Annotated in this window: 53 protein-coding genes and 1 pseudogene (2 of these 54 running past the window's edge); 23 read left to right on the forward strand and 31 right to left on the reverse strand. The window is 47.1% G+C overall.

Annotated features, from left to right (window positions below; genetic code table 11):
- The 3 genes from H9I35_RS05060 to H9I35_RS05070 form a co-directional block, all read left to right on the forward strand.
- Positions 1-247, forward strand: partial view of an AzlC family ABC transporter permease gene (locus H9I35_RS05060; protein WP_187420491.1) — the final stretch only. 470 nt of this gene lie to the left of the window's left edge; only the last 247 of its 717 coding nucleotides appear in the window; the start codon falls outside the window, past its left edge; the stop codon is at positions 245-247.
- Entirely contained in the window at positions 244-576 is a 333-nt protein-coding gene (locus H9I35_RS05065; RefSeq protein ID WP_187420492.1) for a branched-chain amino acid transporter permease, read from the forward strand. The genes H9I35_RS05060 and H9I35_RS05065 overlap by 4 nt, the downstream gene beginning before the upstream one ends.
- A gap of 157 nt (positions 577-733) precedes the next feature.
- The gene (locus H9I35_RS05070; RefSeq protein WP_187420493.1) at positions 734-2,935 is read left to right on the forward strand and encodes a peptidase U32 family protein; all 2,202 of its coding nucleotides are present in this window, start codon (positions 734-736) and stop codon (positions 2,933-2,935) included.
- A gap of 44 nt (positions 2,936-2,979) precedes the next feature.
- Here H9I35_RS05070 and H9I35_RS05075 read toward each other — a convergent pair whose 3' ends face one another.
- Entirely contained in the window at positions 2,980-3,414 is a 435-nt protein-coding gene (locus H9I35_RS05075) for a single-stranded DNA-binding protein (protein WP_187420494.1), read from the reverse strand.
- Between the two features lie 340 nt (positions 3,415-3,754).
- On the opposite strand from H9I35_RS05075, the gene H9I35_RS05080 reads away from it, so the two are divergent.
- On the forward strand, positions 3,755-6,622 hold the full coding sequence (locus tag H9I35_RS05080; RefSeq protein WP_252722750.1) for an InlB B-repeat-containing protein: 2,868 nt from the start codon (positions 3,755-3,757) through the stop codon (positions 6,620-6,622).
- Between the two features lie 251 nt (positions 6,623-6,873).
- Here H9I35_RS05080 and H9I35_RS05085 read toward each other — a convergent pair whose 3' ends face one another.
- Positions 6,874-8,766 (reverse strand): hypothetical protein, encoded by a 1,893-nt coding sequence (locus H9I35_RS05085; protein ID WP_187420496.1) that lies wholly within the window; start codon positions 8,764-8,766, stop codon positions 6,874-6,876.
- Between the two features lie 204 nt (positions 8,767-8,970).
- Here H9I35_RS05085 and H9I35_RS05090 point away from each other — a divergent pair, with 204 nt between their 5' ends.
- On the forward strand, positions 8,971-9,825 hold the full coding sequence (locus H9I35_RS05090) for an Rpn family recombination-promoting nuclease/putative transposase (RefSeq protein WP_187420497.1): 855 nt from the start codon (positions 8,971-8,973) through the stop codon (positions 9,823-9,825).
- A 153-nt stretch (positions 9,826-9,978) separates the two neighbouring features.
- On the opposite strand, the gene H9I35_RS05095 is transcribed toward H9I35_RS05090, so the two are convergent.
- On the reverse strand, positions 9,979-11,178 hold the full coding sequence (locus H9I35_RS05095; RefSeq protein ID WP_187418950.1) for an integrase catalytic domain-containing protein: 1,200 nt from the start codon (positions 11,176-11,178) through the stop codon (positions 9,979-9,981).
- Between the two features lie 143 nt (positions 11,179-11,321).
- Between H9I35_RS05095 and hisC the strand changes: the two genes are divergently transcribed.
- Positions 11,322-12,470, forward strand: a complete 1,149-nt coding sequence (gene hisC / locus H9I35_RS05100; protein WP_187420498.1) for a histidinol-phosphate transaminase — start codon at positions 11,322-11,324, stop codon at positions 12,468-12,470.
- 172 nt (positions 12,471-12,642) lie between these two features.
- On the opposite strand, the gene H9I35_RS05105 is transcribed toward hisC, so the two are convergent.
- Positions 12,643-14,751, reverse strand: coding sequence for a methyl-accepting chemotaxis protein (locus tag H9I35_RS05105; RefSeq protein ID WP_187420499.1), 2,109 nt, complete (start codon positions 14,749-14,751; stop codon positions 12,643-12,645).
- A gap of 345 nt (positions 14,752-15,096) precedes the next feature.
- Between H9I35_RS05105 and H9I35_RS05110 the strand changes: the two genes are divergently transcribed.
- Positions 15,097-15,789, forward strand: coding sequence for a metallophosphoesterase (locus tag H9I35_RS05110; protein ID WP_187420500.1), 693 nt, complete (start codon positions 15,097-15,099; stop codon positions 15,787-15,789).
- Between the two features lie 213 nt (positions 15,790-16,002).
- Here the strand turns inward: H9I35_RS05110 and H9I35_RS05115 are convergent, their stop codons facing one another.
- A complete protein-coding gene (locus tag H9I35_RS05115; protein WP_187420501.1) occupies positions 16,003-17,340 on the reverse strand; it encodes a TDE2508 family outer membrane beta-barrel protein in 1,338 nt (445 codons plus the stop codon).
- A gap of 348 nt (positions 17,341-17,688) precedes the next feature.
- On the opposite strand from H9I35_RS05115, the pseudogene H9I35_RS05120 reads away from it, so the two are divergent.
- The 3 genes and pseudogenes from H9I35_RS05120 to H9I35_RS05130 form a co-directional block, all read left to right on the forward strand.
- A pseudogene (locus H9I35_RS05120) lies at positions 17,689-18,126 on the forward strand (PD-(D/E)XK nuclease family transposase); the annotation flags it as partial.
- Between the two features lie 63 nt (positions 18,127-18,189).
- Positions 18,190-19,359, forward strand: coding sequence for an ISAs1 family transposase (locus tag H9I35_RS05125; protein WP_187418599.1), 1,170 nt, complete (start codon positions 18,190-18,192; stop codon positions 19,357-19,359).
- Positions 19,360-19,369: 10 nt separating this feature from the next.
- Positions 19,370-19,804, forward strand: coding sequence for an Rpn family recombination-promoting nuclease/putative transposase (locus tag H9I35_RS05130; RefSeq protein ID WP_256397992.1), 435 nt, complete (start codon positions 19,370-19,372; stop codon positions 19,802-19,804).
- Between the two features lie 6 nt (positions 19,805-19,810).
- Here the strand turns inward: H9I35_RS05130 and H9I35_RS05135 are convergent, their stop codons facing one another.
- Entirely contained in the window at positions 19,811-20,785 is a 975-nt protein-coding gene (locus tag H9I35_RS05135; protein ID WP_187420502.1) for a formylglycine-generating enzyme family protein, read from the reverse strand.
- Positions 20,786-21,094: 309 nt separating this feature from the next.
- Positions 21,095-22,045, reverse strand: a complete 951-nt coding sequence (locus H9I35_RS05140) for a magnesium transporter CorA family protein (RefSeq protein ID WP_187420503.1) — start codon at positions 22,043-22,045, stop codon at positions 21,095-21,097.
- Between the two features lie 186 nt (positions 22,046-22,231).
- On the opposite strand from H9I35_RS05140, the gene H9I35_RS05145 reads away from it, so the two are divergent.
- The 5 genes from H9I35_RS05145 to H9I35_RS05165 all read left to right on the forward strand — a co-directional run bounded on the left by H9I35_RS05145 (position 22,232) and on the right by H9I35_RS05165 (position 25,122).
- Positions 22,232-22,804, forward strand: a complete 573-nt coding sequence (locus tag H9I35_RS05145; protein ID WP_187420504.1) for an SAP domain-containing protein — start codon at positions 22,232-22,234, stop codon at positions 22,802-22,804.
- A gap of 106 nt (positions 22,805-22,910) precedes the next feature.
- A complete protein-coding gene (locus H9I35_RS05150) occupies positions 22,911-23,423 on the forward strand; it encodes a hypothetical protein (protein WP_187420505.1) in 513 nt (170 codons plus the stop codon).
- 43 nt (positions 23,424-23,466) lie between these two features.
- Positions 23,467-23,706 carry a DUF6364 family protein gene (locus H9I35_RS05155; protein WP_016521861.1) on the forward strand — a complete coding sequence of 80 codons (240 nt, stop codon included), beginning with the start codon at positions 23,467-23,469 and terminating at the stop codon, positions 23,704-23,706.
- Positions 23,699-24,124: a type II toxin-antitoxin system VapC family toxin gene (locus H9I35_RS05160; RefSeq protein ID WP_187420506.1), complete on the forward strand. Its 426-nt coding sequence runs from the start codon at positions 23,699-23,701 to the stop codon at positions 24,122-24,124. The genes H9I35_RS05155 and H9I35_RS05160 overlap by 8 nt, the downstream gene beginning before the upstream one ends.
- A 101-nt stretch (positions 24,125-24,225) precedes the next feature.
- Positions 24,226-25,122: a hypothetical protein gene (locus H9I35_RS05165; RefSeq protein WP_187420507.1), complete on the forward strand. Its 897-nt coding sequence runs from the start codon at positions 24,226-24,228 to the stop codon at positions 25,120-25,122.
- 439 nt (positions 25,123-25,561) lie between these two features.
- Here the strand turns inward: H9I35_RS05165 and H9I35_RS05170 are convergent, their stop codons facing one another.
- The 3 genes from H9I35_RS05170 to H9I35_RS05180 all read right to left on the reverse strand — a co-directional run bounded on the left by H9I35_RS05170 (position 25,562) and on the right by H9I35_RS05180 (position 27,858).
- Positions 25,562-26,491 (reverse strand): ABC transporter substrate-binding protein, encoded by a 930-nt coding sequence (locus H9I35_RS05170; RefSeq protein WP_187420508.1) that lies wholly within the window; start codon positions 26,489-26,491, stop codon positions 25,562-25,564.
- A 139-nt stretch (positions 26,492-26,630) separates the two neighbouring features.
- Positions 26,631-27,344, reverse strand: a complete 714-nt coding sequence (locus H9I35_RS05175) for an ABC transporter ATP-binding protein (protein ID WP_187420509.1) — start codon at positions 27,342-27,344, stop codon at positions 26,631-26,633.
- Entirely contained in the window at positions 27,331-27,858 is a 528-nt protein-coding gene (locus tag H9I35_RS05180) for an ABC transporter permease (protein WP_252722729.1), read from the reverse strand. The genes H9I35_RS05175 and H9I35_RS05180 overlap by 14 nt, the downstream gene beginning before the upstream one ends.
- A 1,049-nt stretch (positions 27,859-28,907) precedes the next feature.
- Here H9I35_RS05180 and H9I35_RS05185 point away from each other — a divergent pair.
- The 3 genes from H9I35_RS05185 to H9I35_RS05195 all read left to right on the forward strand — a co-directional run bounded on the left by H9I35_RS05185 (position 28,908) and on the right by H9I35_RS05195 (position 31,282).
- Complete coding sequence (locus H9I35_RS05185) at positions 28,908-29,870, forward strand: hypothetical protein (RefSeq protein ID WP_187420511.1); 963 nt, start codon at positions 28,908-28,910, stop codon at positions 29,868-29,870.
- On the forward strand, positions 29,867-30,394 hold the full coding sequence (locus H9I35_RS05190; protein ID WP_187420512.1) for a hypothetical protein: 528 nt from the start codon (positions 29,867-29,869) through the stop codon (positions 30,392-30,394). The genes H9I35_RS05185 and H9I35_RS05190 overlap by 4 nt, the downstream gene beginning before the upstream one ends.
- 123 nt (positions 30,395-30,517) lie before the next feature.
- On the forward strand, positions 30,518-31,282 hold the full coding sequence (locus tag H9I35_RS05195) for an Rpn family recombination-promoting nuclease/putative transposase (RefSeq protein ID WP_187420513.1): 765 nt from the start codon (positions 30,518-30,520) through the stop codon (positions 31,280-31,282).
- Between the two features lie 130 nt (positions 31,283-31,412).
- Here H9I35_RS05195 and H9I35_RS05200 read toward each other — a convergent pair whose 3' ends face one another.
- Positions 31,413-32,912, reverse strand: a complete 1,500-nt coding sequence (locus H9I35_RS05200) for a glycine hydroxymethyltransferase (RefSeq protein WP_187420514.1) — start codon at positions 32,910-32,912, stop codon at positions 31,413-31,415.
- A 301-nt stretch (positions 32,913-33,213) separates the two neighbouring features.
- On the opposite strand from H9I35_RS05200, the gene H9I35_RS05205 reads away from it, so the two are divergent.
- Both H9I35_RS05205 and H9I35_RS05210 read left to right on the forward strand, forming a co-directional pair.
- Positions 33,214-33,504, forward strand: a complete 291-nt coding sequence (locus H9I35_RS05205) for an RNA-binding regulator (RefSeq protein WP_016521871.1) — start codon at positions 33,214-33,216, stop codon at positions 33,502-33,504.
- Between the two features lie 82 nt (positions 33,505-33,586).
- Positions 33,587-34,489, forward strand: a complete 903-nt coding sequence (locus tag H9I35_RS05210) for a M28 family peptidase (RefSeq protein WP_187420515.1) — start codon at positions 33,587-33,589, stop codon at positions 34,487-34,489.
- A 99-nt stretch (positions 34,490-34,588) separates the two neighbouring features.
- Here H9I35_RS05210 and H9I35_RS05215 read toward each other — a convergent pair whose 3' ends face one another.
- The 12 genes from H9I35_RS05215 to H9I35_RS05270 form a co-directional block, all read right to left on the reverse strand.
- Positions 34,589-35,905 (reverse strand): OmpA family protein, encoded by a 1,317-nt coding sequence (locus H9I35_RS05215; protein ID WP_187420516.1) that lies wholly within the window; start codon positions 35,903-35,905, stop codon positions 34,589-34,591.
- A gap of 199 nt (positions 35,906-36,104) precedes the next feature.
- Positions 36,105-37,169 carry an extracellular solute-binding protein gene (locus H9I35_RS05220; RefSeq protein WP_187420517.1) on the reverse strand — a complete coding sequence of 355 codons (1,065 nt, stop codon included), beginning with the start codon at positions 37,167-37,169 and terminating at the stop codon, positions 36,105-36,107.
- Between the two features lie 37 nt (positions 37,170-37,206).
- Positions 37,207-38,079, reverse strand: a complete 873-nt coding sequence (locus H9I35_RS05225) for an ABC transporter permease (RefSeq protein ID WP_187420518.1) — start codon at positions 38,077-38,079, stop codon at positions 37,207-37,209.
- Complete coding sequence (locus tag H9I35_RS05230; protein ID WP_187420519.1) at positions 38,076-39,023, reverse strand: ABC transporter permease; 948 nt, start codon at positions 39,021-39,023, stop codon at positions 38,076-38,078. The genes H9I35_RS05225 and H9I35_RS05230 overlap by 4 nt, the downstream gene beginning before the upstream one ends.
- Entirely contained in the window at positions 39,020-40,213 is a 1,194-nt protein-coding gene (locus H9I35_RS05235; protein ID WP_016521877.1) for an ABC transporter ATP-binding protein, read from the reverse strand. The genes H9I35_RS05230 and H9I35_RS05235 overlap by 4 nt, the downstream gene beginning before the upstream one ends.
- 103 nt (positions 40,214-40,316) lie before the next feature.
- Positions 40,317-40,835, reverse strand: coding sequence for a flavin reductase (locus H9I35_RS05240; RefSeq protein ID WP_187420520.1), 519 nt, complete (start codon positions 40,833-40,835; stop codon positions 40,317-40,319).
- 162 nt (positions 40,836-40,997) lie between these two features.
- On the reverse strand, positions 40,998-42,146 hold the full coding sequence (locus H9I35_RS05245; protein WP_187420521.1) for a lipoprotein TP_1001-related protein: 1,149 nt from the start codon (positions 42,144-42,146) through the stop codon (positions 40,998-41,000).
- A gap of 225 nt (positions 42,147-42,371) precedes the next feature.
- Complete coding sequence (locus H9I35_RS05250; RefSeq protein ID WP_187420522.1) at positions 42,372-42,698, reverse strand: STAS domain-containing protein; 327 nt, start codon at positions 42,696-42,698, stop codon at positions 42,372-42,374.
- Between the two features lie 29 nt (positions 42,699-42,727).
- On the reverse strand, positions 42,728-44,881 hold the full coding sequence (locus H9I35_RS05255; RefSeq protein ID WP_187420523.1) for a PP2C family protein-serine/threonine phosphatase: 2,154 nt from the start codon (positions 44,879-44,881) through the stop codon (positions 42,728-42,730).
- 1 nt (position 44,882) lies between these two features.
- Positions 44,883-46,274 carry a PP2C family protein-serine/threonine phosphatase gene (locus H9I35_RS05260; protein ID WP_187420524.1) on the reverse strand — a complete coding sequence of 464 codons (1,392 nt, stop codon included), beginning with the start codon at positions 46,272-46,274 and terminating at the stop codon, positions 44,883-44,885.
- A 128-nt stretch (positions 46,275-46,402) separates the two neighbouring features.
- Positions 46,403-47,134, reverse strand: a complete 732-nt coding sequence (locus H9I35_RS05265; protein ID WP_187420525.1) for a hypothetical protein — start codon at positions 47,132-47,134, stop codon at positions 46,403-46,405.
- Positions 47,135-47,153: 19 nt separating this feature from the next.
- Complete coding sequence (locus H9I35_RS05270; RefSeq protein ID WP_187420526.1) at positions 47,154-47,744, reverse strand: DUF937 domain-containing protein; 591 nt, start codon at positions 47,742-47,744, stop codon at positions 47,154-47,156.
- Positions 47,745-47,972: 228 nt separating this feature from the next.
- Between H9I35_RS05270 and H9I35_RS05275 the strand changes: the two genes are divergently transcribed.
- Together H9I35_RS05275 and H9I35_RS05280 are read left to right on the forward strand one after the other, a co-directional pair.
- Positions 47,973-48,995 carry a sugar kinase gene (locus H9I35_RS05275; protein WP_187420527.1) on the forward strand — a complete coding sequence of 341 codons (1,023 nt, stop codon included), beginning with the start codon at positions 47,973-47,975 and terminating at the stop codon, positions 48,993-48,995.
- A gap of 27 nt (positions 48,996-49,022) precedes the next feature.
- Positions 49,023-50,057 carry a sugar kinase gene (locus H9I35_RS05280; protein WP_187420528.1) on the forward strand — a complete coding sequence of 345 codons (1,035 nt, stop codon included), beginning with the start codon at positions 49,023-49,025 and terminating at the stop codon, positions 50,055-50,057.
- A 156-nt stretch (positions 50,058-50,213) separates the two neighbouring features.
- Here the strand turns inward: H9I35_RS05280 and H9I35_RS05285 are convergent, their stop codons facing one another.
- The 4 genes from H9I35_RS05285 to H9I35_RS05300 all read right to left on the reverse strand — a co-directional run bounded on the left by H9I35_RS05285 (position 50,214) and on the right by H9I35_RS05300 (position 52,310).
- A complete protein-coding gene (locus tag H9I35_RS05285) occupies positions 50,214-50,690 on the reverse strand; it encodes a methylglyoxal synthase (RefSeq protein WP_187420529.1) in 477 nt (158 codons plus the stop codon).
- Positions 50,691-50,707: 17 nt separating this feature from the next.
- Entirely contained in the window at positions 50,708-51,286 is a 579-nt protein-coding gene (gene prcB / locus H9I35_RS05290) for a dentilisin complex subunit PrcB (RefSeq protein WP_187420530.1), read from the reverse strand.
- A gap of 74 nt (positions 51,287-51,360) precedes the next feature.
- Complete coding sequence (locus tag H9I35_RS05295; RefSeq protein ID WP_187420531.1) at positions 51,361-52,005, reverse strand: 5-formyltetrahydrofolate cyclo-ligase; 645 nt, start codon at positions 52,003-52,005, stop codon at positions 51,361-51,363.
- A gap of 26 nt (positions 52,006-52,031) precedes the next feature.
- Positions 52,032-52,310: a hypothetical protein gene (locus H9I35_RS05300; RefSeq protein ID WP_187420532.1), complete on the reverse strand. Its 279-nt coding sequence runs from the start codon at positions 52,308-52,310 to the stop codon at positions 52,032-52,034.
- Positions 52,311-53,051: 741 nt separating this feature from the next.
- Here H9I35_RS05300 and H9I35_RS05305 point away from each other — a divergent pair.
- On the forward strand, positions 53,052-53,330 hold the full coding sequence (locus H9I35_RS05305) for a co-chaperone GroES (protein ID WP_021329442.1): 279 nt from the start codon (positions 53,052-53,054) through the stop codon (positions 53,328-53,330).
- Between the two features lie 130 nt (positions 53,331-53,460).
- Here H9I35_RS05305 and H9I35_RS05310 read toward each other — a convergent pair whose 3' ends face one another.
- The 4 genes from H9I35_RS05310 to groL all read right to left on the reverse strand — a co-directional run.
- Complete coding sequence (locus H9I35_RS05310; RefSeq protein WP_187420533.1) at positions 53,461-54,261, reverse strand: RsmE family RNA methyltransferase; 801 nt, start codon at positions 54,259-54,261, stop codon at positions 53,461-53,463.
- Positions 54,262-54,264: 3 nt separating this feature from the next.
- A complete protein-coding gene (locus H9I35_RS05315; protein WP_371809471.1) occupies positions 54,265-55,743 on the reverse strand; it encodes a S41 family peptidase in 1,479 nt (492 codons plus the stop codon).
- A 46-nt stretch (positions 55,744-55,789) separates the two neighbouring features.
- Complete coding sequence (locus tag H9I35_RS05320) at positions 55,790-57,376, reverse strand: pallilysin-related adhesin (RefSeq protein ID WP_187420535.1); 1,587 nt, start codon at positions 57,374-57,376, stop codon at positions 55,790-55,792.
- A gap of 93 nt (positions 57,377-57,469) precedes the next feature.
- Positions 57,470-57,671, reverse strand: partial view of a chaperonin GroEL gene (gene groL, locus H9I35_RS05325; protein WP_187420536.1) — the 3' portion only. It continues 1,427 nt past the right edge of the window; the window shows 202 of its 1,629 coding nt (coding positions 1,428-1,629); its start codon lies off the right edge, out of view — the gene reads right to left on this strand; it ends in the stop codon at positions 57,470-57,472.

The raw sequence follows: 57,671 nt of genomic DNA on the forward strand, positions 1-57,671 counted from the left end.
GTTTGCCGGCGTCGATTTCGCCCTTACGTCTCTTTTTATGGTGCTGCTCATCGAACAGCTTGCAAAATCGCGCGACGCAACGCCTCCCCTCATCGGAGCTATTGCCGCCCTCACCGCGGTCATCCTTTCCCGCATCGGAATTCTTCCGTCGGGGCATATCCTCATAACCGCCATTGCGTTCGCACTCGCAGCGCTCGCAGCGGTAAAAGGCAGAAAATTTAAAACCGAAACGGAGGCATCCCGATGACACCGCTTACGCTTAAAGCGGCGCTTATTGCAACGATCATATCCGCGCTTGTCGTTTTTTTGACGCGGGCCTTTCCGTTTATAGTTTTTTCATACCGTGATCCGCCGCGCATCATCTCCTTTATCGAAAAATATATTCCGCCGATGATCATGGCCGTCCTCGTCGTCTACTGTTTTAAAGACGTGGAATTCGCATCCCGTCCGTGGGGACTTCCGTCGATCATCGCGCTCGGAGCGACGGCGCTTTTGCACTTATGGAAACGAAATGCAATGATAAGCATATTCGGCGGAACGGTCCTGTACATGGCGCTCTCGCGCCTGCCGTGCTGACAGGATATTGATATACACAAAATCGATCCGCACACATACATATATATATATGCACGAGTTTTCAAAAAAACTCGAAGTTAAAAGCGTCGCGCTATCTTAGCGGCGCTTTTAAACCTTCCTGTGGAGTTTCATCCCGATTTCTGTTATATTTAAAGGTATGGCAGAACTATTGGCGCCGGCGGGCAATATCGAATCGCTCGACGCGGCTATCGGCGAAGGTGCCGATGCGGTATACCTCGGACTCAAAAGCTTTAACGCGCGGCTCCGCACGACGAATTTTGCATGGAATCAATTCGAAGCGGCGATCGATGCAGTTCATCGGCTCGGTAAAAAAATATACGTTACGGTCAACACGGTGTGCGAAGAAAATGAGACGGAACGGCTCTACCGTCTCCTCTCCTATCTCGACAGGGTAAAACCCGACGGACTTATCGTACAGGATTTCGCCGTCATCCGCATGGCACAAGAGTTTTTTCCGTCGATGGAATTGCACGCATCGACGCAGATGAACGTCGAAAGCGCATCGGGTGTCAATCTTTTGAGCAAGGAAGGCGTAAAGCGCGTCGTCCTCGCGCGCGAACTCGGTCTCGAAGAAATCAAATCGATAAAAGCCGCGTCGACGGCGGAACTCGAAGTGTTCGTACACGGCGCGCTGTGCGTAAGCGAATCGGGGCTCTGTCTTTTTTCAAGCTTTCTCGGCGGCAAGTCGGCAAACCGCGGTATGTGCACGCAGGCGTGCCGACGCTATTATGCGGCGGAAAAGAGCAGCGGCATTTCGGAAGGATATTATTTTTCACCGTGCGATCTCGAACTCATCTCGCAAATTCCCGACCTCGAAGAAGCGGGCGTCGCCTCATTTAAAATCGAAGGGCGTATGAAAAGTGCGGAATATGTCGGTGCCGTAGTAGCCGCTTACCGCTATGTTATGGATCACTGGAGAGAAGACAAAAAAGGAGCGGTCATAACGGCAAAGCGTATGCTCGCATCCGATTTTGCGCGATCCAAATCGTCATATTGGTACAATTTTAAAACGCAAGCCGAAGGCGTCGAAAAAGCGGGTGAGGAGATATTGAATCCCGATCAGGCGGGCGGTACGGGCATCTATCTCGGTAAAATCGCCGCGCTGAAACCCGCTCCCGCGGACCTCATCGAAGCGGAAAAGAAAAACTCAGCCCCCGATACTCCGCCCGAACAGATTCGCATTCAGATGGCGCGCTTAAAAGGCGGCTCCTACGATCCCGACCCCGGAGATTCGATCCGACTGCACCGCAAGGACGATTCCGGACGCATAAGCCGCAAAGTGCGCAGCGTAGAAACGGCGGACGACGGTACCAGGTGGATAGACATACCCGGCGGTTTTCAAGTCGGCGACAGCGTCTATCTTTTACAGACGAAAGCCGCATCGAAACGTTATCCGCGCGTCCTCGCACGCGACGTATCGCAGTACAGAAGACAGCCCGGAGATGAAAAGCTTCCCGTACTCGACTTGACGAGCGTCGGCAAAAACGAACTGCAGTTTTTTCCCGAAGGCTTATATGTACAGGTGTCGTCCATAGCGGATGTATTCGTCGTCCAATCGTCTCATCCCGTGCGTGTTATTATCGAACTGAACAGCGAAACGTCTTACGATCTTGTAAATCACAAAACCGTGCTGCCGCTTTCCAAAAAGCAGCTCATCATTTCCCTCGATCCTTTTTGTCCGCCGGAAACCGAAAACTCATTGCGGCAAACGCTCGATGCGCTCATCGCTGACGGCTTTATGACGTTTATCGCAAACAATATCGCACACATCGCGATGTTGAAAGGCAAAAAAGGCGTCAACGTTATCTCAGGCCCCTACCTCTACACATTCAACCGATGGGCGGTTTCGTGGCTCGAAAATCAAAACATCGGCGCCTTCGTCATGCCTTATGAAAATTCGCGGAAAAATCTTTTGGCGACTTTTCCGCCGTCCGTCCGTTCCCGTATCCTCGTGTCCGTGTTCGCCTATCCCGCGCTCTTCCGTATGCGGTTTAAACTGCCGCCTTCGTACGATTTTACGTATTTTACCGATAAAGAGGGCGCTTCGTTTAAAGTCAATTCGACGCCGGACGGTTCTTTCGTCATGCCCGAAACCGCATTTTCGGTGACGGATAAATGCGATCTTCTCTACAGCGACGGCATCAAACGTATTTTGCTCGACTTTTCGAAAACGAAAGTGACAAAGCCCGAGCTGCGCGAAGTGATGAATTCGCTTATTAAAAAAATCCCGCTCCACGGCGCATACCGCTTTAATTGGAAAGAGGGATTTTACGTGCCGAAACGGGTCGAAGAACAAAAGACGCGCGAAACGGAAACCCGTCCCCATACAAAAAAATGAGGGAATGCCGTCCGGCACCCTACCGAACGGCCGCCTCGTCTTTTTTAAAATACCGCACCCTCTTCTTCCGTCTCTTCGAATTCGTCCGCCGATGCCGCCGTCGCTTCTACGATACCTGCAAGTTCGGCGCTCGGATCCGTTCTTTGTCCGACTTGCGGTTTGAATTCGATATGCTCGGCTATGATCGTAACGCGGCTCACATTCTTTCCGTCCGCTCCTTTCCAACGGCTTTGCTTCAGCCTGCCCACGACGCGCAGCCCCCTTCCTTTTGTAACGCGCTTTTCGCAGTATTCGGCCATTTTGCCGAACGCTTCCACATCGAAATACGAAACTTCTTCGACGCCCCTTCCGTCTCCGCTTTTGTACCATCGATTTACTGCAAGCGGTATAGTACACACTTTGCAGCCGTGCGGCGTTTCTTTAAATACGACATCGCGCGTAATGTTTCCTTCGAGAATAATCGAATTTAATTGATTCATAAAAACTCCTGTGTCATACCGATTCAAAACCGTATCACCGTCTCAAAACCAATCGGACACCTCTAAAAACTCGGTCGGATTTTCGGAGACGCCCAAGCCTATATTGCCGGCCGGCAAAAATTTTTTCCTTGCAGCGCGCATTTTATATATCGAGGAGATTTTTCATTTTCGGAGTTTTTTAGGACAAAAAGAGATAATTTTTTGTAAACATATCCGCCCTATCCGTCCGCAGCACTTCAAAAATAAAATCTTGCAAAACCACTTTTTTTTTGTATAGTGGTTTTATACGAGAAATTCGTGGAGGTGTTTTATGAAAAAAACGATACGTTTTTTTACGGTTATGCTTTTAACCCTTGCGGCTCAGGCATTTTTTACAAGTTGTAACGGCGATGTCGGTTCCGACTCCGGAGCAACACATTACACTGTTACGTTTTATAAAAACTACGAAGGTGCGGATCCTGCAAGTTTTTCGTTTTACTGCGAAGAAGGAAAATTTTCAACGCTTCCCACGCAATTGAGGAAAGGCTACAAGTTTTTGGGATGGGCAAAAAAAGCGGATGCAACGGCACCCGAATACGCCGGAGGCAGCAGCGTAAAAGTCGAGTCAAACCTTGCGTTTTACGCTTTATGGCAAAAAGTCGAATCCTTTAAAGTTACTTTTGACGCAGGATTTATAAAAGACGGCGACAGTGCGGCGGAAACGAAAATTCAAACGGTAAACGTTTCTTCATCAAGTGAAAAATTTACATTGGATAAAAACACGTTTACCCGCACGGGCTATGTTTTTGCGGGTTGGAGCAAAACAAAAACTTCTTCATACGATTCCTATAAGATTGACTACAAAGATGCGGAAAGTGTGGAATATTTTTACGAAGACACAACGCTTTATGCGCTCTGGCTCGAACAGTCAAAATCAATCAAGATTACGTACAACAAAAATGACGGAACGGCAACGCCGGAAGAAATATCTTACTATGTTGAAAAAGGAAAATCTTTCACACTGCGGGCAAATACTTTTACAAGAGACGGAATGTCTTTTGCCGGCTGGTCAAAATCAAAAAGTTCAAAGAAAAAAGAATACGCCGACAAAGAATATATCTGGTCATCTGTAAACAACGACATGACTCTTTACGCACTCTGGCACGACGACGCACATTATGTCATCACCTACTATTCAAACTTCGAAGGTTCAACGTACGACTACAAAGAACAGACTTTAGCAAAATCGGAAAGCGGTGCGACGGGAACCCTTTTGAAAAATACTTTTGAACGCACAGGCTACGTTTTCTACGGCTGGTATACTTCACGCTATCTTCCGGAAGATTCCGGAACAGTGTCGGAGTTTTTTACGGACGAAGCAAAAATCACTTTGAAAACGGATGAAAACTTATACGCCTGCTGGCTTGAAGACAAAGTTTCGGAGGCGGTAAAACTTACTTTCAACAAAAATGACGGAACAACAATTCCTGAAGAAACAAGTCAGTACGTAAAATACGGAAGCAAATCGCCTTGGAGTTGGAAAGTAAACTACAATAAACTCAAACCCAATACGTTCACTCGGGAAAATTACGAATTCTTAGGCTGGGCAACATTTTCTTCTGCAACAAGCGCAACTTACAAGGATGCTGAAACAGATGTTTACTTTACCTCCAACACGACATTGTATGCCGTCTGGCAGTACAAGGGACCGGTTGTTATCACTTTTAACGCAAACGGCGGAAAAGATTCCGACGGAAACACGACTGTAACCCAGACTATAACCGCGAACACTTACACAGGATTAAAGGCAAACACCTTTGCAAAAGAAAATTACAGCTTTACAGGCTGGGCTAAAACGAGCGGCGCAACATCTCCTGAATATAACGATAAACAAAGCGTAAAATTCTCCGAACCTGCCGTTACGCTTTACGCCGTGTGGAAGGCAAATCCGGTAATAACATTTTACGGAAACGGAGGCTCTACAAAGGACGGAAAAACGACGACAACACAAAGCATTCCTTACGGAGTTTCCACAGCATTGAATGAAAATCCGTTTACAAAAGCCGGAAGCACATTTTTAGGCTGGAATAAATCTGCAAGCGGAACGGTTGCTCAATACACCGATAAAGCAAGCATATCTATTTCTGAAGATACGAGGCTTTATGCGGTTTGGAAAGACGATATTGTTTTGACCTTCAATGCAAACGGAGGAATCGGCAGCGATTTTACAAAAAAGATAGCATACGATACGGCAAGTTCTTCCTACAAATTTACCGTCCCGGAAAGCACGTTTACAAAGACCGGGTACGTCTTTATCGGATGGGGAAATTCCGCAAGTTCCAAAGATGTGTCGTACAAGGCAGGAGAATCGGCATCCGCTTCAGAAAGTAAAACTTTGTACGCACTATGGGCAAAAGAATCCGTTCCGGTAACATTTGACCCGAATACGGACAACGGCGGAAGCGGAACCCCATTTACCGAAAATCTTTCGCTGAACACGACCACGCTGAAATACGAGGGAACGTTACCTGCAAACACGTTTACGAATTCAAATGGAAATTTCACGGGTTGGTGTACTTACAAAAAATCAAGTTCTTACCAGATAGGAGAAATAATGAGTGCGGGATCGGAAGTCTCCCTTTCGCCTTCACAGTTGCCGAATACCGAAGGCTTTACACTCTATGCCGTCTGGAATCCGAAAACATATACGGTAACGTATAATCTCGGCGGCAACGGCACGGACATTGTAAAAACCGTACCGAACACCGCAGTAAAATACGGCGAAACTATTGATTATGTTTTAGAAGGCGTTCCTACACCCGCATTGACTTACTACAGCCTTACAGAGTGGCACTCAGTTGTTTACGGGAGCAAAAGGGCGGGAGCGACTATAAAACTTAGAAGTGACCAAACTTTCTATGCCGTATGGAAACTGAACGGTACAATTTTAGATAAGAAAGGCGTAGTTTCCTCAAAGTCTCAGCACAGCTTCACATTTACGCTTTTAAACGAATCCAGTTTGGTTTTCACTGCCACTGCAAGCGGCTCAAGCGGTCTCGATTTTTGGCTTTATGACAGTAACGCCACGAAGATTTCAGATAAAACGAAACTAACATCTGAGACTTACACATTGAAGTTACAAGCGGGAACTTATAAATTGGTCATAAACAATGGTAACTGGATGAATGATAAAACTTACACGATAAAAATAGCGCCTGCGGCGAACTAAATGCATACCGGCTCCGGTCTGCTCAAAGCGGCCGGAGCTGTTTTTTTTGTACGGATGGAGATCTCACCTGCCGCGTTGAAGTGAAATGCATTGAAAATCCGAAAGCGTTTTACACATTATTAAACAAGAGCACCGTATCTTCTTCAGCTGCAGTACACCCGCCGGTACACGAATGCACTGCGCAAAGTTCCCCGAGCCGCTCGCAATTTAAGCCATTACCGGCTGCCGCAGGATCGCGCCCGAGGTATCGGCTAACCGTTACTGATAAGGCGCAGTATGTACAGCTGCACATACATAAACAGAGATTCCTGTTCGCTTATCTTTTGCATATTCGGCGTTTTAATAAGGGATTCCGCAAGACTCCGCACTCGTTCGATCGTAAACGTCTGAGCCGAAATCGTATGGATAACCCTGCGCATATAGCCGCGGATCAGAGAATTGACGTCTTCGGTAAGCTGGCGGTGCGCATCCGGCGATATCAATTTATTCCATTGTTTGCAGTACGAATCGAGCTCGCGATCCACAGTCGAACCTTCCGGCACGAGATCGTTTTCAACCGTCTTTGCAGCCTGCATGATCGCTTCACGCTTTGTCGCGGGACGGATGTTTTTATTCGTCGAATGCGTATCCCGAACTTCTTCTTTCTCTTCACCGTTTTTTTTCTTTTTCGGACCGCGCATAAAAAAGCCGATAATCTGCGAAACGATCGGGATCGAATACCAAAACGGCAAAAGGATTTTCGCGTTTGAAAGCACTGCAGAGTTGCTTATCATGAGCAATTCGCTGTACGGCAAAAGCCGTCCGTTTGAAAAAAGCCGAAAATTTCCGCCGTTCGTGCTGTTTTGCAATTCGATGTCAAGCAGCGTCAAAAAGTTTGCGTTGAGCAGCGCATACAAAACGGGAGACGTTTTTTCAACCTGAGTTTTAAGAACCGATTCGAAACGCTGCTTATCGTGCATTTCGGAAAGCTTTTCAAAATTTTTGAGCGCCTTATACCATTTGTTTGTGAGATTCTGCTTTATGGCACTGTGCGCTTCGTTGCACAGCCGTATGATAAGCGGAAACACCTTTGTCTTATAAACGAAATAACGCGTACCCGAATCGACTTTAAAAACAAGGAGGTGCGGCAAATCACCGTCTTCGCTTTCAGTCGTAAGCCGCTCGAGAAATTTTTTCAAGTCGGCATCGCTGTAGCGATTGCTGAGCGGCATACCTTTGGAATCGGTCATCTTGATGATCGCGCTCATCGGATAAAAATACGGAGGCTTGTCAAGAGAAGCTTCCAGCAATTCAAGCGCTTCGTCTTTTTGCTGCAGCTCCTGCACTTTATTTTTGAGCATTAAAAGATGCAGTTCCGCAATCGCCACCGCCTGCAAAAGATTCGTATCTTCGAGCGTCGTATCTTTTACTTTTTCAAAATCCTGCCTTATAAAATAGCACAGCTGACTCCACGAATAAAAAGAACTCGACGAAGATTCCAAGAGCTGCGACGGACTGTCCTGCCGTGAAACGAACTGCTCAAAAAAAGTTTTTATCGAAATCTCTTTTCCCGGATTTGCATTGCGCAGTTTTTTCAAAAAATAATCGTGGTACTCTTCTTTTTTGAGCATCGCACGGATTTTCGACAGCGCCGCATCGGTGAGCATCTGTACGGGCACGCATTCGGGAAACAGAATGGAAGGCACGTTGCGCGGGAGCTGTACGACATAGAGTTTCGGCGATTTCAAATCCTGTTTTGCAAACAAAGCTGCCAGCAAATCGGATGCCGTCCGTTTTTCAAGCGCGTCCGATGAAAGCTGCTTCGGCAAATCCGCCATCGTAGGAAAGGGAACTGCAGGATTGAACGCAAGCTCTTTGTAACGCTGCGCAAACCTCACCGTATAATACATGATGACAATGACAATCTGTTTTTCACCGTCACGTTCGAGAACGGAAACGAGACGCTTGCTCTCAAGCTTTTGCAATTCGGCGATAACCGTATCTTCCGTATTGCCGAGATACACATCCAAGCTCGGCTCTTCTTCGATATAGTGCTGCGCGTATTTTTTTATGTAATCGCAAAAATCACGCAAATTAACAAAAGCGGATTTTTGTTTGTTCGCATACAAACGGAGAAGCGTGCCGAAATTTGTTATCACCGACATAATTTTCAGTATACCAGAGAAGTCGTTTTTCGACAACACGATTTATTGAAATTTCACTGCACTTTTTCACTGATACTGAAAGGTCAAATATATCCAAAGGGGGAAGCCTCCCCCTCGCTCCCGGCCTTTTCATTGCACGGGCGGCAAACTCCGAAATCGCAACCTTTCCGTGATATATATATCGGATGTTTTAGAGGAGGTTTTATGACAACGCATAACCGTCGGTATAAAGATTCCGTCTTCGTCGATTTCTTCGGTGAAGACAAAAACGCAAAGACGAACTTTCTCTCGCTTTACAATGCGCTTCACGGCACTTCACTCGACGCAACTACGAAGCTCGAATCGCTTCGCCTTGAACAGGTAATGTACATGGCCTTTCGCAACGACGTCGCCTATCTCGTCGACGGTAAAATCATCGTGCTTGTTGAGCATCAGTCTACAGTCAATGCCAACATGCCGCTGCGATTTTTGCAGTACGCCGCGTGCCTTTACGAGCGTATCCAAAACCCGCACGATCGCTATCTTCGCCGGCTCAAAAAGATTCAGACACCGGAATTTTACGTATTCTACAACGGTGAAGAAGATTACCCTGAAACCGCAACGCTCCGGCTATCCGATGCGTTTATAACGATGCCCGAAAAGCCGACTCTCGAACTCATTGTCAGCATGACGAATATCAATTATAATAAAGACAGTCAAATCTTACGTACATGTAAACCGCTGAAAGAGTACACATTGTTCGTTGAAACCGTACGGAGACATACAAGGCTCGACAGCAAAAACGGTTTTAAGAACGCGATCAAAGAGTGCATACAAAACGATATCTTGCGCGAATACTTGCAGCGGAAAAGCAGGGAGGTGATGAACATGTTAATTGCCGAATACGATTATGATGTCGATATCGCCGTGCAAAGAGAAGAAGAACGCGAAATCGCATTACAAGAAGGCTCATATCAAAAAGCAATCGAAACGGCAAGGAATTTACTCGCACTCGGCCTCTCGATTGAAAGTATAGCGCAAGCTACCGGCCTGACAGAAGCGGAAGTCGAACAACTGTAAGCCTATGCTGAAAACTCGAAGCTAAACGAGACGTGCCATTTCAGCGTCTCGTTTAAACCTTCGTTAAAATGCGATCCGATATCCCACCGTATTTCCTCACGTAAAAATCTAACCGAAACGATTTCGGTTCCTCAAGTAAAAATCTAACCGTAGCTATGACCGTTGCACCGCCATAGCGATAAGCTTACGCTGCAAGAGTTGTGTCTTGTCAAGCAGCTGTTGTAAATCCAATCTGTTCTTTCTCCTGAAAAGCTCAGCTTTTACCGCCTTGCTTACCTCCTTACTTTCCATAAGCCTTCGGTAGGGAGTCTTAGCCGCATCATATTTCTTTATGACCTTTGCGTCTATTCGTTGCTTTGCAATAATCTTCATCGAGGGAAAAAAGAAATTAACGAGCTTATTATAACTTTCATACAGTTCTGCTAAGACAACACAGGCAGCTTCTCCCTCAAATCGATAGTAGCCGACAATACGCCTTACCACGCTGTCGTTTTTCTGTTCAACAAAACAGTTGTCATTTTTTTTGTACGACCGGCTTCGGGTGAACGTAATATGATTTAGTTCACACCACTGCAAAAGCTGTATATTTTTGAACTCACGTCCGTTATCGCTGTCAATGCCTTTCATAGCAAAGGGTAAGTGTATTTTCACGTCCTCTGTCGCTTCTTTGACCCACCGATGAGCTTTATTCAAAAGCGCACGATTTTCCGTCCATCCTGAATGAACGTCGGTGAGTGTCAGGGTACAAATATACTGTCCTTCCGTAGTTGTACCGCAATGAGCGACCGTATCGGCTTCGAAAAAGCCCGGTTTTCGTTCGTCCCAATCGAAGAAGGTGCGGATCGGAATGAGTTTATTGAGATTCTTTGCCGGTCGTGTCGTTGCAATACCGCGGATGGAATGCTTGGGGATTTCCGGCTTGAGTATCCTTGAGACCGTTGCGCTTGATATGTGAGCAAGTTTTGTTTTCAGTTGTTCAGTATAGCCGAACTTGAGGGCAAGGTAATCGATATTGTCGCGGATAAAGGGTACGAGCCGTTTTGCACACAGGTACATCGAAAATAGCCACAGTCGAATAACTTCACGCTGCACATCTTGACCGTAGTATTTTTCATAGTGCCGCTTTTTACGAGGCTTTTTGATGATCTGTACACTCTTTCTTTCGACGTTGTTGAAGTGTGTTATTTTTATGCGTGCGCTGTTTTTGAGGATGTGGATGGCGTATTTTCGGTTGTAGCCGGTGGTTGCGGTGAACTCGTCGATGATTTTCGTCTTGCGCTTCTTGTTTGCCGTACAGTAGCGTTTTGCCGTTTCTTCGGTCAATTTCTTTTTCGTTTTCATATCTAACCCCATGGTGCCCTTCCTTCGGGCTTCTATTGTGACTCAGATTTGGGTTAGATTTTTACGTGAGGAACGGCTTTTTTTTCGGTTAGATTTAACGTGATGCAATGCGCCCACTTGTTTTTCCTGCGCCCTGTGATTACAATACCCTTACTATGAAATCAAAGCGAATGGCGCAGCTGCATCCCTACGTACCCGGCGAACAGCCTGCCGACAGAACATACATCAAACTGAACGCAAACGAAAACCCCTATCCGCCGAGTCCGAACGTAATTTCAGCCGTTAGCGATTTTATTAAAAAGCATCCCGAAAAACTTGCACTCTATCCCGATCCCGACGCCGGCAATCTTCGAAAAGCGATCGCCGATATGCTGAACAGAACGGGCGGCGTCCTTGCACGCGCCGTTTCCGAAAGCGAAAAATGCCGGCCCGCCGACGCGGACAGGATCCCCTTTACCGTAACGCCCGATATGATTTATGCGGGCAACGGAAGCGACGAAGTGCTTTCGTTCGTGTTTTATGCCTTTTTCGATTCCGATACGAAACTTGTCACGCCGGAATTTTCCTACAGCTTTTATCCGGTATACGGCGGCTTTTACGATATCCCTCTCGATTTCGTTAAACTCAAAAGCGACTGGACGCTCGACACGAAAACCATGATCGAACGGGAAAAAATTAATAATTCCGGAATCATATTTGCAAATCCGAACGCACCGACCGGACGTTCTCTTTCGCGGAACGAAGTGCGCTCCATGCTCGAAGAGACAAACCGTGAGCGGGTATTCGTCGTCGATGAAGCCTACGTCGATTTCGGCGGCGAAAGCTGCATCCCTCTTCTTGCGGACTTCCCCAATTTGGTCGTCGTGCGTACGTTCAGCAAAAGTTTTTGCGGAGCGGGTATGCGGCTCGGCTACATCGTCGCATCTCCCGAACTCGTGCAGACGGTCACGACGGTAAAAAATTCGCTCAATCATTTTCCGATCGACGCGGTCGCTCAAATCGCCGGTATCGCCGCGTGTGAAAACGATGCATACTACGCCGACTGTGCAAAAAAAATTGCCGCAGAGCGCGAAAAATTCTCCGCCTTCCTCTCCTCTCACGGATGGGACTGCATTCCGTCTTTAGCGAATTTCGTCTTTGCCCGAAAAAAAGGACTTGCCGGAGAAGATGCGTACCGCCGCATAAAAGAGCGGGGTATTCTCGTCCGCCGCTTTGCGACAAAGGGGATCGAAGACTATCTCCGTATCACGATCGGCACTCCCGGCCAAATGCGCACGCTCCGGGAAACGATCGAAACACTGTAAGATCCGAAGCGCCGCGCAGGTGTTGCGATTACACCGCTCGAAGCGAAAACAAAGCGTACGGATAAAAAAACGGCTTTAGGAACGAGTTATGCTCCGAAAGCCGTTTTATAATTTTGAAAAGCGTTTCAAAAATTTGAATTTTCAAAAAAGCGCCGCCGTCTCCCGTCCCGTATCAGACTTTAAACTTTCCGACTTCGGAGGCAAGACTTTCGATACTCGCTTTATTTTTTTGTGTGAGCGAATTGACATCCTGTATGGCGTTATTGATCTGCGTCACGCCGGAAGCCATTTCGTTCATACTGTCCGTGATAATGCGCGTCAAGTCGTCGAGCTTACGCATTTCGCCGGCAACCTGTTCGCCGCCTTTCAACATTTCTTCAGATCCCGTCTGTACTTCCGTCGTTACCGAATTGATGTCTTTGATTGCGGCGAGCACTTCTTTACTGCCCGTCTCCTGTTCGCGCATGGCTTCGGTGAGACGGCTGCTCATGGATTTTACTTCTTCCGCCAATGTAAAAATGATATTAAATTTTTCTTCGACGATTTTGGAAGAAGCGGCAAGCATACCGATTCCGTTGCCGAGCGACTTCAGCGTAGCCGTTATCCGTTTACCTTGTACCGAAGAATCTTCTGCAAGCTTTCGGATTTCACCGGCGACGACGGCAAAGCCCTGCCCCGCTTCCCCCGCGTGAGCCGCTTCGATTGCAGCGTTCATCGCAAGCAGGTTCGTCTGACTTGCGATATGCTGGATAACGCTCGACGCTTCCATAAGCGTTCCCGATTCTTCGGTGATGCGCTGCGTAATACCGCTTGAATCGACAAGCGTATCTTTTCCTTCTCCCGTCGCCGAAGAAAGATCCCTAACGACGCTGTCGGTTCTGTCGAGCGTCTGACCGATGGAACCGATATTTGCAACCATCTCTTCTATGGCGGACGAAGACTGAGCGACGCTCGCAGCCTGAATTTCAATGCTGTTGTTCAGCTGTTTTATCGTCCTGATAATTTCTTCGATCGTGGCTGCCGTTTCGGTAACGCTCGCAGCCTGCGTGAGCGCCTGCTGTTTGATACCGTCGATATTGCTGTTTATTTGGTGAATGGTACTTGCGGTTTCGCTCATATTCGATGCAAGCTCGTTTCCGGATGCTTGCATTACACCGGTGTTTTCACCGATCGATTTTATAGCGCTGCCGATTTTTTCTATAGTTTGATTGAAGTATGCCGAAAGCTCGGTTACTTCGTCGTTGCCTGCGATTTTCAATCGGACGGTCAAATCGCCGTCACCTTCCGCAATGTTTTTTAAAGCATGACCGACACTTTGAATAGGCTGTACCATTTTACGGGCGGTAAGATAGATGATTATCAATACGGAAAATAAAATGACAAGCCCCGTAATATCCATGGCGATAGACAGTACATTGACCGAGTTCATAAATTCTTTGTACGGAGCTCTGAGAATTACCGCCCAGCCGGCTAATTTGGTTTTTGCATACGCGGCTATATTATACGTGTTTTCATACGTATAATAACCGACTCCCGGAACTTCGGATTCCATCGCAGTTTTTTCAAGCGCCGCAAACGATTTATAACTCGGATCCGTTTCCGCCGCATTGACGGCGTTGAAGCGCCACTGTACGTATTCCCGATCAGCGTCCGCAATCCTGTTGCCGGTCTCTCCCAAAACATAACAGTTTCCCGTTTTCCCGATCCTGATATCGTCGATGACATCCGAAAGCGTATCCGCGCTGACGGCGCAGGCAAGTACGCCGGTGATCACATTGCTGTCGTTTCGGATAGGAACGGCAATGACGATAACCAAATTGTCATCCGAACGGGAAACAATCGGCTCGGAAATATACGGCTCTCCTCTTCGAGCAAATTGAAACCATTCTCTGTCCGCCACAAAAAAGATTTTACCTGAAAGAGTGTGGCGATAGCCGTCCATATCCGTTATATCCATTTCCGATATTTTCTCATTGTGTGCCGCTTCTTTCCGGAGTATTTTTACTTTTTCCGAAACGGAAACCGAAGGATCGCGCAATTCGGGCATACGCGCTATACCGTCCAAAAGCTGAAACCACGCCCGGATTCTTCCGTCGATGATTTCGGCAACATCGACGGCTTTATCCGTCAAATGCGTTTGAACCCGTCCGGTTACGGTTTTGCGCGTCGATCTGATCGCATAGACGGTTTCCCCGATCAACACGGCTGCAAGCAGCAGCCCGAAAATAATTGTTAATTTTTTGCGGATTGAAAAGCGTTTTGTTTCTTCCGTGTCACTCATGCGCGCGCCCCCGATTTGCTGAAAGAAAAAGCGTCGGTACTCTCTTTGTTCATTCTTCGGAACCCCTTTTGAAAGCAAACACCCTTTTACACTGTCAGGTTCAATTTCGGTATTTAACCTTAGTAAATAAGTATAAGCCATTTTTTCTATTTAGTCTATCAGTTAATTCACGGATCGGAAAAAGAAAAACGGAATATATATCCTCCGAAAAACGGCCGGAGCTTGAAAAAAACCGCCCGTCTCACGGCTGCAGCCCTGCCGTTCACGGATGCCTTTTTTGCGCAAATGGTGTATACTGATTGCCGCTGCAAACGATATGCTCAATGAATAAAACGGGAGAATCCTATGAAATTTTTAATCATATCCGATCTGCACGGAAATATTTCCGCACTTGAAAAACTCGACGGAGAATTTAAGGCGGCGGACGCGGTTTTGTTCGGCGGAGACTTTGCCGCATTCAATCACACGGAAACGGGTCTGCCCGCCCTTGAAGCGCTGTGCAAAAAGCACGATGCCGTTTTTTCCGTCATCGGAAACTGCGACGAACCCGAATTCCTGAAAGAACTCGAAAAACGGGACGTCAGCGTCGAAAATACGCTCGCATACGTGGGCGGCGTCTGCATTGCGGGAAGCGGCGGAGGAAGCAAATTTACCGGCACAACGCCGAACGAGCGGACGGAAGAAGAGCTTCTCTCGGATTTTTCCGTCGTCGAACACGCTTCCGGCGGTACCGGCAAAAAAAGCGATTGGAGCAATCTCATCCTCATCTCGCACAATCCCCCGAAAGACACGAAATGCGATGCGGTAAATCCCGCTTTGCACGCCGGTTCGCAAAAGTTCCGTGAACTTATAGAACGCCTTTCGCCGCTCGCAGTCGTTACCGGACACATTCACGAAGGTGCCGCAATCGATACGATCGGATCTACGACGATCATCAATCCCGGAGCGCTCCTCGACGGAAAATACGCCGTTATGGAAACGGCCGAAAAAGACGGAACTATGCGCGTCGTTTTTGCGGAGCTTCGAACGCTCGACTGAAAAAGAGCGAAGCGGACGGCCGCGCAGCTTTCATATCGAATACGGCTGCGGCCGTTTTTACCGACGGCAATCGAACTTCCGCACAAATAAAAAGGGCTGCCCGGACGGACAGCCCCTTGAAAAAGAGCGTCTGTCCAAAAACCGAAGTTTTCGGACAGCCCCTTGATTTTAGATGCGTTCACACACGAAGCGCAAACGGACTACGCCGTTTTTTTAGAACTTGACGGTTATCAAAACGCCGAAGTTGTGAATGAGAAGTTTGTTCAGCGTTTTGGTGATTTCTATACCATCGCCTTCATGTAAGTTCGAGCCGAAAGCGGTGAAGAGATTTCCGAGCAGGTTCCAGTATGCGTCAGCCGTTACGTTTTTGGAAAAATACCACGTAAAGCCTGAAGAAAGGTCAACATGCCCCGTTTCGCTGTCGAATTTCCAATTGACTGTTCCCGTAGAGGCAGTAACCGCACCGGTTGCAGTATTCCGCGTTTCGTTTTTAATAAAATCCCATCCGAGCTCCGGAATCGCAAGCGCGGCGCCCATGTTAAAGCGGAATTTTGCAGGGACGATAAAATACGACATACCCAATTCAAGATCGGGCACAAAGTAAAGCGTCGTCGTGTGGATTCTGGAAGCATTATATGCTTTCGTACCGGAGCTTTCAGTATAGTCATAACCGTTTGATTCAAATTTCATTGCCATAGTCACGCCGGAACCCATTTTAAAAGCGAATCTCGCGTCGGGTTCGAAAGTCAGTTCCCAGCGGGGCTGGAGTCCGATCACATTCTTAATCTTGCCGAAAGATTTTACATTGACCCCCGTGTCAACGGCAAAGAATGTCCAATCGGTGTCGAGCGCGAGGGCGGCGTTTTGCGTTATTGCACCTTTTTTGTAAAAGTCGAACGATACGCCCGCGTCTATGTCGAGTATGGTATAGCCGGTATCGGTAAGAGCCGTGACCGTGCCGTTCGTTTTCGTTTCGTCCTTGATCGCCTTGGAACGCAGACCGATCGCCCCAGATGTTTTAAAAAGCATTTCACCGACGGGAAGGTTCATACCGGCTCTGATCGTCGTATCGAATTCGAATTTATTGCTGCTTACTTCGGTATTTGTAGCATCGGTTTTTGTATAACTGTTGCCGGTATTCGGTTTGAATCTGACGTCGGCGAGGAAACCCAAATTGTTTATACCGAAAATCACTTTTCCTTCAGCACCGTCAGTTTCGTTCGTCTTATTCGTAAGCGTATTCTTTCCGTTGTTGTCGGTTTCCGTTTTGGAAGTCCATTCAACTCTTCCGCCGAACCATGCACCCATATAAAACGGATTGAACATGCGTGAAAGCCCTAATTCTATATTACTTTGTCCGCTCTGACCGTATCCGAGGTAGCCGAACATATTTTTCGGCTGGACATTGCTCCAGTCGTTTACGCTCATAAAATCATCGACATCGGTTCCGAACAGAGTCGCCGTACTTCTTTTCATCATGGATGTTTGAGCAAACGCAAATCCCGCTGCCATGAAAACGGCGCCGACAAGAATCTTTTTCAGCAATTTCATCTTTACTCCTTTTTGCGGCTCTCGCTGCAAAGCTCGTGAATTTATCCGGCGGACAGTTTTACCCGCCGAACATCACCATAAGTATATGCCCCGAAAACGAATATTGTCAAGGATAAAAAAATGAAAGAAAAAAAAAACCGCAAAAGGAACGGAAAAGTTACAAAAATTGCGAAAAAATCCTGTAAAAAAAACGCCGATTTTTTACACTTGCAGACTATAGTATCAGAAAGCGGTTTCTAAAAATTGGAAACCGTAAAAAATATGACGGCCATGCATTTTCCGATAGCCGCCATAAGCGGAGGGGCCGGGCGGATCCGCACAAGTACGCATTCATAAAAGGAGGTCTGCATGGAGTATAAAAACTCGGAAGCGATAAATCCTAAAAAAGATTGGGTATTTAAGCTGATGTTTTCAAAAGGCGATGAAGGAAACAAAGCGCTTATCAGTTTTCTCAACGCATTTTTGGAAGAATTTTACGGAAAGATACGCAAAGCCGATATTTTAAATACGGAGCTTACACGGGAAAGCCCGAACGGCGAAACGTATCATTTGGATCTTTTGGTTAAAACCGATAACGGTCTTATCGTGAATCTTGAAATGCAGCAGTTTTGGAAAAAGTCTTTTCCGCGAAGAAATCAACTTTATCTGATGCGTACCGCTTCCCGTTTTTTGCAACAAAAAACCGAAGAAGGCGATTTGTTGTACGCTATAGGCTTGACCGTGTTCGGTTGTTCCGTACCGGAAACGGCTGCGCTTCCGGTTATGAGCGACGATTCCATAATTCAATCACGGAAATCAATTTTTGCTCGAGTATTGTTTAAAAAGTTGATAAAGTGCTAAAGTAAGTGTATGAGGTGGGAAACATTAGAAGAAGCACTTGCAGTGCTTGAGACGGAACGGGAATACGACGGGTATTTTTGCAGCGTACAAGACGCGGTTATCATCGTGATTTTGGGAAGCTTGTGCGATTTGCAAAGCGTAAAGAAAATCCACGAGTGGGCAACGACCGAACATGTCAGAACATTTTTGGCAGAAACGTTCGGAATCAAACGAATACCGTGCTATTGGTGGCTGTTAAGCCTGCTTGGAATCATACGGCCGGAATCATTGAATGAGTGTATGAAACAATGGGTAGCTTCGGTTGTACCGGCTCTTGCAGCAAAACTTGAGACGGAAGAGAAAGAACAAAGCGCGAAGAAAAAGAAGCAGCCGTTGACGATAGCCATAGACGGAAAAGCTATCCGCTCAACGGGAAAGATGAAAAAATACGACAGTCCCTTGCATATCATCAGTGCACAGATAGGGGAATTGGGGTTGACGCTTGCCCAAAGAACGGTCGAATCAAAGAGTAATGAGATTCCTGCCGTACCGGAATTGATAAAAGAGCTTGAAATTCAGGGCTGTATGGTGGTCGCGGACGCAATGAACTGTCAAATAGAGACTGCCGAGGCGATAATTGAGGCAAAAGCGGATTATTTGTTAAGTGCGAAGGGCAATCAGGAAGCACTTATGAACGATATCGCGGAGTATGTTCAGGATACAAAGCTGAGAGTGACGATGGACAGCATCACACGAACGGAAAAGGGACATGGGCGGAAGGAAAGGCGCAGTGCGTATACGAGTGCAGATGTTTCATGGCAGCCGGGAGGACGAGTATGGCCGGAACTCAAATGTATTGGAGCAGTGCATACACGATTTGAGACGAGTAAAGGGGTGACGGAAGAATGGCATTATTATATTTCAAGTAAAGCGTTACGAGCGGAAGAGCTGCTCCATCATGCAAGAGAGGAATGGTCGGTGGAATCGATGCATTGGCTGTTGGATGTACATTTTGACGAGGACAGATGCAGGGTGCAGAGTAAGAACGTACAACAGAATCTCAATATGCTGCACAAGTTTGCGCTTAACATAATCCGCATACACAAACGTGAATCACAATCGAAGCTGCCTTTAAACGGGATTATGTTCCGTGCACTTATGAATCCTCAAGCATTATTACCGCTTTTGGGCAAAACTTGATTTCCGTGTAATTCAATTCATTTATGTTGCCCTGAATGAGCTTATAGATTATACTATAAAAAAAGATATTTCGGATTATACCGCAAAAGATTTTTGGATACGTTTTTTGAGCAATTACGAACAGGACAAACAAAGCGGCATGCTCGAAAAATTGTGTGCCTTGGAGGAGGGTCTGAAAATGGCGGAAACGACACTGTGCAGAGTAACCGAAGAAGAGCGGCGCATTGCATGGGAATTGTCCGAACAAAACTATCGGGAAATTCTTGCCGCCGAACGGGAAGAAGGCGAAGCTCTCGGCTTTGAAAAAGGCGCCTACCGAAATAAATTGGAAACCGTAAAAAATATGACGGCCATGCATTTTCCGATCGCCGCCATAAGCGGGGCGACCGGTCTTTCGGAAGCCGAAATCAAAAACTTGCAGTCCGAATCTAAAGCGTTGTTTTAAAAACCTTTATTCGTTTCCGGCGATGCGGAATCCCATATAATCGTAGGCTTCATTCGGATCGAATGCATAGCGGTCGCCCGCGTTGATAAAGGGCGTGTATTCGGAAACGCTGCCGCCGCGGCTTACACGTTTCGAACCGTAGGCTCGCCCCGCTTCCCGTGCGTTTTTTTGTTCCCCGTAATCGGAAAACCAATCCCAACAGAATTCGAGTACGTTGCCGCTCATATCGTATATGCCCGCTCCGTTTGCATTTCCCGAACCGGGAGCAGGCGGCGCGTCGGGAGCGAAAACCGTACCGGCAGTTCCTACGATCCGCGTCGCATCCGCATTGCTGAAGTCCCACGCGACAAGCGACATACCGGTTTCAGGTATGCCCGATTCCGCCGTTTCGCCGCTCGGCGCATCGCCCCTCTGCATGCCGCTTTTCGTTATGCGGGCGGCGTATTCCCATTCCGCTTCCGTAGGCAGCCTCCAGCCCGAAGCGTTCCAATCGCATTCGGCCAGGTCGCACGAAGCGGTATCGGTCGAATCGCGCAGCACTTTTCCTTTGTATGAATAGCACGGTTTTTTATTTTCGATTTCGCTCAGTGCATTGCACCAGACGATCGCATCGTACCAGTTTATTGCGGTAACCGGCTGAAACGCATCGGCGTCGGACGGAAAACCGCCGCGCTTTCCTTCGGAACCGCCCTGTCCGGGATTTGCGAAAACATAGCCTTGCCGTTCCGCTTCAACGCGCACGCCGTACCAAAGAGCGTAAGTCGTTTCATATTTATTAATTTTAAACGGGGCGACGGTGCGGGAAGCCGTATAGGTTTGACTGTTTTCCCCGATGACAAAGGTATTCTTCGCTCCGTCAGGCGGAAGGCTTACCGTATCGATACCGCTGAAAACCTCGCCCTTCCCTTTTGCCGAAAGCGGAAGCGTAGTGAGCGCCGCCAAAAAACTTATTAAAATAAATGCGCCGGTATGTTTTTTCATAAGCCTTCCTTAAAATTGCACGGCGAGTAAATCTTCAGATTTAGGAGCCGGGCAATTCGTGCGCGAGTCTCGCAACGAGCGCGTAAGCGCGAAGTTTCGAGCGGCGCACACGTATATGGGCGAGTTTTTGGAAAAAACTCGAAGTTAAACGAAACGCGCCGTTTCAGCGTTTCGTTTAAACCTTCTCCCTAATTAAAATAAAAACAAATAAGAAAAGTTTCAACAAGAAATCGATTCGGCGGTGGCGTCTGCGGCAAGTGCGGAGACAAAATACACGATCACGAATCGATCGAGTGCGAATCGCGCCGATTATTTTTTTATCGATGTACGATCGCGGAGCATAAGCGCGGTGATGATCGTCGTGAGGATGCAGCCGCCGGAAATGACGAACATGCCGACCCACCCGTTGCTTGAAAACGGCAGCGGTACGTTCATACCGAAAAAGCTCGTGATAAACGTCGGCACCATGAGCACGAGGTTGATGACGGTAAGACGTTTCATACTGACGTTCAAATTGTTCGAAATGACCGACGTAAACGTATCCATGAGTCCCGCGAGAATATTGTTATAGGTTTCGGCCATACCGATCGCCTGCCTGTTGTCGATGTCGACATCGTCGAGCCAATCGTAATCGTCTTCGTCGAGATTTAATAATTTCGTTCGCCTCAGTTTTTGCAGCAAAAGCTGGTTACTTGTAAGAGACGTCGTAAAATATTCGAGAGACTTTTGCAAATTGAGAAGCTTTACGATTTCTTTGTTTTCGATCGGCCCCTGCAGTTCGCGCTGCATGGCAGTCGTCTGACGGTTTATCTCTTTGAGATAACGCAAAAACGTCGTGTCGGCGCGGCTCATCAGTTTTATGATAAAAGCCGGAAAATCGTCGAGCGAAATTCCCTTTATGGCACCCGAAGCGATATCGCCGAGAACGTCGCAGCTTGCCGAACATATCGTAATGATCGTATTTCCTTCGATGACGATGCCGAGCGGAATCGTATAAAAAGGCACTTCGGCGGAAGGATCGTACATAGGCATACGTATGATGATGAGTACGTATGAATCGCCTTCTTCGATACGCGAAAGCTCGTCGGGGTCGAGGACGTCGACTATGTGATCGTAGTCTATGCCGCAGCTCGCCTCAAGCAGCGAACCGTCAATGCTCGTTACATTACGCGCGTCGACCCAGGTCCTGCTTGAAGCGTCCAATTGCGTTCCGATACCGCGGACAAATTGTCCGTTTTTTTGCTGCCAATAAGAAATCATCGCGGGTGAAATCTTAACAGAAAAAAGCGCAAAGCGCAATGAACGGAAACGGAACAATATGAAATATTGTCTTTTCGGGCTATGCTGTGCTATAGTAATATGAGGGTATAAAATTATTATTGATGATATATAACCGTTAATGTATACAGTTACACGAATAATTACGGCACATAAGTAAAAGATTCTATGACAATAAAAGAATTTGAAAATAAATATTGGTACATGAGTGAACTCAAAGCATTTGCAAAGTCACTTAAAATACCTGTTGATTCAAAAATACGAAAAGATCAACTTGAGGCGTTGATTATTCAATTTTTGAAAACCGAAACGGTAAATCAAAAGAATCGTTTTCGGAGTAAAAGCCGGGATAGAGATATATTGAATAATCATACGTATGTCGAAAATTTCAGCAACAAAAAAGAAACATGGGAATTCATACAGAGTGAAATGGATAAACAAGTTCCGGGATTAAAACCGAAATCGGGTGCAAAATATTGGCTTAATCGCTGGATTGAAAATAAACTTTCTCATGGTGAGAAAATAACTTATGATGATGTTATTTGTAAATATATTCGGTTAAACCAAACTGAAGGAAGGCTTCCGCAAATTCCATCCTGTAAATTTAATAATTTTATAAGCGATTATCTGGCGAATGAAAAAAATGCAACAAGAGAAGATGCTTTGGACGCATGGACTAAGCTAAAAGATATGAAGATCAAAAAAGATTATATAACGTGGAAAAAGAATAAAAATACATAAAAAATTTCGTCTAACACCCGCTTCAACGCTGACGAACGGGACCGAGTCCTGTTGCAGATTAAGCGGATATTAGACGGACGGCTTACCGAAGTGCTTGGGATTAAAAATGGATGACAATATTGATGAAACAAATGTAAATGAAAAAAATATCGATTACAGCAAGTTTGAAGAATTGTTTTTCGAAAATGTTAGAAAAGGAAAAAAATATCAGCATTTTCTAAATCTAAGTTCTCAATCGGATTGTATGCTTATTCGAAGTATTTTAGCTTCAATGAAAATTCCGACCTATGTTGAAGGTGAAAACATGAATAAAATTTATGGAGGTGCTTCAACTTTTATAACAACTGTCTTTAAAATAAAATTGTATATTCTGATCGATGACTACGATGAGGCATTTATAGTCGTAAAAGACTATATTAAAAATAAACTGAAATCTCTTTCTTCTCGAAAAGGGAAAGATAACTATTTAAAGGCTTTTGAAATACTTTCCGCTCCTTATATAATTTCAAATTCCCAAGAAATACTCGGTATTTCAATTATGAGTAAAAAAACAATGGACGAAAAACCGAAAGAAAATATTTTTTTTCAAATTTTTAATGCTTTGTTCAAATTTATTTGACAGTACGTATAGATTTTGCTATTCTATACGTAAAGAGGTTCGTATGGATGCAAAATTAACTTTAAGCATGGACAGTTCCGTTATTTCTTCAATGAAGGGATATGCTTCCGAAAATAATTCCAGCATATCACAGATTGTTGAATCATTTTTCAGAAATTTGCTCTCTTCTCAATCGAAGAATAAAAAAATATCTCCGCTGGTTCAAGAATTAAGCGGAATAATTCCTGTTGAGAAAACCGACAAAAGCGATTATATAAACTACTTGGAATCAAAGTATGAGTAAAGTGCTTTTTGTCGATTCCGATGTCATTTTAGATGTGCTTGAAAAGCGTGAGCGATTTTATGAATATTCCGCTCAAATTCTTTCTTTGGGTGATGAAAAGAAGGTAAAGCTCGTTACAACTTCTTTGGCTTTTGCAAATATTTATTATTTGCTTCGTAAGCATTTAGGGATTGAAAAAGCAAAAGAAAGTTTAAGAAAACTCAGGATTATTGTAGATGTGATTTCCGTGAATGCAAAGGAAGTCGATTTGGCTTTAAATTCGGAGCTTTCGGATTTTGAAGATGCGTTGCAATATTTTACGGCATTGGACGGTAAGATAGAATTTATCATCACAAGAAATGTTTGCGATTATAAGAATCCGAAATTGATTGTCCAGACTCCGCAGCAATATATAGAGGGGCTTAATAACAAAAAATAAAACCTAACAAAGCTTCGCAGTCGACAAACGGGACCGAGTCCTTTTACAGGTTAAGCGTTAGTTAGACGGACGCCCGCACAACGGCGCAAGGAAAGTAAACAATGAAAAAAATATTTTGTATATTATTTTTATTCTCAGCTATAGCAAGTTCAATTTTTGCAGATAAAAATCGTTTTTATGAAAATGGAAAAGTAATTGATACAATGTATGTTGATTCTGAGGATGGATTAAAGGTTCGTGATTATCCATCTTTAAAATCCAACAGACTTTGCGGATTAATACATCGTCTTCCTGTAAAAGTTGTCGCAATCGGAAAAGAAGAAACAATTGATGGAATTACAGCTCCATGGGTAGAAATTCTGATTCCTTGCTATGAATGGAAAAGTGATAAAGCCGAATACGGGTGGGCTTTTGGCGGTTATCTGTCATCAAAACAGCCTGATTTTGTCCCTCCAAAAAATGCAGCTGAATTACAACAGTATTTATCATCTGTGGAATATTGGGATGAATATGAAAACAATAAAACAAACTATTATGTATTTAGTTTTAACCTTCTAAATGGAAGCTTCTGGCACGGTGGTGAAGGTTCCGGCATAGGCGAAGGTGGTAATTGGAAGACTCTTTCAAAAAATAAAGTTTACTTTCATACAAGTTATGTTATGGAATATGAGGAAGACAGTTCTTGGGAACTGGTTTTTAAGTTTGAAAAAGATGGTTCATTTAATTATTCTTCCGGAAAAAGTATCAATTATTGTTACCCGAGATTTAGCAAAAAAAACTGGTCGCTATATTCTGTTACAAGTAAAGGAAATTACATAACTTATTATGCCGGAATTAAAGATTGGAGTCCTTATAATGTTAGATCGATCGAAGAAATAATTATGGAAGCTATAAGCTGGGGAATATCAGCAGATGGAACTTCTTACGAGAAAAATTATCATAAATATTGGAATCCAATAATGGCAGAACATCAGAAAAAAGCCGATGCTATGAAATGAAGTCGCATAACATGAGGTTCGCAGCCGACAACGGGGCAAGCCGATTTGCGGTACAAGCCATTGTTAGAATGTTATAACATCTAATATAATAAATTCAAAAAGACATTAAGAATAATTTTATTCATAAAAAGGATTATTAAATAATGGCATAATACCGTTTTCAAAGCAATCAGGCTTCAAAGATTTCCCTAAAATAATTGATGACAATGATGACGTTATTTATTATGTATCAATTGCTTTTTGTAAATGAAAACATTTGAAGATCTGACAGTATTCGTTTTTTCCGACCCTGTAAAAAAGCGTGTAAACGGTACGGTTTAAATAAAAACGGACACCGTCGGAAAATTCAGGACAATGATACTCAAGTAAGTCGTCACAACTGAAAGGAAAAAGTTCATTGCGTCGTAGATTCCGACGATGCCGCTCGAGGCTTCGTATTTTATTTTATAAAAAGTTTTTTTACGTCAAACTTATTGTCAATCATTCCGGAAGCGTACATAAAGTCGGCGGTTTTCTGCCAGCCTTCCGTATCCGCCTGAGTAAGTTCCGTTGAAAAATCGTAAGCTGCAGACATATCTTTTACAGCCTGATCCGTAAGCCCGAGATATTTTGCCGTTATTGCAAACGCTTGGTCTTTGTTTTTTGCTATATAGTTTGCAATTTTTTTCTGTGCCGAAGCCAGTTTTTTTATCACATCGGGATTTTGCTTGTAGAACTTTTCCGTTGTTGCAACTGCAATGATTGCGGCGATATATCCGTCGCCGTCCGTAATCTTATGGTAGCCCTGCGCTCCTGCATTATATGCTGCAGCGCCGGCAAGAAGCGCTACATCGATGCTGCCGCCGTCCAAAGCGGCTTTTGCTGCAGGGATCCCCATGCTCACATAACTGACATCCGTGATTTTCATTCCGGCAGAAGCCAGATACGCAGTTAAAAGTTCGTGAAGGTTCGTTCCTGCGGGACCTGCAATTTTTTTCCCTCTAAGCGATTCGGGGGAATTGAGCGAAGCATCCTTTGAATACAGACAGAACGCTTTGGGCGCGCGACTGTACATGTTAAGAACTTTGATGTCCGCGCCGTTTGCCGCAGAAAGTATTACGGAAGAACCGCCTACAGCATACAAAATCTGCACGTCGCCGGAAGCAAGAGCCTGTGTCTGTTCCGCGCCGGAAGTAATTTCCGCGTATTCCACAGGAGTTCCCTTAAATTCATTTGCAAAAATCTTCTGATCTTTTTCAATGATTGAAGGAATATTGAGCGGAGAAGTTACATAAGTGAACGTAAGCTTCTTTAATTCTTTTGCCTTGGCAAAAACGACTGACGATGTTGCCATCAATACTGCTGACAACACAATGATAAATTTTTTCATATAACCCCCTATAAAAAATTTATTTATTCGTGCGGAGGATTTAATACCCCGACGCTTGCGTCGTAACAAAGGGTATTAAAGCCGACTGCAACCACCTTATGAGAACAACATACCCCGACGCTTGCATCGGGGGTGTTGATTAATTAAAATCCAATTGCGCCATAATCTGCCGCTTAAGATTTAAAAAATACTCGTCCATGAGATTTCTATTCTCTTTTTCAAAATCAATATCGAATTCGTGTTTTACCCTGCCCTTTTCTATTACGGCAATCTTATCCGCCAAAGTTATCGCTTCGTCTATGCTGTGGGTCACAAACAAAAGGCTTTTGTTTTCTTTTTTTTCTATTGAAATCAGCTCTTTTTGCATCTGCTCGCGCGTAAAATAATCCAAGGCGGCAAACGGCTCGTCGAGCATTATAAAATCTGCTTTGTAGGCAAGCGCTCTTGCTATTGCGACCCTCTGCTGCATTCCCCCTGAAAGCTGAAAGGGATACGCTTTTATAAAATCCTTGAGTCCTACCATTTCTATCAGTCTGAACACTTCTTCTTTATTGTATTCCGATTTTTTTAGACCGAACTTTGTATTCCCGAGCACGTTGAGCCACGGCATTAATCTCGGTTCCTGAAAAACAAAGGTCGTCTTAAAATCCTTCTTAAACTCAATTTCACCGGAATCCGCCGTTTCGAGCCGGCCGACAAGCCTTAAGAGCGTTGTTTTGCCGCAGCCGCTTTTTCCGAGCAGTACGGTTATTTTGTTTTCCGGAATTTCCAAATTTATATCGTTGAGTACATCAATCTTTTTTGAATCGACAGTAAATGATTTTTTTATGTGCTTTAAATTAATTCCAGCCATTTTCCGCCTTTCCTTTCAGAACTTTGTTTAAAACAATTCCGAAAATCTTGTCGGTAAGATAGCCTACCAACCCTATTACGACGATCCCTACTATCACTCTGTCCGTCCTGGACATTGTCTGTGAAAACAAAATCATGTGGCCGAGCCCCGTAGAGGCCGCAACCATTTCCGCGCCGATTATCGCCCTCCATGCGTAACCGAGTCCGACTCTCATTCCCACTAAAATGTCGGAAACCGCATTCGGAAGGATGATTTTTGAAAAACATTCCAGCTGCGAATATCCGAAAGATTTTCCGACTTCTATCAATTTTTTGTCGCAGCCGGTAAAGCCTTTAACGATATTCATATACATAGGAAAAAACGAAGCGAGGATTATTATTATTGTCTTGGTGGTTTCTCCGATTCCGCACCACAAAATAAGAAGAGGGATCATGCTGATCGGAGGAACGTTTTTAAAAAATTGAATTAAATATTCAAAAAAATTTTTTGAAAACGGAATTACCGAACTTATCATTCCTAAAACAAAGGCGATTATAAACGCCAGCAAAAATCCCCTTGCCACTCGCGAAAGGCTTATCCCGATGTCAACAAAAATATCTCCGGATTTTATCATTGCGATAAGACTGTTAAAACATTTTTCGGGCGACGGCAGTATATAAGAGCTTATTATTCCCAATCTGCATACGACAGACCAAACAAGCACAACTGAAAAAACAGTGAGTATCGCAGGAATAAATTTCAACGAGCCGATTTTTCTTTTTTTCATAAAACGCCGTCCCCGTTATTGCAGCCGTTTTTACAATAGAGCATTTCAATTAATTTATAGCCGGACACATCTTCCGATTTAAAAAAATTCCGTATTTTCGCGCTCCCGGTTATGCTTTTTGTCTTTACTTTAAGAGGAGAAAAAAATCCCGGAGGGATCGGACTTTTGCTGAGAATCGTTTTTTGCAAACTACAGTCAAGTTTTCGTGCAAAATCATTCCACGTAACAAAAACCGTGTTTTGTATTTTTAAGGCGTTTCCGTATTCCGCTAAAGATTTGCACGGCGTGGTTATAAATATATTTCCTTTATCTCCATAGTTCCGTGATATTTCTTCGGCGCAGTGAATCAAAATCGGCTCTATCGGAGGATATATGACATCCAAGTTCGGAAAAGAATTTTTTACTAATTGAACGGCGAAAGGACAGCGCATATCCATTACGGTTTTATTTGCAGACGAAACCCTTTGTTTGTATTTGTCGATAACTTTTTTTATCCAGTCGGTTTTACACTCAACGATTTCAAAACCCTTAGCCGAAATAAATCTGTTTAATTCCTTCTCATCATACATATTTTTAGAAACGGGATTTATAAATACAAAGTTCATAAAGTTTATCTACGCTAACAGAGAGTAGCAAAAACCAATTACCTAGTCAATTACTTAGATTATAAAATTCTTTCAGTAAAACGTGGACGTTTTTTTCAATCTATTCCTCTTTTCCGCGCCGATCGACATAAAAACATAAAAAACTGCACAAAAACTTCCGTTTTTTGACGCTTTACGGCGATTTATACTGTGATGAAAACGGATACCATGATACGTGCGGCGGATATTGCCGCGTTCGCCGATTTACATGCGGACGGAATGCTCTGTGCGATTTTACGGCAGGCGCGATCCCTTTCCGCCCGTGAAATCATTATCGGAAAAACGGCGGTCGTTTTCAGAACGCACCGGACGTTCTATGAAAAGATGACGCTCTTACCGGAATATACGAGAGCGCTTATACATCGCATAGCATCGCTTTCGAAGATCGACGGTCGCATACGGCTTTACGGAAAATTCGTTCACTTCGGTACGGATCCCGTTTTGATATACACCGTCTTTGTGCAAAGCATCCTCGTACTCAGCCTGCCCGATCCTCCCCTGTGTTTACCGCCGCTTGAAGATATGGGGCTTTCCGAAAGTCAAATCGAAAAACTGCGGGACATACGCATGCAAAAAAGCGGGCTCGTTCTGTTTTGTTCGCCTGATGAACGCGATATTTTAACGGCTGCCGCATCGATTTTTTCCGATATGTATCGAGGCGAAAACGCATTGCACGCGGCCCCGCCTGTCGTACGGCGCCTCTGCGACAAAGCAAGCGTTCGAACGGCAATCGAAACGGCGGTACATTCATTTGTCTTTGCAACGATTGCATCGCGCGATACGGCATCGGCCGTCGGCTTGCTGAAAAAATTTAATACCGGAAAAGCGACAGCCTGTTTACGCTGCATTATCGCGCACGAACTTCTATACGACGGAAGAGATATTCATCTGCTTTTCGATATCGCGTTTCCGAAACATCCTCCCGAAACACTGCCGAAGCGCTTATCGCCCGATCCGTACAGTGATGATCCTCTTTCACATTGTACGAACGTCGCGTCGGAAATATTAAAATCGCTTAAACTGCATTCGCGTTTACCGCGTACGGTAAAACCGGTCGTACCGGGAAAATCAATTATATCGCACGGAACGAAATTCGTGCGCGAGGCGGTGAGATGAAAAATAAATTAATAATCGGAGCGAAAAGCGTGACTGCGGCCGAAAAAGCCGGATCGAAAAACGGATGCAGAGCGAAGAAAAGCGCCGGGCTTTACACTTCGGCAAAATCGAAATTCGCGTTCGCAGTATTGTATCTCTTTTGTTTTGCGCTTCCGATCCATGCACTCGCTCCGTACCGTATAAAGGGCGAAGTGTCCGCCGGATCGGATACGGCGTTTTACGAATACGGATGCGTCGCGCTGACGTTTTACAACGCAAGCAAACGGACGGTTCGAAAATTTTCCGTCGTCGTATTTTTAAGCGGAAACGACGAAATCATTTCATTTTCGAACGAAAACCCTATCGTTTTCGAATGCGATGAAAACGTCGCACCCCGTACTGCAGTGCGGAGGGAATTCGGACTCGACGATTATATTTCGGAAATGCAGGATGAAGCGTGTCAAATCGATTTTTTATACGTGAGCAAAATAGAATACGATGACGGCGGCGTTTGGGAAGATCCCTACGGCGTACATGCGATGTAAGCGGCCCTCGTACCGCAGCGTCCAGCTCGCCGCGCAGCTTCTATTCCATCAACCTGCACCGTCCGCGGCTTCCGGACTTAGGTATAAAATTACAATAGCAGGATCAATAACAGAAAAAAAACTATGCATAAAAGTTTTGATGATTTGACTATCGCCGATGATTTTATGTTCTGCAAGGTTATGCAAAACAAAGAACTCTGCAAGATATTCCTCGAAATGATTTTATCCGATAGAATCGGAAAGATAACGTATCTTTCAACACAATACAATATCACCACATACGAAGAAGCAAAATCGGTTCGTTTCGATGTTTTGGTACAAAACCAAACGGGGAAAATATATGATATTGAAATGCAAGTGAGCGACGAACATAATCTTCCTAGGCGGATGCGTTTTTATCAAGCGGCGATCGATATTTCCGTTTTGGATAAAGGAAATTCCTACAGCAAGTTGAACGACAGCTTTATCATTTTTATCTGTTTATTCGATGCGCCGGGAAAAGGAAAGCCCGTTTATTCATTTGAAAATATCTGTCTCGAAGATCGACAAATACTCTTACACGACGGGGCAAAAAAGGTTATAATAAATGCGGCGGCTTTTAATAAAATTGAAGACAAAAATTTAAGCGGTCTTTTGAAATATATAAAGACGGGAAAAGCGACGACGGAGTTTACAGGGAGATTGGAAGATATGATACAGACGGTAAAAGACAACGAACAGGCGCGAAATGAATATCGGATAATGTCGGCTACGATGATGGATGCAAGAGATGAAGGAGAGCGGCGGAAAGCATTGGAAGTAGCGAAAAATTTCAAACGTCTCGGTGTTTCCGTAGATATCATTGTAAAAGCAACCGGTCTCGCACATAAAGAAGTCGAAAAGCTCTAGGTGATTGTCAATCGGCAATGTACCGATTAACAATTACCGCGCAGCTTCTATTCCATCGCTCGCCGCCCACCTTCTATTCCATTGACCGGCACCGACCGCGGCTTTCGACTCGGTTTTGACGACTGATAATTTATCCGACGAATTCTTTTTTCAAAAATGCGAGGTCGAGTTCGGGATAAAGCACGTGCTTTGCAAGGAGAGAGCGTACGCGCTGTTTCGCCTTTTCCTGCACGGCGGGATCGAGGACGATTTTCCCTTTTGCGGGTTTTCCGTCTTTTGTCGTGCCGGGCTTCGTACCTTTCAGCACCGAATCGATTATCGAAGCGATTTCTTTCATATCGGCTTCCGTCATACCGAGCGTCGTAATGCCCGGAGTGCCCACCCGTATACCGCTCGTCCACCACGGACCGTTTTTGTCGAAAGGGAGCGAGTTTGCGTTGAGCGTAACGCCGCACTGAAACATCGCCGCTTCCGCCTGCCGTCCGGTCAGTCCGTAAGTCGTCACGTCTATGAGCATGAGGTGATTGTCCGTGCCGCCCGTCTGGAGTTTCATACCGAGCGAAACGCATTCTTTTGCGAGAGCGCATGCGTTTTTGACTACATTGTGCGCGTATTCACGGTATCCGCTCGAAAGCGCTTCTTTGAACGCAACCGCTTTTGCCGCGATGATATTTCCGAGCGGGCCGCCTAAAACCATCGGGCAGCCCTTGTTTACATCGTCGATGAATTCTTTTTTGCAAAGAACGAGCGCTCCCCTCGGGCCGCGCAGCGTTTTGTGCGTCGTCGACGTGACGATATCCGCAAAAGCTACCGGATCGTAATCTCCGGTAAAAACTTTGCCTGCAACGAGACCCGCAAAGTGCGCCATGTCGACCATGAGCACGGCGCCGCACTTGTCCGCGATTTCACGGAGCCGTTTAAAATCGATTTTGCGCGGATAAGCGGAAAAGCCTGCGAGCAAAATAAGAGGCTTTACTTCCATCGCCTGTTTTTCGATCGCGTCGTAGTCGAGCAAGCCGCTTTCTTTATCGACCGTGTACGGAATGCTTTCGAACATCTTTGCCGAAACGTTCATGCGGTATCCGTGCGTGAGATGCCCGCCCGAATAATAATCGAGTCCCATGAGACGCTGCCGCCCGAATCGTTTGCGCAGTTCTTCCCACTGCGCCACCGTCAAATCCGACACGCTTTTTACGCCGAGCGATTCAAGCGTCGGCATTTCGATTTTGTGATTGAGAATCGCCCAATAGGCGACGAGGTTAGCATCGCAGCCCGAGTGCGGCTGCACATACGCATAATCCGCGCCGAAAAGTTTTTCGGCTTCCCGCGCCGCACAGGATTCGACAGCATCGATATTTTCGCAGCCGCCGTAATAGCGGTGTTCGGGATAGCCTTCGGCGTACTTATCGGTAAGGAGATTTCCCATCGCTGCCTGCACGGCAAGCGAACAGTAATTTTCACTCGCGATGAGTTTTAAGTGCGCTCTCTGCGTTTCGAGTTCTTTGACGACGCTCGCGGCTATTTCAGGCGCGATCGCTGCCGTCTGCTGCAGATTTGCGACGTAAGAAGTCATCGCCGCGTTCGGTTTTCCGTTGCACGATGCAAGATAATTTTCCAAAGGACTTGCCATAAATTCTCCCATAAATTTAATAGATGAATCATAATTGAATCGAAAAAAAAATGCAATCTTCCGAATATGTTTTTCGATCGCAAGTTTCGGGCAAAGGCCTTTCTGTTGTTTCGATCCTATACTTGACACGGTTTATTTTTTCTACTAATTTTAATATGATTCTGGTTCTCTAAAGACAGTTCTGATAAAGCTTTCTTTCGTATGAATGTATGTTTCTTCAGATTACGGTATTCAGAAAACGCAGATTGCAGCTGGCATCAGCAAATAAAAAATGCCGTATTCGGCAAGAGGAACATTGTATATGTCCAAAAAAATTTACGTCGGCAACCTTAACTATGCCACAACAGAGGATACTCTGAAAAACAGCTTCGCTTCTTTCGGTGAAGTCGCTTCAGCAGTAATTATTAAAGACCGCTTTACGGATCAGTCGAAGGGTTTCGGCTTTATCGAAATGACGGACGAAGGTGCCGCGGATAAAGCAATCGCCGACATGAACGGCAAAGAGATCGACGGCCGCCGCGTGCGCGTCAACATTGCCGAAGAGCGCCCGCCGCGCCGTCCGAGATTCGACAACGGCGGAGATAGCCGGTAGTCGTTCGCTTCGTCTTACATCGAAAATCAAAAAGCCGGGCTGCACTGATGCACTCCGGCTTTTTTTATGCTATACTCTTTTTATGAATTTCCTTCCCGCAGGATTTTCCGAATATATCGCGGACGGCTGCGACAGATGCGCGTTTATCCGCTCCTATCTCACAGAGCGCGGCGTTGAAAGCATCGTGATGCCGGTTGCCGGGAAAAATCACGTATACGTTAAATTTCCGACGTCGCAGTATAACCCTCAATTCCGAATCAAAACGGTGATCGCGCACTACGACCGCACGCCCGGAAGTCCCGGAGCGAACGATAACAGTGCAGCGAATTTTTGCCTTATGGATTGGGCCGAGCGCTTGCAGAACCGATCGGATTTTCATAACGTCCGTCTGCTTTTTTCGGACGGCGAAGAGTTCGCATCCGGCGGCGTCGCTTGTCAGGGAGCGTTTTCACTCGCTTCGCTTTTTAAACGGCTCGGCATCACAAACGACGACGTATACGTGTTCGACTGCATGGGACGCGGTACGATTCCGATTCTTCGTAAGACGATTTTACCGCTCGCCGCACCGTACGGCCTTCGAACGCGCTTTGCCGCTCTCGAAGACCGCGCCGAAGAGCTTTTACGCCGTTCGGCTTCACGGAGATGGCTTACGCTTCCGTTCGCATACAGCGACAACGCGGGTTTTATCGCATGCGGTATTCCCGCCGTCGCCGTAACGATGCTGCCGGAAGACGAAGCGAATGCATATCTTACAGCTCTTATAAAAGAAAAATCGCTCGAAAACTATATCGTCAATCATACCGTCGATGTGAAAAGCGATGCCGAATCAAAAGAAAAATTATTAAAATTACAATCGATGGTACCGAGAACGTGGCGGCTGATAAACACGAAAAACGATACCGAACGGACGCTGACTCCCGAGAGCTTTACCGTTTTCGCATCGATCCTCGACGCGCTCGCCGACGAAAAAACGCTCGCAAGTTGAGATGCCGCCCGATCGAACGTTCTGCATACCGTGCGAACGGCGCGTACACGAAATTTCCGGCATGCGAACGTTCCGTAGTATGCGCAAACGGGCGGCGCGTTACTCGTCCATGATAGTGATTTCGACGCGGCGGTTTCTCGACCGGCCTTCTTCGGTTTGATTTGTCGCAACCGGCTCCGCCGCTCCTTTTCCCTGCGTAAATACGTGATACGAATCGCGCACCCCGAGCGTGACCAAATAATCGGCGACGGACTGAGCGCGTTCTTCGGAAAGTATTTGCCGCGCTTTTTCGTTTCCGCGCAGCGCCGTGTGCCCCGTAACGAGCAAATCGTTTTTATACGCTTTTAAGATGTCGGCGATCTTTTCGAGTTTGCGTTTTTCGCTCACGCGGAGGACGGCAGAATCGGGAAGAAACTGAATCTTTTCGAGGCTGATCGTCAATCCTTTTTCACCTTTTTTTACCGATACGTCCTCGAGCCCGAGTTCCGCGACGCTGTCCTGAATTTTTTTCATCGTGCTGTCGTCGTTGACGCGCTCGAATTCGGTCACTTCCGCTTCCGCCGTTCCTTGAAACGTAAACGTATCGCCGTAATAGGTTTCGATGACGATTTTGAAATTTTCATGATAGTGATCGATTTCACCGCGCTCATTGTCCCAGTAGAGCGTTTGGTGCGAATGTCCCATCGTGATTTTCGGGCGATTCATCAGCTCCGCAGTACGAGCCGAAATATCGCCTTTCCGCACGTCGATTTTCGGACTTTCGAAATACAGATTGTACTGCACGTCGATGACGTTGAAAACCCTGCCGCCGGAATTTTTAACAATTCCTTTGTAGTTGTACGAAGCGGTAAACGGCACTTTAAACGGCTTTTGCAGCGCGAAAGTGCGGCGAAGATCGTGCGCTTCGTGTCCTTCGGCGCTCCACGTGTCGCCGGGTTTGACGGGCGTTTCGAGAAAGATCGGACAGTCGCGGACGACCGGCATAAAATACGCATCTTCCATCGCGTATATGCCGCGAGCGCTCCGCGTAAATACGCTTTTGTATTCGTCGCCCCATGAAAAGTGCGCACCGTTCGTACTGCTCGTCGAATCTTCGGAAGACATAAAGGTCGCCTCGCATACGCCGCTTCCGTCCGTGTGTACGTCGGTAATTTTTGCGGAAATGCGCGTTACGATTTCCGCGTGATGATTTTTTCTGCCGTTGACGAAAACGTCTTCGTGGACTTTCGAAAGCGTGCGGTACGAATCGCCTTTTTTGTATTTAAACGATAAAACTTCGGACGGCACTCCTTGCGTAATAAGCGTTTCGTTTTCAGAGGTTTTGCTTCCCGCCGCCTGCGGAAACAAAAGCGCACCGGACATAAAGGCCCACCAGATAAAGCAGCGAATTTTTTTATCGATCGAAAAAGCGGACATGGCAACCCCTTTGAACGTCGTTTTTTATCACAGTTCGATATCATTATCGGCGGAAAGAGGTTGTAGTTTTAGAGACTGCATCGCTGAAAAAGCGGCTTAATTGAAAGGCCTCTCGAACGCGCACTGCAGCACGAAAAAAGATTCCGCAGCTATCGATCCGCTTTTAAAATTATCGCGCAGAGGCCGTTCATGTCCGCAATCATTTTGCGGAAAAACGAATTTTTTGCCACAAATCGTCGTACTTTTCGAGGTTTTCGCCAATGTCGAGTTTCAGTTCGCAGTGCGCCATCTCTTCGGTCGTGTACATCGGTGTCGTCGTCATATATTTCGCAGCTTCCGTGTTGACCGAGGGAGGGAAACGGAACCAATCGACAAACTGCGCGTAGATTTCCGGACGATGAATAAAATCGATAAACTGCATCGCAAGATCGTAATGCTTTGCACCCTTTAAGATGACCATCGAATCGATATACATGGGGCCGCCTTCTTTCGGTATAAAAAAATCGATCGTCGCGGCTTGTTTATCTTCAGGGACTTCGCCGTATACGACTTCGGCGTACCCTTGGCACACCCAAAAATCTCCCGCGGCAAAAGATTTTCCGAATCCTTCAGCATCGAATTTGACAAGATTCGGCTTCCAATCGTTTATTATTAAATTTGCGGCGCTTTTGAGTTGGGCATCGTCCGTCGAATTGACCGAATACCCCTGATACGCGAGCGCGTCTCCGATAACTTCCCGCATATCGTCCATCATGGACGCATGCCCCCGAATGCGCGCATCGGAAAAGATGCTCCAGCTCCGCTCGTAATTCGAAAAGCGCAGTTTGTTTACGGCGATACCCGCCGCTCCCATATAGTACGGAACGCAATATTTCATCGTCGGATCATATACGGCTTTTTCGAGAACGAGCGGGTTGATATATTTTTTATTTTCAAATCGATTCAAATCGATTTCCTGCAGCATACCCTGTTTGAGCATGATCGACGCGTAGTCCTGCGACGGAAAAGCGATATCGTAGCCGGACGCGCCGGCCATGAGCTTTGCATACATCACTTCGTTCGAATCGTAGGTATCGACTTTTACCCGGCAGCCGTATTCGCTTTCGAACCGGCGGATCGCAGTTTCCGGCACGTAGTAGGTCCACGTAAAAAGATAGAGTACGTTCGACCGTCTGCGTACGCCGCCTTCTTTCGAGCAGGATACGAAACCGAAAACGCAGCATACAAGCGCCGCCGTTAAAAAGCCGTCGATAATTTTTTTCATACGTTTCCTCAAAATAATAAAGGAGCTTCCGAAACATTTAATGAGAAGCCGCTACCGTTTTAAGTCCCTTTCGAAGTCCAAAAGCGATAAGACAGGTTGCAATGATCATCACACACGAAAGAGAATTGATAACGGGAGAGACGCCGAAACGTATCATCGAATAAACGTACAGCGGCAGCGTCGTCGACCCCGGACCCGACACGAAAAAGGTGATCACGAAGTCTTCGAGTGACATCGTGATAGCGATGAGAAAACCCGAGAGGATGCCCGGCAAAAGAGAAGGAACGACGACTTTGACGAGCGTCTGCAATTCCGTGGCACCCAAATCGTGCGCTGCTTCGATGATCGAAAAATCGAATTCGTCGAGACGCGCTTTTACCATGAGATAGACAAAGGGCAGACAAAATGTTACGTGCGCGGCAAAAATCGTAAAGAGTCCGAGCGGTATGTGCACTCGGCTGAAAAAGATGAGCGTGGAAACGCCGACGATGACTTCGGGCAAAATCATCGGAAGGTAGGTAACGCTCTCGACAAATTTCCGCCCGCGAAACCTATACCAACTGCAGCCGATCGCCGAAAGCGAGCCGAGAAGCGTCGAAACGGCAGCCGACGTAAAGGCGACGATGAGACTATTTAAAAGCGCTTCCCACAAGGATCGGGAATCGAAGATGAGCGCTTTATACCATCTGAGCGAAAGACGCGTAAAATCGGCACCCTTACTGTCGTTGAACGAATACACAATGATAACGACGAGCGGCAAAAACAAAAAAACGAGGGTAAGCGCGAGCATTATATTTGAAAAGGAAAATACCGCCGCTCTGTGCTTCCACGATTTTTTTGCATGCCGAGCGGGTTCGGACTGCCGCCTTTTTTTTACGGCAGGAAATAAAAAGAAAAAGACATTGATCATTTTATGATTCCTCCCGTAAAGGTATGAGCGCTTCCGTTTGCAGTATAAACTTCATCTTTTGCATTCGAAGATTTGAGTTTGGCGTCGCGTCTGTTCGAAAAACTCATCCATAAAATACCCGCGATGCTGATGAGCGTTATGATCATGGAAAAAGCGGCGGACAGCGGCCAGTTGCGCATCTTTTGCACTTGATCGACGATGACGTTTCCGAGCATATACGAATCTTTTCCGCCGACCAAAAGCGGCACGGCATAAGCGCCGAAAATCGGGATAAACGTAAAGATGACGGCCGTTACGATACCGCTTCTGATTCCGGGAATGAGCACTTTTACCATAGCCTGCATTTTGTTTGCGCCCAAATCGCGCGCGGCTTCGAGCAGCGAAAAATCAAATCGGTCGACGGCGGTGAAAATCGGTAATATGGCAAACGGTAAATACATATACACCGAAACGAGGATGACCGCATTTTGATTGTACAAAAATTGTATGTAATCTTTGGTAATGCCGAGCGATATGAGAATTTGATTTAAGATACCGTCGTTGTTGAGGATCGACATCCACGCAAAAACGCGGATAAGCGAATTCGTCCAAAACGGAATGATTATTAAAAAAAGCAAAAGCGTTTGATGACGGCTTCGTGCCATCGCATACCCGCAAGGAATAGAAATAAGTACGGTAAGCGCAGTCGAAACAGTCGTAATTTTGAGCGTCCGAAGTACGAGTATGCCGTAATTGGGATTGAACATCCGACGGTATGCTGCAAGCGAAAACTCCCATTCGACACCGCCGTACAATCCCTTTTTTAAAAAACTGTAGACGAAGATGATGAGTATCGGCGCGATAAAAAATACAAAGAGCCAAACTCCCATCGGCCACGCGTATGCCGTGCCCTGATTGATCGTGCCGTCTTTTGCCGCGGGAGGTTTCGTATCCGTCGCTTTCATTTTTGTATGTCCTCGACGATATAACCGTCTTCCGCCGCCCATGAAATATAGACGTCGTCTTTCCATTGGATGGCAGGTCCGTCGTCGAAATAAATCGTGTGCTGTTTGAAAACTTTGACGAGCGCGCCGTTTTCGAGCCGCACGTAAAACTTCGATTGGAAACCGGAATACACCGGTTCTTCGACGATGCCTTTGAACACGTTGATGTCGGTGCGGCCATGCGTTTCAGGCGGCTCTTTCGTAATACGGATTTTTTCCGGACGGATCGTAAAAGCGACCTTTTGCCCCTTTTGCGTCGGACCGTAATCGGTTACCTGCATATAGCGGTCGAGACTCGCCGTCGCTTCGGTGTCGCTCGCAAGCGGTGCCTGATGGCCGAGCGCGGGAACGGAACAGGTGACCATATAGTCGGGATCCTTTCCCGGTGTTTGATGCGGTACGCAATCGACGACCTGCGCTTCGAAGAGATTCGTTTCTCCGATAAACTGCGCGACGAACTGCGTCGCAGGGCTTTCGTAAATTTCGAAAGGCGTTCCGACTTGCAGCACGTGTCCCGCATTCATGACGGCGATGTGATCCGACACGGAAAGCGCTTCGCTTTGATCGTGCGTCACGTAGATGAATGTTATGCCGATTTTATCGTGCAGATTGTCGAGATCGATGAGGAGATTTGCGCGGAGCTTTGCATCGAGTGCGGAAAGCGGTTCGTCGAGCAAAAGCACTTTCGGCTCGTTTATCAGCGCGCGTGCGATCGCAACCCTCTGCTTTTGTCCGCCCGAAAGCTGATTCGGTTTTTTATGAATGTGCTGATCGAGCTGCACGAGGTGAATGTAATGCTTCACTTTTTCGTCGATCGTTTCTTTCGGCACTTTTCTCAAGCGCAGCGGAAACGCGACGTTTTCGTATACCGAAAGATGCGGGAAAAGAGCGTAGGTTTGAAAAACCGTATTCGAATGGCGCTTGTCCGGCGGAAGCGGGGCGACGTTCGTTTCGTCGAACAACACCGCGCCTTCATCGGGATATTCGAAACCCGCGATGATACGCAAAAGCGTCGTCTTACCGCAGCCTGAAGGACCGAGGAGGGAAAAGAATTCTCCCGGCTCGATTGTAATATTGATATCGTCGAGAGCGATAAAACCGTTATCGAATCTCTTCGAGACATGCTCAATGGTAACCCGGCTCCCTTTCACTTCAAGCAACCTCGGTATAATGTGATGACAGAGCCGCTCTCAAAACGGCTCCGATGTAGGCACATTATATACAAAGGGAATGGGGTATGCAAGCAGGCAACCGCTACCGCGCTTTTTCAAAAACGCGGCACACTTCGTATATGTACGCTTCGTGATAATCTTTACCGGGGTAGCAGTCGACGTCGATATTTTTATCGACAAAAAGTTTCGGGTCGAAAAACTGCGAATACAATTTTTTCCCGACGATGACAAGCTCGGCTTCCGCTACGGCGACGGTGCCGCTTATCGGATAGGGACTGATACCCGCCTTTTTCCACTTATCCGTATCGCGGCCCGAAATCGTACCGCAAATTTTCAGCGCGTCGCGATACCCGTCGGGTAAAAAAGAAAGCGTTACCAAATCGTGCGAATCGACAAAGCTTTTCGTAAAGCGCTGCGGTCGGATAAAAATCTGCACGACGTTTTTTTGCCACAAACCGCCGAACATACCCCAGCTCGCCGTCATCGTATTGCAGTCTTTTTCTGTTCCGGCGGAGATAAGCATCCATTGCTGCAGCACTTTCGAAAAGGGATTGAACGAAAGTGCCGATATCGGTATTTCACGAAACGAAGGAGTATTCATAATTATTATTTTAAATCATCGTACTCCGGAGGTCAAGCGACAAATCGATACGATCGGTATACCGATACCGGAAACCGTATTTTCCGAAACGCGGCATGCAACGTAAAAACCGGCTGCACTCCCGGCAGGAGCCCTGCCGTGTGCGGGAGAAACTTCCGTGTGCTATTCTGCGGGGTTTACCGCACCTTTTACGATTTTTTCGACCCGCCAATTTTCTTTCGTATGAAAAACAGTATCGCCGAGCGTGCCCTTTTCGGCTTCACGGCGGAGGGCAATGCAGCCCGACCGCTTGAGCATTTTCGATGCCGTCAAATCGGCGGTACTCGCAGCATCCGAAGGCAGATCGCTTTTCCAAAATCCTTTTGCCGACACAGCCTGTGCCGCCCCTTTTATATTTTCATTGCTCCATGCCGTACTCCCTGCCGGCGCATACAATACGGCATCGAGTACATCGCCGGTAAAAGAATTGACAAGCATGAGCACATCCTCTTTATCGCCCAAACACGCTTTTTCGTTCGGCGACCAAATATCGCGCATCACGGGAGACGTATACCATCCGGAAGAAAGTGCGAGGTCGCTGCCCGTTTCGCTCACACAGCCTTCCCCCTTCGTACGCAAGTGAACGATTACGGTTTCTCCGGCTTTTACTTCCGCAGAAGGAAGCGTAAACGCCCGCTCGCTTCCGTCCGCCGCGCTTTGAAGACTGAGTCCCGCAGCGTTTCCGCCCGTAAGCGCATAGAGTTCGACAAACTCGCACTTTGCATCTCCTCCTCCGCTCGGTGCCGATGCGAACTGAGGATGGATGCCGCTTATAACGATTTTCGGAATACGTCCGTTAAAACCGACGAACGGAACATAAAACGTAAGCGAGTTGCCGTTTTCATCACGGGCTTCGCCGTACAGCGCATAATGCGCACCGGCTTCAAGCGCTTCGGAAGCTTCGGCGATCACGCTTTTGCCCTCGTCATCGTACGACACGCTCACGGGAATTCCCCCCGTTTCTCCCGACGCGGCCTTCAGGATCGGCGATATTTTACCCTGCTCCGGCAGCGCTTCGCCGGCCGAAAAAGATGCCGCTCGGGTAATGACCGCTCCCGTAATCGTAACTCGCTCGGAAAACGAAAGCGTCACCTGCCGTTCGCTTTTGGCTGTGTAAGATTCAAGGACGGGCGCCGCATAATCGCCTCGAAGCAGCTGCAAACCTTCGTCCGTCACTTTGCACGACACGGGGCAAAGCGAAAACAGGATACAGGCGGATAAAAGCGCCGTCTGCAAAAGCCATATCCACACTCGGAAAGATTTCCGTTTCATTTCGACCTCCCGACGACGGAGCCGCCGCTTCAATCCTCATGGGGACAGAAAGCACGACTTTTGTCGTCGTATAATAAATCGAGAAATTTGTTCAAAAACGGAGTTTTTATGAAAAAAAGAATAGAAGCGAATATAAGACCGTCTCCGTCAAGCTTTAAACAGCTTCCGAGACATCGCCGAAAACATAGTTTTATTTTTAAATACTTTCGAAACTCGCCGTTTCGACTACATAACTTCGGTTACCGAACTGATAATATGCAACACTTTCGAAAATCCCGTCGCTTCGATAGCATCGCGGCTTTCCGGCGAAGGAGAGAGCAAATAAAGCGTATGCCCCTTATCTTCTCCGTCGTTGAACGCCGCCATAATCGTTCCCATGCCCGAATAATCGATTTCCGAAACTTGCGACAGATCGAGTACGACGTTACCGCGTTCGATCTCATCGTACAGCTTTTGCTGAAATTCACCGATCGTATACGCGATGACCGCGCCTTTGAGTTCGTACAACACGTAATTCGCGCCGCTCTTTTCCGTAATCGTCAATTGCTCCATAGATATCTCCGAATATTATTAGAGGTGCCCTATATGTATTTGATAACGAGGGCGCTTACATCCGCTTCGATTTCTTTCGACATGAATTTAACAAGATTGTCATAGATGAACTGCGCCATACGCGAAGCGGGGTATGTCAAATTCGAAAGCATAACCTGCTGTACGCGCTCTTTGCCGAACGTTTCGCCGCGGAGCGAACGGGAAGAAAGAACGCCGTTCGTACAGGAAAGAACGACATCTCCTTTGGCAAGTTTTATCTGCCGCACCGAAATATACGGGGCGATATCGCGCACAAAACCGAGTACATGACCGCGTCCCTGAATTTCGATAACGTTGTTGTACGATTGCGTATATACAAAAATCGCGGGAATACCGCAGTTGATGTAGTACATTACGTCGTTTGAAAAATCGACTAGCGCAAAAGTGCCGTTGAAGATGGTTCCTTTCGGAAGGCTTTCGCGGATAAATACATTGACTTTTTCAACGAGTAATTTAAAATCGCGGGTTTCCGAAAGAAAGGTTCGGATAATCGATTTTAAAATGACCATATTCATACTCGCCGCGATTCCCTGACCGCTCAAACTTCCGATAACGAAAAGATGCGTATGATCGTTGATCCTGATCAGATCGATAAACTCACCGCCGATATTGTGTGCCGATTTCATGATATAACCGACATCCGCTTTCGGATTTTCTACCGGATTAACGTCTTCCTGAATCGAAGAGATGATTTGAGACGACATACGGATTTCGCGGTTGACCGTACCGATGATATCTCTGTTCGAAATATTACGCATATAATAGCCGAACACGAAAAAGTACGAATACAAACGAGTGAGAATGGAAATATCGTAATCGGTATAATGGTCGCCGCTCGTTTTCAAACCGAGAGTGATACAGCCGAGGAGGTTCCGTCCTTCGCTCAAAAGAATGACCGCATCGGATTGCGTATCCGCAAAAAAAGCGGTAAGGGCATCTCGAGCTTCGACGACATCGCTTCGCGCATCCATTTCCGAAACCGAAATGATGTTGCGGCCGGCATTGAGCAGTATACCGAATGCGGGGTTGTCCGCGCGGACGGGCGTGATTGCGACAGCGGATGAAAACGCGTTTTCAAGATACTCTTCGCCGTTATTGACAAATACGGACATGGACGAACACTGCAGGTTTCTCGTAAATATGTTATACACGCTCATGAGAATTTCGTCCATTTCACCGCTGTAATCGATCGACGCCAAATCGCTTTCGAATGCGCTTTGGTAGTCGGCGGGACGAAGGCGGCGCGTAGTCGTAAGATACGTTGACATTGCCCAAATAAACACGAGCGATAAGGCGGTACCCGCGATCAAAATAACGTTGAACAGCAATGTCAAACCGCCGAAAAACGGATAAAGCGAAATAAAAACTCCGACGACAAAAACGCTCGGAATGATATAGGCGAACAAAAGCCTCAAAACAAAAACGAGGGCGTCGCTCGCCGACGGCAGCGCTTCGATCGTTTCCGAACGCAGTAAAAAGAACAAAAGGAAAGCATACGAAATCGGATAGAGCAGATAGAAACCGGGAATATGGCGCGACAGAAAATTCAAAAACGCAAAATTCGCCCACATGACGGCAACTGCAAAGAATTGGATATATCCCTGATACTTTTCAAGACGCGTTGAGCGGTATTCGTTGAGCAACAGCATAACAAGTACACAGGAGCCCGGCAGCACAAATCGATACAAAACGGCAAAAGCGGTAAACCAGTCCCATGTAAAAATTCCACGAAGCTTATTGGGAAAAATATACCGTGCAATTATCTTTACGCCGGCATCGGAAGAAATGATGACTACTTGAAATTTTGTAAATACGATATACAGCGCAAACACGAAAAAAGATATCATCAAGACGACGATGAGCGGCATCGTGCGTTTTATCTTCCGCAAAATAAAATAAAATGAAATATTCGTCAAAAAAACGGCTTCCATAAAGAAAAGCAGTTTTGAAACTATGATAAATGTTCCTCCGCCGAGCTGAAGCGCCGGTGCTATGGCGAGCAGCGCCGAAACGATCGCTCCCAATGAGACATTGTCGGTAAGCCGTTGACTGTATATGCCCTTTGTGCGGTGCAGATAATTCGTATAGACGGCAAGCCAGATAAAAAATACGGCAAATCCGAAATCGAGAATAATAAACGCCATATCAGCCTACCTTCACAGCCATCATCGTGACGTCGTCATGGAGACGCGCGCCGCCGTTGTATTCGGGAATAAGGCGCACGATATCGTTGATAAATTCCTCAGGCATTTTGTCGGCGCTTGTACGAAGCGTTTCTTGAAAGACATCGCTGCTTCCGAACTGAATGCCGTTCGAATCCATAATCTCCGACAAACCGTCGGAAGCGATGAGGATCATATCGCCGCGGTAAAGTCTCCGCTCTTCGACGGTGATATCGCCCAAATCGATGATACCGACGAGACTCGCATTCGATGCGAGCGCTTTTACTTTGTAGCCGTCCGGCGCACGCGAAAGAACGAGCGGGTCGGACATGGACGCGTTGATATAGCGCATCGTCATTTTATCGGTATCTATGAGGCCGAGAAACAATACCGTGTATTTATCCTGAAGCTTCATATTTTTTATAGCGCGGTCAATCTCGCGGATAACGCTTTCAAGATCTTCTTTGTCGTCGATGATCTTCAGCGTATTGACGACGAGCCCCATGATGAGTGCCGCAGCAAGACCTTTTCCGGAAACGTCGCCGAGGAGGAGGAGCGTTTTGCTTTTATCGATTTGCAAAACGGAATAATAATCGCCCGACACGTTTATGAGCGGTTTATAATACGCGGCAAGCTTGAGCTTTCGGATCGAAGGCATTTTTTGAGGAAGGAAGGAACGCTGAGTATCCGCAAGCAGCTGCCATTCTTTCGTCAGATCGGAAATTTCGGTGAGACTTGCAATCGTACGGGAACGCGACTGAAAGCGCGAAAACTCTTCATAAAACTGCCGAAAAGCATCCGCATCGAAGAGTTTCGTGTACCGGCAAAAAATAAAAAGATGCTGTGTGCCGCATACGAAGAAAAAACCGCGCGCATCTTTGGCATGCGATACGATACCGAGCGAATCGTCGATGAGGTAGGAACCCTCCGGCCATGAAAGCGGAAAATTGCGTTCGAGCGTATCGCGCACGGATCGAGAAGATGCCAAACGGTCGGGACTGTTGTACAGAATATAATTTTTTTCTCTGTCGACAAAGAGTACGGAACAACCCGCTTCTTTTTCCAGAACATCTGCAAATACCTTATAGAGATCGTCGAGCGAATAACAAAAACGCAGCCTGTTGATAAAGCGCGTCAAATAACGCGTTTCGCCCTTTTCGAAAATCTTTCGGCGCAGCCTTTTGTCAAGCGCGGAACGCACGGTATCTCCTCCGATCAGCAAAAGAACGAAGATAACCGAGGGAATTGATATAAGCAAAGAAAACGAATACTCTTTTATCCGTTCGGGCATGAGCATCGTTGAAATAACGATAAAAAGGATTAAAATGGCGGCATTGACCGAAAGGAATATCAGCCGCTTGCGCGTTTTATACATAAATACCTCGATAACATTATGAAATAACCGTTAATTCTTATTCACGTAGTATAGCACATTATCGAGGGTTTCGCATAGATGGGCGCTTCCGAAAATACCGAGCAAATTTCAAAAGCGCCCGCCGATCGCTATGCGGCGTCTTTTTCTTTTGCCGCCTGTTTTACTTTTTCTACCACTGCGCCGTCGCGTTTTTCGCAGATTTTGCACATCGTTTCTCTGCCCGCCTCGATCGCTTCCTGTACGCTTCCCGCAGTAAGTTCTTCGGTTCGACTCAAAGCCGAACAGTCTTCATGCGTGTGAAAGCGTTTGCCGTGCGGCGTCCAATACACTTGCTGCGTGATCCCCGCCTGCGCATACGATTCCGCCGACACGGGATTGAAGTCGTAGCTTGCAAGTCCCCCGATAATAAGGAGAATGGCCGCTGCTGCAATACCGATCGCTTTCGTGCGTTTATCGGTATCTTTATTCAAAAGTAAAAGAACGATAAACGGAACGAAGGCCGCCGCACACGCAATGACGCCCATATTGTTCCACAGCCAAAACTTCAGCGCATTCGCTTCCGACGCCGGTGCGATGCGATTCGCTTTTTTCCAAAGCTGGGCACCCGCAACAACGGCAATAAAATCGACGATGAGAAGGACGATTCCCTGCACGAGCGGAGAAAACTTTACTAAAAACGGAATGACGATTTTTTCCGTCATCGCGCACAGTGCAAGCGCTTCAAGAACGATTGCGAAAATCCACAGCGCCGCAGCACCTATTCGAAGCGGCAGCGCGCTCCCCTGCTCTCCCTTCGGAGCAGGCGCCGTCTTTACCGTCTTTCCGGTCGACGCCGACACGATCCTATGTTTTACCGCCATATATACTCCCGTAAATTATTTATTTTAATAAACCTTTAAGCAAATTGCCTGCGAGTTTCGCAGTGCCGGATGCTCCGGAATTTTTTGCCGTTCCCTGCGTTTTCGCACCCGATGCGCCCAAAAGTCCTCCGAGCACGTCGCCGACATTTACGTTTTTCATAACGCCGCCGATCAAAGCCGAAAGCGCATCTCCGGAAGTATTGTTTCCGGCTGTTTTTCCGAGAAGGCTCATCAAAAGAGGAGCTGCCGCGGCAAGGATCGCCGATACGGTACCGGCGCTGGTACCCGCCGTCTTTGCAATCGATTTCGTCGTCGAAGCCGCACTCGATCCGAGCAAGTGCTTGATGATCTTCGCACCGTCGTCCAAATCGACGTCTTTCATAAAAGTGCCGAGATTCGCCGTACTGACGCCGGCGTGTTCCGCGAGTGCGGAAGCGAAACCTTTTGCGGACGCTTTATCAGAAGCCTGTTTGTCGGCGCCTTTCAAAAGCGCCGGAAGCGCTTGGGCGAGAACCGTACTCACCGTACCGCTGTCGGTGTCACACAATTTGCCGATGTTCGAAACGCTCGATGAACCCAACAATGTCGTCAATATCGATGACGCATCCATATCTTCCTCCATAAAAACTTTTGCACATACCTTTTAAAATACGTGCAATATAAAAAATACCGGCGCCGCAAGATACAATGTCCCCTGACGTCGTTTTGCATAATCGCGCATCTATGAAAATTATATCGAGCGGGTTATCCGCCGTCAATAAATCGCGTTGCAAAAAACGATGCATACGTTTATACTTACGGACACACGGATGTTCCGTATCAATTTTTGGAGGATCTTATGTCTAAGGTAATCACGTTCGGAGAAATCATGCTGCGCCTCGCGCCGGAAGGCTACAAGCGTTTCGTACAGGCGGATAAATTTGACGTCGTATACGGGGGTGCGGAATCGAACGTCGCCGTTTCTTTGGCAAATTTCGATGTACCGGTTTCGTTCGTCACAAAGCTTCCCGCTCACGAAATGGGAGACGCGGCGCTCAACGAACTGCGCAAATTCGGTGTCGATACGAAACTGATCGCGCGAGGCGGAGAGCGGCTCGGCATTTATTATGCGGAAAAGGGTGCAAGCCAGCGCGGATCTTTTGTCATCTACGACAGGGCGGGATCTTCTTTTCAAACGGCATCTCCGACAGACTTCGACTGGGAAGCGATATTCGACGATGTGTCATGGTTTCACTTTACGGGCATAACGCCCGCGCTCGGAGACAATGTCGCGGCAATCTGTCTCGAAGCGTGTAAAAAAGCGAAAGCGAAAAATATCACGGTGAGCTGCGATTTGAATTTCCGCAAAAAATTGTGGACTTCGGAAAAAGCGGGCAAAGTCATGGCGGAACTCATGGAATATATCGACGTGTGCATTGCAAACGAAGAAGACGCGGAAAAGGTTTTCGGCATTTCGGCCAAAAACACGGACGTAACAGGCGGCAAGCTCGATAAAAAAGGCTATGAAGACGTCGCAAAACAGTTGGCGGACCGCTTTCACTTGCGGCAGGTTGCAATCACGCTCCGCACGTCGCTGAGCGCATCGGACAACAAATGGGCTGCCCTCCTCTATGACGGCAAAAATTATTATTACAGCAAAGAATATCTCATCCGCATCGTAGACCGCGTCGGAGGCGGCGACAGTTTCGGTGCGGGACTCATCTACGGAAACGTAAAAGGTTTCGATCCGCAAAAGACGGTCGATTTCGCCGTCGCCGCAAGCTGCTTAAAACAGACGATCGAAGGCGATTTCAATCACATTTCCGTAGGAGAAGCGGAAAAGCTTATGGGCGGAGATGCGTCGGGCCGAGTGAGCCGCTGACGGGACGTTCAACGGAGAACAGCAGTTATGAAAAAAATCGTTACGCTCGGAGAATTGCTGCTCAGGCTCAGCGCACCGGGGCATGAACGCTTTTTCCAGTCGCCGAATTTTGAAGCGACCTTCAGCGGGAGCGAAGCGAATATCGCATGCGAACTCGCGCAGCTCGGAAACAGAGCTTCTTACGTAACCGCCGTCCCTGACAACGCAATCGGAGAAGCCGCTCTTTCGGAAGTACGCAAATACGATGTCGATCTTTCCTCGGTGATCCGAAAGAACGGCAGAATCGGTATTTACTTTCTCGAAACGGGCGCGTACCGGCGTCCGTCGAATGTCGTCTACGACAGGGAAAACAGCTGCATCGCCGAAGCGCTTCCGTCCGATTTTGATTGGGAAGCCGTTTTTGCGGACGCATCGTGGTTTCACATAAGCGGCATCACCCCTGCCGTTTCCGAAAACGCATACCTCACGACGATCGAAGCGATCGCCCAAGCAAAAAAACGGAATATCACCGTTTCATTCGACATCAACTATCGCGCAAAACTGTGGCGCTACGGACGGCGGGCGGAAGATGCTGTAAAAGAAATCGTCAAATCGGCAGATATTCTCATCACGAACGAAGGGCACATTCGCTTTTGTCTCGGTATCACGGTCTCCGGCTACGATACGTCGAAAGAAGGATTGCCCGACGAATATTTTGAAAAGATTTCGCTCGCCGTAAAACGCGAATACCCCAATATTCACACCGTCGCCCTGACAAGGCGCAGAACGTACACTTCGGATATCAACGATTTTTCGGCACTCCTGCACGACAAAAACGGAACGTTTTTCGTATCGAAAAAATATCACATCGAAAATATCGTCGATCGCGTCGGAGGGGGAGATGCGTTTGCGGCGGGACTCATACACGGCTTTCATCACTTCAAAGACACGCAGTACGCTCTCGACTTCGCAACTGCGGCCGCAAGCTTTAAGCACACGATCCCCGGCGACATCGCGATTTTCCGAAAAGGAGAATTGGAAGCGCTCGTCGAAGGTGAAGCGACGGGAAGCATCCAGCGCTGAAACGATCCGCCGTTTTTACCTGCACGGACGAGAACGTACCGTGTGTACGCGGTCGACAAATTAATAATTATTAATTTGTATCGATACGGAACGCCTCCTTTTAAAATCGGACCGGCGGCACGGCAGACATCCCTTTTCCCGCGGCCGATTTATAGGTTACTTGCCTGCTTTGAGATTTTCTTCGAACGCCTTTCTGTCAAAGGGCGCGTAGATGGGATCTTTCGGCACGTAACCCGCATCGTCCCACAACGAACTCGTGATCATCAAATCGGCGCTGTAGCGGTTGCACGCGATCGGTATATTGTGGATCCTGCACTGGCGTAAAAGCATTTGAATGTCGGCTTCGTGAGGCTGCGGATTCAAATCGTCTATAAAAAAAACCGCAAAATCGATTTCTTTTCGAACGACAAGCGCCGCGATTTCCGCATCCCCGCCCATAGGTCCCGAATGCATGCACGTGATATCGCTTTTGATACCGCGCTTCATAAAGGATTCCCGCACGAGCGTGCCCGTCGTTCCAGTACAAAAAAGTTTGTGCGCCGAAAGCATTTCGGAATTGTTCAGCGCCCAGTCGACGATATCGGCTTTGCGGTTATCGTGCGCCACAAGCGCGATCCGTAGTTTTCGTTTCATAGGATGTTCCTCCGAGTTTAAAAATCAAAACGCCTTTCGAATCCGCGTAGCGTAACCGAAACCCGCACTGAAGGAGATACATCTATGCCGATTATGAGGTAAGGCCTTGTAAAAGCCTGCGTTACTATTTGAGTAGGCTCGGGAGCGGTTATCGTGAACACCGTTTCCAAACCGTCTTTCGTATATACCGCGGAATGCAGTCGTATGCCATAGCCTCCGGTATTAAAAGTACCTGCACATACGGCGATTACCTTTTTCCGCTTAAAATCGATTTTCGGAGAGTCGACCGCGCCGCCGCGCAAAAGCGAATAGAGTTTATCCAAATCGGCTTGATTTTCGATTACCGCGGCGGTAAATTCCGCACCGTAACTTCCCTCTGCAAGGATTTCGTATGAAGTTTCCACATGTCCCTCTCGTTCGCTCAAAACGGTTTCGGGGTAGAGATCGGCGTTTTTACCGCTTCGTACAGGTGCACGAAGCAGATGGCCGACCGATACGGGCGCTTCGTCCTCAGCGGTATGCAATTTTGCGGGAATCGATTTACACGCACTCGAAAAAAAAGCGGATAAAACAATCAAAAGGATATATTTTTTCATCTCTTCAGAAAGTAGCATATATCATTTTTTTTATCAATATTCGCACCGGTCTGCAAAGCGCAATCGGCACGATGTCAATCCGCGTCATGCGGCGGCGGGCACGGGAAGATACCTTTTTCGCACACGATATGCGAAACGTTCGCGTCGCGGACTCCGGCGGGGACATCGCTTATGATTTGGCAGGAAAAACAGAGACCTGCCAAAACCGGAAACGCATAGGAAATCCGCGCAATATAGCGGTCGTAAAACCCCTTTCCTTTTCCGAGCCGCCTGCCGTCACAAGAAAAAGCGAGAGCGGGTACGAGAAAAAGAGAGGCGTGCGGAAAGTTCTTCGTATCGGCTTTTTCGAGAGCGGTTTTCGGTTCCGTAATACCGTAAGCGCCGATTTCCGTCTGTGCTTCAAACGAAAGAGCCGCATCGAGATAATAAAATTCCATCGTACCTGCCGTATCGATACAGCGCGGAAGCGCAACTCGTTTTTTGTCTTTCAATGCGGATGCGATGATGCCCCTCGTTTCGACTTCGCTCGGATCGGATACGAATATAAAAAGGGTATGTGAGGCCGCATAGAGTTCGGAGCCGAGCAAGAGGCGCTCGATTTTTTTCGACGCCGCACCCGCGCGATTTTTTTCGGCGGTAAATTCAAAAATCACCTTCCGCATCGCCTGCCGCACCAAGCGCTTTTTTTCCGCAAGTTCCGTTTCGTCCGATTGTTTCATAGATCGCCGCAAGTCTCCGTCACCGATCATTCGGAAACGCGAATTGTTTTTACTCCGTTTTCTTCAACTACATACAATGCCATAGATTTAAAAAAATCGATCACGGCGATTTTTTTAACGTCTTTGCAATCTTTTTCATAGACGCCGTAATTTTCTTTTATTTGATTGTAGATACGCAATCTTTCTTTGTGCAGCGCAACGGAAACCCTGTCGTATTGTCTATTTGTTTGTATATATCCGAATACGCACCCCGCAAAAAACGATACCGCCGCTGCGATTATAAAAAATATAGTGTGTGTTTTCATTTTCCTTCCCTGTTGATTTCTTTTAAAAATTTATCATAAAATTTGATAATTTTCAGTCTGTTTTAAAAAATCTTTCGGGGAGATAACTTTTAAATTCGAATTTGTAAAATCACGCGGATTACGAGTGATAATTGCATCAAAGTTATGCGATTCAGCTACCACATTTTGTACAAATGGAGTTCTGTTCAGCAAAATATCAAGGACTATATTCGTATCAATCAATATCCGCATATTTTTTAAGTCGCTCCTCGCGGTATTCTGAAAGTTCTTTTCCGGTATCGGGGATCGCCCCGACGAGGGAATCTATTACGGATAAAAGAGATTCTTTTTTCAAAATTTTCGGGGAAACGGTATATGTAACGATAACCTCTTGTCCTTGCTGAAATTGCACGGACGAATCCAGTACTATTTGAGTACCGTTATAATACCCTTTAGCCGTAGCAAGCATATATGCCCCCGTTTTTTATTAGATTATACCACAGTTTGCGAAAAGTTGACGCGATAAATCCGCCGTAAAATCTTCTTTTCGCAGGCAAGCGCCCGCTCCCTGTTGACGATACAGACACAAAATAAGTATATTATAAATATATAAAGATTGTAAGACTTTATATACTCTTACACAAACGAAAGCCGTCGTAAAAGGCGGAAGCTTTTTATCGACTGCGGTTTTTGCGTTGCGGAAACCGCGGTTTGCGCTTTTCGGCGCGCAGCTGACGGCAGCTTTTATCACAGGAGCACAGCATGAAAATCAAACCTTTAGCGGACAGAGTTCTCGTCAAAAACGAAAAAGCGGAATCGAAGACGGCATCGGGCATCATCATCCCCGAAGCGGCACAGGAAAAAACGCAAACGGCAAAAGTGGTCGCCGTCGGCCCGGGTACCGAAGAAGACAAAATCACCGTAAAAGTCGGCGAGCGCATCATGTACGACAAATACGCCGGCACGCAGATAAAAATCAACAACGAAGACCACCTCATCCTCAAAATGAGCGATATCATCGCGGTCATCGAAGACAAATAAATTACAAAGATATGCCGATCGCAGAGGCTGTCCTTTCTTTTCGGGCAGCCTCAATTTATTTTAAAAGACAATGCGGACCCGCGGTCTCGCTGAAAAAAATCGAAAAACCGTACTCCTCACCGTATCGGGATCATTTTGCAAATTCGGCGAGCGCGGTTTGAAGGGCGGCGATGCCGTAAAGGGCTGCGGTTTCGCATCGCAAAATATTTCCCGCAAAGTGAACGGGCGTAAATCCGGCATTTCGAAGCGCCGCCATTTCATCGGGGCTTATGCCGCCTTCGCTTCCGACGGCGATCGCCGCGCACGTGACGCCCGTAAAAACCGCATCCGAAAGCGGTACGCAAAAATCGTTCCGCTCCGAGAGGACGACGGCGGCGGACGTGTTTTGCGCTTTTTCACTCATCCGTCTCCACGCTTCGCACGCCCCCTTCACATCGACGGTTTCCGCAACGGAGGTTTCGACCGATGAGCCGCTCTGCTCGCGAGCTTCTTTGATGATCCTTGTAAAGCGTTCGTTTTTGCCTGAGAGAGAAGCGATGCTGCCCTTTTGCGAATACTCGCCTGCGACGGGAACGATCGTCTTCACTCCGCACTCGCAAGCCTGCCGCACAATCATTTCCATTTTTTGAGGCTTTGCGATAAATTGAAAAAGCGTGTATTCGACGGCACGGCAATTTTTATCGACGGCAGAAGCTCCGACTCCGCGGGAAACGGAAACGCCTTCGCCTCCGCACTTTTGCAATACGGCAATGCCCCGTGCGTCATCGATACGGCAGAGGGTCATGGGAAAAAGGAATCCGCCCGGAATCCGCACGTCGAGCATATCGCCCGGCTTTGCGCGGAGGACGCGGCATAAATGCGTAAAATCTTTTCCCGAAACGGAAAGGAGTCCCCTGTCGTCGGGTGCGGTATCGGCGATAAATTGCCGCACGTTTTAAGTCTCCGTACGCTTTGTCGCTTCGGCTTCATCCTGCAGTTCTTTCAAGGTCTTCGCCGACCGGACGAGCTTTTGGAAATCGTTCGATTTCAAAATTTCAAGCGCGGCGTTCAGTTGGATGTCGTAATCCGAATCGTAGAGCATCGCGGGCTTTAAGCGATTTACGCGGACGCGGATGAGGCGGCGAAGCAAAGCCGCATTGAGCGGATATTTTTTTTGCAAAACGAGGGCATAAGATGCGATATCGCGTTCTGTCATGCCGCTGTGCGAATCGACGTAGGATGCGATCGTATTCGATTTAATAAGTTCCGCGTACGCTTTTTCTTCCGCTTCGCTCAATTCGGGATAAAGCACTTCCCTGTCCGGAGGAATACCGACTTTATCGATATTCGTATCGCTCGGAGTATAATAGCGCGCCATCGTAATTTTAAAACCGTCCGCATTGCTGAGCGGGATGACCTGCTGTACCGATCCCTTGCCGTAGGTACGCTGACCGACAAGGTATGCGAGGTGATTGTCTTTGAGCGCCCCCGCCAAAATTTCCGATGCCGAAGCTGATCCGCGGTTTATAAGAACTACGATCGGCAGACCTGCAGGAACCGTCGTTTTTTTCGCGTTCGCGGTAAAGACTTTGTTTTCAAATGCGAGACGGCTCTTCGTTGAAACGAGCGTTCCCGAATCGATGAATTTATCCGCGACGTCGGCGACGCTCGTGATGAGCCCGCCGGGGTTGTCGCGCAGATCGATTATTAAATTTTTATATTTCGCTTTTCCGAACGAGTCGAGCGCTTCCTGTACGCGCTTGGACGTATCGGGCGTAAATTCGATAATGCGGAGATAGCCCGTCGCACCTATCATGCCGTACTTTACCGTCGGCACTTCGATGAGCGCGCGGATGAGCGTTACGTCGAATCGGATGTCTTTGCCGCGTAAAATCGAAACGGTAACCGGAGTGCCCGCTTTGCCGCGTAAGTGATTGAGCACTTCTTCCATCGTCATGGGAGGCGTAGCCTCTCCGTCGATCGCAGTGATATAATCGCCCGACAAAATACCGGCTTTCGCTCCGGGCGTATCTTCGATCGGAGAAGCGACTTCGACGTACGCGGGTTTGTCGGCGGACGATTCGAGTGGCTTACTGATGGAAAGGCCGACACCGCCGAAATTGCCGGCAGTCGTATCGGAGAGCGGGCGCATCGTATTTCGATCGAGGTACTGCGTATAAGGATCTTTCAGCGAGTCGAGCATACCTTTGAGCGCTCCTTCGTAGAGCACTTTCGGATCGATTTCATCGACATAATTTTGCTGTACAAAATCGAATACCGCAGAGATTTTTTTCATGTATTGAAAATTCGAAACGGCTTCGCCGCCGACAGGCGACTCGGCAAAACATTGGGATGCCGCAACGGAAACGATAAACGCGCATAGAACGGAAACGGCGAAGCGAAGTGCTTTATTATTCGTTTTAATAACAGTCATACGTATCATTGTATGACGGGAAGCTGAAAATTGCAACACGCACGCATCAATCTTCTTCGCGCGTCAATGTAAAAGTGCGTCCTTCGGCGGGATAGCACTCATCGGGTGCGATGCGCACGGGATCGAGTTCGAGCGTGTGATAGTCGGTTTGGACTTCGGCGGCACGGAGGGAAGAAGCGGGAATCGTTACGGTTTTAAAACGCATTTGATAAGCGCTTGAAAGCAGCTGTGAGTTCAGAGACGACCGGAACTGTACGACGTGTTTGCCCGCAACGGCGCCTATTACATAAATGCCTTCATCGTATGTGTTATCGCCCGAAACGGTATACGTCGTTTTTCCGAATTTGATAACGAGACCGTTGTCGGTTTTCCATTCCGGCCATTTCGTAAACGCGCTTTCGTATTCGCTTTGCTGCCGGCTTTCGGGCGTAAAAGATGCGAACGCCGTCATTTTGCGGTAACTGCCGTCCCACAAATTATTTTCTTTAATAATCATGCGTACGTCGTCGATGATGTGAATACGCACTTCATCGATGCCCGCAAGCGAAATATCGCAGCGGCGCTGCATATTCGTAATCGATTTGTTCGTCGTCGTAATGTAAATGCCGCTTCTGCGCAGATTGCTGTCTTCCCACGCGTATACCTCTTCGGTATCGTCGTAGAGGAAGATCACTTCTTTTTGCGCATGATCGAAAAAGAGATAGCGTATGCCGGCCTGCGAAGACGACGTCTTATACCACAAGCCGTCGAGAAAATCGGCGAATGTTTCGACGGTGCCGTCTTGAATGCGCGCAAGCTCGCGCGCGGCGATCCTGCTTCCGGTCACGCGCACTTGCCGCGTTTCAACGTATTTTTGTTCCCTTTCGTTCCATCGGTATTCGGTTTGGATTTGACTCAAATTCGCATTTTCGCCGCTGCCGGAATCCTTTGCGGAACCGTATACCCACACCGGAAAACTCTCTCCGCGCGACTGCGAAAGTTCGTACGACATCGAACGATCATCCTGCTGAATAAAGATCGTACCGTCGGATTCGAAATCGCCTATCTGCACGAGTTCGATTTTATTGCGTTCTTTGCGCATCATGTAGATTGCCAAAACGCTCGTGCCGTCGTCTTTGACGCCTTGATACACGAGAGCGTTTTGATGTTCGCCGAGCATATCTATACCGGTATAGGAAAAGGTGCGCGTGCGGGAAATCTCCGTCGTGATTTCGGCCGTGCGGATATATGCGTTCCGTTCCGCATCGTAGATGCCGACGATGAGTACGAGATAGTGTACGCCTTCTTTGCGGACGGCGACGACCTGATCTTCTTTCATATCGTTATTCAAATCGATGGACAGCGTGCTGATAAGCGTTTCATTGAGCGAAAGCGGCACGAATGAAGTCATCGCTTCGTTATTGGACGAAAGGGCATCGCCCGATGATTGATTTTCGGCTTCTCCCGGAGCGACGGGCGTTACGATGCGCGCACGAGGAAGACGCTCGGACGACTCTCCGACAAAGAGACGGACGATGAAAAGGATCGCGATGATGACCGCCGCGATCATAAAGAACGGAGGAAGGACTTTATTGAGTTTTCCGTTTTTCGATTTCGCACCGCGTCGGGCGGACGAAGCGGGTTTTGATGCCATAACGCTACTATACAAAAAAACACTTGCACGGGGCAAGTGTTCGGGGAAAAAGAAGCTTGAAAGCACCGCATCGTTCGCGGCACTTTCAGTTTATCAATACATACCGCCCATATCCGGAGACGGAGCTGTCGGCGGCGCTTTCGGTTCGGGGATATCGGTGATCGCGCATTCGGTCGTCAAAAGCGTACCCGCAATCGACGCCGCGTTCGTGAGCGCGGAACAGGTAACCTTTGCCGGATCGATGATGCCCGCATCGACGAGATTTTTCCACTCGTTTTTCGCAGCATCGTAGCCG

The sequence above is a fragment of the Treponema sp. Marseille-Q4132 genome (assembly GCF_014334835.1).
Classification (GTDB): Bacteria; Spirochaetota; Spirochaetia; order Treponematales; family Treponemataceae; genus Treponema_D; species Treponema_D paredis.

Bases quoted from the DNA above. Each gene is read 5' to 3' on its own strand.
- hisC (WP_187420498.1), top strand. From the start codon at position 11,322: ATGAAATCAAAGCGAATGGCGCAGCTGCATCCCTACGTACCCGGCGAA.
- H9I35_RS05170 (WP_187420508.1), bottom strand. From the start codon at position 26,491: ATGAAAAAATTTATCATTGTGTTGTCAGCAGTATTGATGGCAACATCG.
- H9I35_RS05210 (WP_187420515.1), top strand. From the start codon at position 33,587: ATGAATTTCCTTCCCGCAGGATTTTCCGAATATATCGCGGACGGCTGC.
- H9I35_RS05110 (WP_187420500.1), top strand. From the start codon at position 15,097: ATGAAATTTTTAATCATATCCGATCTGCACGGAAATATTTCCGCACTT.
- H9I35_RS05320 (WP_187420535.1), bottom strand. From the start codon at position 57,376: ATGGCATCAAAACCCGCTTCGTCCGCCCGACGCGGTGCGAAATCGAAA.
- H9I35_RS05270 (WP_187420526.1), bottom strand. From the start codon at position 47,744: ATGGATGCGTCATCGATATTGACGACATTGTTGGGTTCATCGAGCGTT.
- H9I35_RS05240 (WP_187420520.1), bottom strand. From the start codon at position 40,835: ATGAATACTCCTTCGTTTCGTGAAATACCGATATCGGCACTTTCGTTC.
- H9I35_RS05165 (WP_187420507.1), top strand. From the start codon at position 24,226: ATGAAAAAAATATTTTGTATATTATTTTTATTCTCAGCTATAGCAAGT.
- H9I35_RS05295 (WP_187420531.1), bottom strand. From the start codon at position 52,005: ATGAAACAATCGGACGAAACGGAACTTGCGGAAAAAAAGCGCTTGGTG.
- H9I35_RS05195 (WP_187420513.1), top strand. From the start codon at position 30,518: ATGCATAAAAGTTTTGATGATTTGACTATCGCCGATGATTTTATGTTC.
- H9I35_RS05265 (WP_187420525.1), bottom strand. From the start codon at position 47,134: ATGGCGGTAAAACATAGGATCGTGTCGGCGTCGACCGGAAAGACGGTA.
- prcB (WP_187420530.1), bottom strand. From the start codon at position 51,286: ATGAAAAAATATATCCTTTTGATTGTTTTATCCGCTTTTTTTTCGAGT.
- H9I35_RS05300 (WP_187420532.1), bottom strand. From the start codon at position 52,310: ATGAAAACACACACTATATTTTTTATAATCGCAGCGGCGGTATCGTTT.
- H9I35_RS05315 (WP_371809471.1), bottom strand. From the start codon at position 55,743: ATGACTGTTATTAAAACGAATAATAAAGCACTTCGCTTCGCCGTTTCC.
- H9I35_RS05150 (WP_187420505.1), top strand. From the start codon at position 22,911: ATGGATGACAATATTGATGAAACAAATGTAAATGAAAAAAATATCGAT.
- H9I35_RS05200 (WP_187420514.1), bottom strand. From the start codon at position 32,912: ATGGCAAGTCCTTTGGAAAATTATCTTGCATCGTGCAACGGAAAACCG.
- H9I35_RS05145 (WP_187420504.1), top strand. From the start codon at position 22,232: ATGACAATAAAAGAATTTGAAAATAAATATTGGTACATGAGTGAACTC.
- H9I35_RS05115 (WP_187420501.1), bottom strand. From the start codon at position 17,340: ATGAAATTGCTGAAAAAGATTCTTGTCGGCGCCGTTTTCATGGCAGCG.
- H9I35_RS05280 (WP_187420528.1), top strand. From the start codon at position 49,023: ATGAAAAAAATCGTTACGCTCGGAGAATTGCTGCTCAGGCTCAGCGCA.
- H9I35_RS05245 (WP_187420521.1), bottom strand. From the start codon at position 42,146: ATGAAACGGAAATCTTTCCGAGTGTGGATATGGCTTTTGCAGACGGCG.
- H9I35_RS05155 (WP_016521861.1), top strand. From the start codon at position 23,467: ATGGATGCAAAATTAACTTTAAGCATGGACAGTTCCGTTATTTCTTCA.
- H9I35_RS05065 (WP_187420492.1), top strand. From the start codon at position 244: ATGACACCGCTTACGCTTAAAGCGGCGCTTATTGCAACGATCATATCC.
- H9I35_RS05105 (WP_187420499.1), bottom strand. From the start codon at position 14,751: ATGAGTGACACGGAAGAAACAAAACGCTTTTCAATCCGCAAAAAATTA.
- H9I35_RS05190 (WP_187420512.1), top strand. From the start codon at position 29,867: ATGAAAAATAAATTAATAATCGGAGCGAAAAGCGTGACTGCGGCCGAA.
- H9I35_RS05075 (WP_187420494.1), bottom strand. From the start codon at position 3,414: ATGAATCAATTAAATTCGATTATTCTCGAAGGAAACATTACGCGCGAT.
- H9I35_RS05275 (WP_187420527.1), top strand. From the start codon at position 47,973: ATGTCTAAGGTAATCACGTTCGGAGAAATCATGCTGCGCCTCGCGCCG.
- H9I35_RS05090 (WP_187420497.1), top strand. From the start codon at position 8,971: ATGACAACGCATAACCGTCGGTATAAAGATTCCGTCTTCGTCGATTTC.
- H9I35_RS05255 (WP_187420523.1), bottom strand. From the start codon at position 44,881: ATGGCGTTTATTATTCTCGATTTCGGATTTGCCGTATTTTTTATCTGG.
- H9I35_RS05215 (WP_187420516.1), bottom strand. From the start codon at position 35,905: ATGTCCGCTTTTTCGATCGATAAAAAAATTCGCTGCTTTATCTGGTGG.
- H9I35_RS05135 (WP_187420502.1), bottom strand. From the start codon at position 20,785: ATGAAAAAACATACCGGCGCATTTATTTTAATAAGTTTTTTGGCGGCG.
- H9I35_RS05180 (WP_252722729.1), bottom strand. From the start codon at position 27,858: ATGATAAGTTCGGTAATTCCGTTTTCAAAAAATTTTTTTGAATATTTA.
- H9I35_RS05085 (WP_187420496.1), bottom strand. From the start codon at position 8,766: ATGTCGGTGATAACAAATTTCGGCACGCTTCTCCGTTTGTATGCGAAC.
- H9I35_RS05095 (WP_187418950.1), bottom strand. From the start codon at position 11,178: ATGGGGTTAGATATGAAAACGAAAAAGAAATTGACCGAAGAAACGGCA.
- H9I35_RS05140 (WP_187420503.1), bottom strand. From the start codon at position 22,045: ATGATTTCTTATTGGCAGCAAAAAAACGGACAATTTGTCCGCGGTATC.
- H9I35_RS05285 (WP_187420529.1), bottom strand. From the start codon at position 50,690: ATGAAACGAAAACTACGGATCGCGCTTGTGGCGCACGATAACCGCAAA.
- H9I35_RS05225 (WP_187420518.1), bottom strand. From the start codon at position 38,079: ATGATCAATGTCTTTTTCTTTTTATTTCCTGCCGTAAAAAAAAGGCGG.
- H9I35_RS05220 (WP_187420517.1), bottom strand. From the start codon at position 37,169: ATGAAAAAAATTATCGACGGCTTTTTAACGGCGGCGCTTGTATGCTGC.
- H9I35_RS05080 (WP_252722750.1), top strand. From the start codon at position 3,755: ATGCTTTTAACCCTTGCGGCTCAGGCATTTTTTACAAGTTGTAACGGC.
- H9I35_RS05260 (WP_187420524.1), bottom strand. From the start codon at position 46,274: ATGTATAAAACGCGCAAGCGGCTGATATTCCTTTCGGTCAATGCCGCC.
- H9I35_RS05070 (WP_187420493.1), top strand. From the start codon at position 734: ATGGCAGAACTATTGGCGCCGGCGGGCAATATCGAATCGCTCGACGCG.
- H9I35_RS05175 (WP_187420509.1), bottom strand. From the start codon at position 27,344: ATGGCTGGAATTAATTTAAAGCACATAAAAAAATCATTTACTGTCGAT.
- H9I35_RS05230 (WP_187420519.1), bottom strand. From the start codon at position 39,023: ATGAAAGCGACGGATACGAAACCTCCCGCGGCAAAAGACGGCACGATC.
- H9I35_RS05305 (WP_021329442.1), top strand. From the start codon at position 53,052: ATGAAAATCAAACCTTTAGCGGACAGAGTTCTCGTCAAAAACGAAAAA.
- H9I35_RS05160 (WP_187420506.1), top strand. From the start codon at position 23,699: ATGAGTAAAGTGCTTTTTGTCGATTCCGATGTCATTTTAGATGTGCTT.
- H9I35_RS05125 (WP_187418599.1), top strand. From the start codon at position 18,190: ATGAGGTGGGAAACATTAGAAGAAGCACTTGCAGTGCTTGAGACGGAA.
- H9I35_RS05250 (WP_187420522.1), bottom strand. From the start codon at position 42,698: ATGGAGCAATTGACGATTACGGAAAAGAGCGGCGCGAATTACGTGTTG.
- H9I35_RS05205 (WP_016521871.1), top strand. From the start codon at position 33,214: ATGTCCAAAAAAATTTACGTCGGCAACCTTAACTATGCCACAACAGAG.
- H9I35_RS05185 (WP_187420511.1), top strand. From the start codon at position 28,908: ATGAAAACGGATACCATGATACGTGCGGCGGATATTGCCGCGTTCGCC.